Genomic DNA, 57,671 nt, shown 5'->3' with positions numbered 1-57,671 from the left:
TACGCAGCATGTCTTCAATAAAATCTTTCCAGTTCCCCAGTTCATGTTCAATCATAATAGCCTCTCTTATTATTATGGCGATTTTAGATAATTTCCCCGCTCAGGAGAAGTTCGTCCGATCTATCGCTCTAATCGCTTTTCTTGTCGCCGCAAGCCTTGAATACTCTGGCTTGCCGCTACCATAAGCCGGTTCATGTAAATTTAATGTGACACAGAGCAACATTAAGCAACATTTTGTTAATATCAGAATTCCTGTAATTCATTGTCTTAGTCTGCCGTGAAAAAGAACAAATTTTAATCAGACAAGGCTGAAAAGTTATATTTATCCAGCCGATTCACGTATTATTTAACAAAGCTTATATATTCGGAAAAAACTGAGAAACATATTCTTTTAACGTGAAGGTTTAATTATGTTGACCATGTACGGCATCAAAAACTGCGACACCATTAAAAAGGCCCGCCGCTGGCTGGAAGCCCATCAGATTGACTATCGCTTCCATGATTATCGTGTTGACGGACTGGACCGCGAATTGCTGAATACCTTTATTGCCGAATTAGGCTGGGAAGCGCTGCTTAACACCCGCGGCACCACCTGGCGCAAACTCGATGAATCGGTCCGCACTGGGATCGATAATGCCGATGCGGCGGCGGCATTGATGCTGGAAATGCCGGCAATTATCAAACGCCCATTGCTCTGCGCGCCCGGTCAGCCTATGCTGCTGGGCTTTAGCGAAGCAAACTACGAAAAATTTATTAACGAGGTGTAGTCTATGTCTTGCCCGGTCATTGAGCTGGCTCAGCAGCTTATTCGCCGCCCTTCCCTTAGCCCCAATGATGCGGGATGCCAGGCGTTAATGATTGAACGTCTGCGGGCGATCGGTTTTACCGTTGAAGCGATGGACTTCGGCGATACGCAAAATTTCTGGGCCTGGCGTGGACAGGGTGAAACGCTGGCCTTTGCCGGCCATACCGATGTGGTGCCGGCCGGCGACGCCGACCGCTGGATCAACCCGCCGTTTGAACCAACTATTCGCGATGGCATGCTGTTTGGCCGCGGCGCGGCGGATATGAAAGGGTCGTTGGCGGCGATGGTTGTCGCCGCCGAGCGCTTTGTCGCGCAGTATCCGGATCATAAAGGACGCCTGGCGTTTCTCATCACCTCAGATGAAGAAGCCAGCGCCACCCATGGCACGGTAAAAGTGGTCGAAACGCTGATGGCGCGTAACGAGCGCCTTGATTACTGCCTGGTCGGCGAACCTTCAAGTACCGAAGTGGTTGGCGATGTCGTGAAAAATGGCCGTCGCGGTTCACTCACCTGTAACCTGACGATTCATGGAGTCCAGGGCCACGTCGCTTATCCGCACCTCGCCGATAACCCGGTACACCGCGCCGCGCCGATGCTGGCGGAGCTGGTGGCTATCGAATGGGATAAAGGCAATGAGTACTTCCCGCCGACCAGCATGCAAATCGCCAACGTGCAGGCTGGCACCGGCAGTAACAACGTCATCCCTGGCGATATGTTCGTTCAGTTCAACTTCCGTTTCAGCACCGAGTTGACCGACGAGATGATCAAGGCCCGCATCATCGCGCTGCTGGAAAAATATCAGCTGCGCTATACCGTCGAATGGTGGCTTTCCGGCCAGCCATTCCTGACCGGCCGCGGCAATCTTGTCGATGCGGTAGTGAACGCCATTGAGCACTATAATGAAGTAAAACCGCAGTTGCTAACCACCGGCGGTACCTCTGACGGACGCTTTATCGCCCGCATGGGCGCGCAGGTAGTTGAACTGGGTCCGGTGAATGCGACCATTCATAAAATTAATGAATGCGTCAATGCCGCCGACCTGCAGCTGCTGGCGCGGATGTATCAACGCATCATGGAACAACTGGTCGCCTGACGACAATAACGATTACCCTGCAGCGCCGCTGCGGGGTAAAAAGAGGACACAGCATGGAATGGCTTATCAATCACTGGTGGATTCTGGTGTTGGTATTTTTAGTCGGCGTGATGATCAATGTGATTAAAGATCTTAATCGCGTCGACCCGAAAAAATATCTCGATAACAAACCGGATCTGCCGCCGCATCGCGACTTCAATAGCAAGTGGGATGACGACGACGACTGGCCGAACAAAGACCAGCCGAAGAAGTAAACCTGCGCTCCCCGTCATCGCGTAGGCTGGATGCATTCCCGGGTAGCGGCTGACGCCTTACCCGGGCTACGATTTGTACCATTGCGAACTGAAACTGCCGGTGTTGGTGGCCTCAAAATTCCCCGGTGGCGCTGCCGCTTACCGGGGCTACAGCGCTGTGCGATTTGGTAGCCCGGAGAAGGCGCAACGCGCCGCGTCCGGGAAAACCCTTAAAAAAGTTGTAAACCGATAACAGTATCTACCTATACCAGCCGACGTTGTACCGCGGGGCCATTACAGCATTTCGATAATATCGTCATCTTTCGGCGTACCGCCGCTTAGCGCTTCATCAAAATAGTGCTTCGGTACGGTATAACGCAGCCGATCGAGGGCAAACTGCATGCTCCGGTCATCAATGGCATGTCCGAGATCTTCAACGATATCCAGCGTGACATCTCCCCCCAGCTCCTGCAGCCGCTCCTGCGCGGAAACCGCCCACGCCAGATCGATCACCCGATCCTCGCCGCCGTGGATCAGATGCACGGTGGTTTGCGTGGTCGCCGTTTGCGGCAGCGTCGCGTAACGGCCGTTAAAGGCAATCACCCGCGACGCCAGTCCTGGCTCGGCTTTAATACTCTCAAGCGACATAATCGCCCCCTGCGAAAAACCGATCAGCGCCGTCGCCTGTGGGCCCAAACCGCTCTGTTTTTGCCAGTAGCGCACCGTTTCAATAAAGGTCGGCATAATGGCATCGATGCGTTGCTGACGATTCTCTTCCGTCACGCCTTGCACCGAAAACCACTGCCGCGCCGGCGCCGGGCCGCAGGGTTCTGCGCCACCGATACTGACAATGAGCGCATTGGGAAATTGCGGCGCAAACCAGCTACCAATTTGCCCCATCGAAACCGGATTATCGCCAACGCCATGAAACAGCAGCAGCAACTGTTGCGCAGGTGTTGCCGGGCTCTGAACAATAAAGTGATCGTGTTTCATGGTTATCTCCTGATGTCTCAGATAAGCAGGAATCTGGCTCCTGATTGATGCAAGGCAGTTTACGCCGCGCAGAGAATATGACCATGCCATTTAACTGAATGAGTTAGTTAAAAAAATTGCAGCTTCCTGACCCACTCGTCCAGCCGTTGCGCGCGGGCAGGATCGAGGCCTGACAGCGCCGCCGCCGCCTCTTCCCGCAGTCGCCCCAACAGCGCCTTGCGCCCGGATAAACCAAGGTTTGCGCACAGCGCTGCCTCATCGTGCTGCGCTAATCGCGCACGAAGCGCCACTAACGGCAGCGGCGTCACCTGCAGAAGCCGGTTCAGACTCCCAACCGCCGTCAGCAGTGGACGATGCGCAAAGGCAAAACCGGCAATCTCCAGCCAGTCCTCCTCAGTAAGCATAGCTGTTTCATCCGCCGTCACCGGAGCGCGTTCGTCACGCCACTGACTTAGCCAGCGTTCATCCCGCGCCAGCCGTTGATGTTCGCGCCAGGCCAGCTGCTGCCCCGCTTCGCTGAGCGGATAAAGCGCCATCGCCGTATAGCAACCGCTGCTCGCCTCGCGATGCGTGCCCATCCGCACCAGCAGAAAACCGCAGCGCTGCCAGAAGCGCCATAGTTCAGGGGTATAACCAAAGCTGACGGAGAGATAGTCACAGCCGTGCGTCTGCTTGACGGCATGGGCGATTAAACGCTGCCCCAGCCCTTCGCGCTGACGCGCTGGATGTACGGCAATACGGCTGACGCGCCTGCCGGTCAGCGTCGCCGCCAGTGGGCTGCCGCCATGCGCGGCCAATGACTGGGCCACAAGATTGCCGCGCGGGCGGCGATATCCAGCCCAGACGGCACGGCTAAGTTCAGGTTCAAGCCCTCCCTCCTCCACCAGCCACACCGCGCCAGCGACGCCATTCCCGCAGCGAGCCACGGTAAAGTGCTGGCCCGGCGCATCCATCATCCTGCGCAAATCCAGCGGCGACGTGCGGTAATGCGCGCCGGAAAGCAGTTGATAAGCCTCTGATGGGCGCGAGGGTTGTTCGCGCCAGGCACGCTGGCTTAACGTCTCCAGCTGCGGTTCCCCGTGCGGAGCCTGGAGAAACGCCTCATCGTTAAATAATAATAACCGGTCGATAACCGACTCCAGCGGGCAACCCGGCGCCCAGCGAATCGGCGACGACAGATGATACCGCCGTAGCGTTGGGAAACCGGCGCAGAACTTCAATAAGAAGCCGCGACCGGTTCCCTCATAGCCCTGAACCGTCGTCGTTAACAGCGTATGGGGAAAATGCGCCGTCAGCTGGCGCAGCGTCGGCGCGGGGATAGCGGCGGCCTCATCAACCACCAGCCAGTCGGCTTTCGCGTCGCTTGCCAGCAGGGCATCAGGCGCCATAAAGCGCATCTTCTCCCCCGCAAAAGCGGCGATGACCGCTGTCGCGTCGCGCGTCGGCGCGGTGACGATAGCGGAGCCGGCGAGCTGATGGATCAACATTCCCGCCAGCGCGGATTTACCGCGCCCGCGCCCGGCGGTGACGGCGGCAATTTCCGGGGGCGATGACAGTAGTGACGAAAGAATGGCGGCCTGTTCGGCCTGCGGGTAGCCATCGGCAGCGTGCCAGTCTCTGCGCGGCGCGGCCTCCGGCAACCGTAAGCCGTCGCCCTGTCGCCACAGCGCGACCTCAGGATCCGCGCTAAAGAGTTGAAGACAACGATGGACAAAGTTAGGGGTGGCGATCGGTTCAGATGTATCGCTCCAGCGCAGCGAATCGCCATCCGCCTGCTCAGACCAGCGGGCAAAATCCGGCGCCAGGAGCACTAACCAACTGCCGGCGCGGAGCGTACCGCCGAGGGCAGCAAAAGCCGCCACGTCAAAACCGTGACGAGCATCGAAGAAAGCATGCAGGAACTCGCGCCCGAGCAGCGTTTTCAGCGCGCCCGGCGCCACGTAGGGTTCCTGCTGCGGCAACGCGCCGACCCACAGACTATCGCCGCCCAGCCGCTCTCGCAGCTCAACGGCCTGCGCCAGACACCAATGTTCGTCGCCGCTGAGCACCAGCAGGCGACGAATACCCTCGCGCGCCATCTGCGCGGTCAGGTCAAGCAGCGTTTCCATCGGCAAACGTTAGCGAAGCGCGCTGCCGAAGGTATTACACTGCGAAGGATCGCCGCTATCGAAACCGCGTTTGAACCAGGTATAGCGCTGCTGGGAGGTCCCATGGGTGAAGCTGTCCGGCACCACGCGGCCCTGGCTCTGCTCCTGCAGACGATCGTCGCCGATGGCCTCAGCGGCATTGAGCGCCTCTTGCAGATCGCCGGTTTCCATCACATCCTGTTTCTGCATGTTATTGCCCCAGACGCCCGCAAAGCAGTCTGCCTGCAGCTCCATTTTCACCGACAGGCGGTTCACTTCAGTCTGCGAAGCCTGCTGCTGCATCTGACGGACCTTAGGTTCGATGCCGAGCAGCTTCTGCACATGGTGGCCGACTTCGTGCGCAATCACGTAGCCCTGCGCAAAGTCGCCGTCAGCGCCGAGTTTGTTTTTCATCTCGTCATAGAATGACAGGTCGATATAGACCGTGCTGTCCGCCGGGCAGTAGAACGGCCCCATCACCGATTGACCGGTGCCGCAGCCGGTACGGGTCGCGCCGCGATACATCACCAGCTTCGGCTGTACGTATTGCCGCCCCATCTTTTCAAAAATAGGCCCCCAGGTATCTTCGGTAGTGGCCAGAATAACGGAGGTGAACTTCGCCGCTTCATCATCCTTCGGGCTGATCGAACGCTGGGTTGAAGTCTGCTGCTGCGGCATCGGTTCGCCGGTCAGCATGCCGGTTAAATCCACGCCATAGTAACCCGCCACCAGAACGATAATTAGCAGGACGATGCCGCCTTTACCGCTTGGAATACGGAAACCGCCACCGCCGCCGCCCAGCGGCGAACCTGAATCACTACGTCTGTCTTCCACATTGTCGCTTTCACGACGCCCTTGCCAGCGCATAAGCACCTCTATTCCATCATGTTACGAATATGAGAGATCGTAGGCGGTTCAGCGGAGGATTACCACAGGAAACAACGAATAAGAGTGCCGGAAGAGACGATTTCTTCCGGCGCGGAGGGGATTAGTCGAGCTTGACGCCCAGACGGTGGGCCACTTCTTCGTAAGCTTCGATCAGGCCGCCGAGGCTCTGGCGGAAGCGATCTTTGTCCATTTTATCGAGGGTGTTTTTATCCCACAGACGGCTACCGTCCGGAGAGAATTCATCGCCAAGCACCACTTCGCCTTTGAACAGACCGAACTCCAGCTTGAAGTCGACCAGAATCAGACCAGCATCATCAAACAGTTTGCTGAGTACGTCATTCGCTTTGTAGCTGAGCTCCTTCATGCGCGCCAGGTTTTCTTTATTCACCCAGCCGAACGTCTCACAGTAGGATTCGTTGACCATCGGGTCGTGCATGGCGTCGTTTTTCAGGAACAGGTCGAACAACGGCGGAGTCAGTTCGATACCTTCTTCAATACCCAGGCGTTTCACCAGTGAACCTGCCGCGCGGTTACGAATCACGCATTCAACCGGCACCATATCCAGCTTTTTCACCAGGCATTCAGTATCAGAAAGCAGCGCTTCCATTTGGGTCGGGATACCGGCTTCTTCCAGCTTGCTCATAATGAAATGGTTGAATTTGTTATTCACCATACCTTTACGATCGAACTGCTCGATGCGGGCGCCATCCCCTGCTGACGTATCGTTACGGAATTCAAGTACCAGCAGATCCGGGTTTTCTGTGCTGTATACCGTTTTCGCTTTACCACGATACAACTCAGCTTGCTTTTTCATCTTTCACCACTCCAGTGATATTAAGCCAAAAAATTACCTTTCCGCCCGTAGGCAAAATCAGGCAAATTACCTGACTTTGCGGCTACGCACACGTTTGCGTCACTATACATTAAAAAGGGCCGGATTGCTCCAGCCCTTTTTATTACTTGTTAAATGCGGCCTGGAATACGGCTACCAGGGCGTCATTTTGCGACTGCGTCAGGGTGTGGCCTTTCGGGTCGATAAACTGCAGACTACTGCGGTTATCGAGATCGCCGACCTGCAGTTTATAGTCGCCAGAGGCCAGCTGCGGGTCACTGGCGCCCAGATCCTGCCAGCTACTGTCAGACAGCGGCTTGTAAGTTACCGCCATGCTGCCCTGAGAGCGAGTGCTGTCGGTTACCTTCATGCCCACTTTTTCAAGCGCGGCCGGCAATTTCTGCCACACCATGTTGAACGGCGCGCGTACCACTAGCATCGGCAAGCCGGTGTCATCCGCCGCGCTCTGCACGTCGAAGGTCGCGCCAGCGCTTCTCTGCGCCGCGTTCTGCGCATTAGTGGCGTTGGAATCAAGACCGGAAGAGATAACGTTCAGCATTGAGGTGCTGTAGCGCTGCAGAGAAGCCGGGTCAGACACGGGCTTGCCCGCCTGCTCCAGGTTCACCAGCTTCACCACCACCGCCTGCTGATAGCCCTGCGGCTTAACGGAGATTTGATAACGGCCACGGTACTGCTGGTCTTCATCAAGGCGGTTCCACTCTACCCAATCGGTATTCAGCGTCTGGCCTGCATCGTCACGCTTGGTGATGGTGTAGTTTTTCGCCTGTACGATGCTAACCACCTGCGCCCATAAAGAACCGCTGCGGCTGTTTTCCACCATCAGGGTGGAGGTGTCGCCGTTAAACTGGGTACGCGCGCCGCTGACCAGGGCTAAAGGCTGAGCTGGCGGACGAATATCCAGCGCCTTGCCTACCGCACCGGTGCTGGCGGCAACCGGAATGTTGTAGTCGCCAGTCTGCAGCGGCAGGATCATCCCCGCCGGGGCGTGAAGTTCACTGAGCGGCGTGGCATCTAAATAAGCCTCGTCGCCGCTAACCTGACGCTTATAGCGCGAGTCAGAACTACAGGCCGCGAGGAGTAAAACCAGCGAAACACCCGCAACCTTCGCCAGGCGCGACTTCTGTACTGAGTAAGCCATCAAATCTCCCTAAACTCTACAGCAAACCGGCATGCTTCAGCGCTGCGGTAACCGCTTTCGTACCCGCTTCGGTAATCGGCGTCATCGGCAGGCGCAGCGTGTCGGTCGCTACAAGTCCCAACGCCTTACAAGCCCATTTGACTGGGATCGGGTTGGGTTCGACAAATAATTTTGTATGCAGCGGCATCAGACGCTGGTTAATCGCGCGAGCTTCCGCGAATTGACCCGCCATCGCCAGTCGGCACATGTCCGCCATTTCACGCGCAGCAACGTTCGCCGTGACGGAAATGACGCCGACGCCGCCGAGCTGGATAAAGTCCATGCCGGTTGCGTCATCGCCGCTCAGCAGAATAAAGTCATCTGAAACCAGCTCTTTGATCTGGTGAACGCGACTTAAGTTCCCTGTTGCTTCCTTAATACCGACAATATTTTTAATTTCCGCCAGGCGGCCAACGGTTTCCGGCAGCATATCGCAACCGGTACGGGACGGCACATTATACAGAATTTGCGGCAGGTCAGTATGTTCAGCGATAGCTTTAAAGTGTTGGAACAGGCCTTCCTGGGTCGGACGGTTATAATAAGGAGTGACCGTCAGGCAGCCGACAACGCCGCTATCGTTGAAACGTTTGGTCAGGCTAATCGCCTCTGCGGTTGCATTTGCACCGGTACCAGCAATGACCGGGATGCGGCCATCGGCCAGCTCAAGGGTCATCATCACGACGTCGCCATGCTCTTCATGGCTCAACGTTGCGGATTCGCCGGTAGTCCCTACCGAAACAATCGCCGAGGTTCCGTTGGCGACATGGTAATCAATCAGTTTTTTCAGGCTTGACCGGCAGACATTACCGTTATCATCCATCGGCGTGACAAGCGCTACAATACTTCCCGTGAACATGGGCCATCCTCAGAGCAGAAGTGGGACAAGATTCTCAATGTTACGTTTGGTGCTGCAATAAAAGCAAGAGACCCAACGCCATCTGGGATGTTGTACGCCGGTTTTTTTTATGCTTTCCTAATGTTACCTCACCTTTTTAAAGGAAGAACAGGTTTGACAGCCTCATTACAACACTATCTGGTGATTACCGCTCTGGGCGCAGACCGCCCCGGCATCGTAAACACAATCACTCGCCACGTCAGCAGCTGCGGCTGCAATATTGAAGACAGCCGCTTGGCCATGCTCGGCGACGAGTTCACGTTTATAATGCTGCTTTCCGGCTCGTGGAACGCGATTAACCTGATCGAATCAACGCTGCCGTTAAAAGGAGCCGAGCTGGATTTGCTGATCGTAATGAAGCGCACCTCCGCCCGCCCACCGCAGGCGATGCCGAATACGGTTTGGATCCAGGTAGAGGTGCCGGACTCGCCGCATATCATTGAGCGCTTTACCGCGCTGTGCGACACGTGGAATATGAATATCGCCGAACTGGTCTCCCGTACTCAACCGGGAGAAGATAAAGACGCCGCTCAGCTATTTATTCAAATCACCGCACACAGTCCTGCCTCGCAAAACACGACAAATATCGAGCAAGCGTTCAAAGCACTATGTACAGAACTGAGCGCACAAGGCAGTATTAACATCGTTAATTATTCACAGCATGATGAACAGGATGGAGTTTAACCAATGACCCCACTGAAAGCCGGTGATATCGCACCGAAATTTAGCTTACCGGACCAGGACGGCGAGGAAGTAAATTTAACCGACTTCCAGGGACAGCGTGTTCTGGTTTATTTTTACCCGAAAGCCATGACCCCAGGCTGCACCGTACAAGCGTGCGGTTTACGCGATAATATGGACGACCTGAAAAAAGCGGGCGTCGAAGTACTGGGTATCAGCACTGATAAACCAGAAAAACTGTCTCGTTTTGCCGAAAAAGAGCTGCTGAACTTTACGCTGCTGTCTGATGAAGATCATCAGGTCTGCGAACAGTTCGGCGTCTGGGGCGAAAAATCATTTATGGGGAAAACCTACGACGGCATTCACCGTATTAGCTTCCTCATTGATGCTGACGGCAAGATTGAACATGTGTTTGATAACTTCAAAACCAGCAATCACCACGATGTCGTGCTGAACTGGCTGAAAGAAAACGCATAACGTCTAAATGAAAACGCCGGGGATAATAAATCGCCCGGCGTTTTTTTGCGTCAGTCAGCGCGTCACTCGTCTTCAATAACCATTCCATCAGGCCAGGCGTGAACCACCGCCTTGATTAATGTCGCCAGCGGAATCGCGAAGAATACCCCCCAGAACCCCCACAGCCCGCCGAAAATCACTACCGACAGAATAATCACCAGCGGATGTAAATTCACCGCCTCCGAGAAGAGAACCGGCACCAGCAGGTTGCCATCCAGCCCCTGAATTATCAGGTATACGGCAAACAGGCTCCAGAACTCAGTACCCGCGCCGAACTGGAACAACGCCACGCCGACCACCGGAATGGTGACCACAAAAGCGCCGATATACGGAATCAGCACCGAGAATCCCACCAGCACCGCCAGCAGCAGCGAGTAGTTGAGACCGAAGAGAATGAAGCCTATCCAGGTGGCGACGCCGACGACAATCATCTCCAGCACCTTGCCGCGGATATAGTTGGTAATCTGCTGGTTCATCTCTTTCCACACCTGCCCCGCCAGGCCGCGATTACGCGGTAATACGCGGCGTACGGCATTGAGCATCTGCTGTTTATCTTTCAGCAGGAAGAAAACCATCAGCGGAACCAGGACCAGATAAACCGCCAGCGTCAGCAGGCCGACCAGCGAGGCGAGCGAATACTTCACTACCGAATCGCCAACGGTCAGCATGCGGCTGCGCATATTTTCGGCCATTGCATCAATGATGCCGGCATCCATCAATGCCGGATAGCGCCGCGGCAGCGTGGCGGCGAAATCGGAAAGCTTATTGAGCATACCAGGCATATCGCGGATGAGATAAATGCCCTGTTGCCAGGCCACCGGCATCACCACAAAGGCCATTAACAGCAAGATACCGACAAATAGCACCAGCACCAGCGAGGTGGCCCAGGTTCGCGACAAGCCGATACGCTCCAGACGAACGGTGGGCCACTCCAGCAGATAGGCCAGCACGATGGCGACCAGCAGCGGCGCCAGCAGCCCGCTGAAAAAGAACATAATGCCGAAGCCGGCCAGCAGAATAACCAGCAGCGCTATCGCTTCCGGGTCGCTGAAACGACGACGATACCACTGCATTAACATCTCAAGCATAAACCCTTCCCTGAAGCGCAAATCGCCACAATCCTGGGAATTGTATCTAAGTGTCACAAAAAAGACTTCGCTTTTTATTGGCTATGACACAAACCTGCACAACTGTGCGAATATCATATTTTCAACGCCATCAACGACAGCTAAACTCGCTGAATCTGCGGCATGGGAACATTGGGCCGCACAACCGGTCAAACTGGCACACCCACATTACAGGACAGAGGTTATGTTCAGGCAGTTAAAGAAAACGCTGTTGGCCGCCGCCGTCGCGTCGTTGACGCTGGGGACGATATTACCTGCCGCCGCTGACTCGGCGGATACGCTGCCGGATATGGGCACCTCGGCAGGAAGCACCCTTTCCATCGGTCAGGAAATGCAGATGGGGGATTACTACGTACGCCAGCTACGCGGCAGCGCGCCGCTGATAAACGACCCGCTGCTGGTGCAATACATTAACGGGCTGGGCATGCGCCTGGTCGCTCACGCTAACTCCGTCCGTACGCCGTTCCACTTTTATCTGATTAATAACGATCAGATTAACGCCTTTGCCTTCTTTGGCGGCAACGTGGTGCTGCACTCGGCGCTGTTCCGCTATGCGGATAACGAAAGCCAGCTTGCCTCGGTAATGGCGCACGAAATCTCCCACGTCACCCAGCGCCATCTGGCGCGCGCGATGGAAGACCAAAAACGTAGTGCGCCGCTAACCTGGGTTGGCGCGCTAGGCTCTATTCTGCTGGCGATGGCCAGCCCGCAGGCGGGGATGGCGGCATTAACCGGCACCCTGGCTGGCACCCAACAGGGGATGATTAGCTTCACTCGTCAGAATGAAGAAGAAGCCGACCGCATCGGTATTCAGGTACTGCAGCGCTCCGGTTTCGATCCGCAGGCGATGCCGGCGTTTATGGGTAAATTACTCGACGAATCCCGCTATTCCAGCCGCCCGCCGGAAATGCTGCTCACTCACCCACTGCCGGAAAGCCGTCTGGCCGACGCCCGTAACCGCGCCAATCAGATGCGCCCGGTGGTAGTCCAGTCGTCGGCGGATTTCTATCTCGCCAAGGCCCGTACCCTCGGTATGTACAACTCCGGTGAAAATAAGCTCGGCAGCGATCTGCTTGACGCCTGGTCAAAAGGGAACATCCGCGAACAGCACGCCGCGCAGTATGGCCGCGCGCTACTGGCTATGGAGAGCAATAACTACGATCAGGCGCGCAAAGCGCTCCAGCCGCTGCTCAGCGCCGACCCACAAAATCCCTGGTATCTGGATCTCGCCACCGATATCGATCTTGGGCAGAAAAAGACCACTGACGCAATTAACCGCCTGAAAAACGCCAAAGAGATCCGCACCGATCCGGTCCTGCAGCTGAACCTGGCCAACGCCTACGTACAGGGCGGGCAGCCGGCGGAAGCCGCGACCATTCTCAACCGCTACACCTTTAACAATAAAGATGACGGCAACGGTTGGGACCTGTTGGCGCAGGCGGAAGGCGCATTGGGTCATCGCGACCAGGAGCTGGCGGCGCGAGCCGAAGGCATGGCGCTGGCCGGTAGGCTTGACCAGGCCATCTCGCTGCTGAGCAGCGCCAGTTCGCAAGTAAAATTGGGCAGTTTGCAGCAGGCGCGCTACGACGCTCGCATCGACCAGCTGCGCCAGCTGCAGGAAAGATTCCGCCCCTATCAGAAAATGTAAGGAGACCACATGTCTGACGCGGTAAAAATTTACCACAACCCTCGCTGCTCGAAGAGCCGTGACACGCTCAGCCTGCTGAAAGCTAACGGCATCGACCCTGAAGTGGTGCTGTATCTGGAGACGCCGCCGGATGCCGCGACGCTGCGCCAGCTGTTGAAAATGCTGAATATGAGCAGCGCCCGTGAACTGATGCGCCAGAAAGAAGATCTGTATAAGTCGCTCAATCTCGCCGACCCACAGCTCAGCGAAGAGGCGTTGATTCAGGCCATGGTCGAGAACCCGAAGCTCATCGAACGGCCCATCGTGGTCAGCCACGGCCAGGCGCGTATCGGCCGCCCGCCGGAACAGGTACTGGAAATCGTCAGCTAACCCCTACGCGCCGCCGGTCTTGCCCGCGGCGCGATTTTTTTCGTGCCCGCTTCCAGAAAATACAGGCCAACTCCCCCTGCCCGCACAGTGGTGCTACTGTCTGTCCGTCACCTGAATCCACTGGACGGATTGCCAATGAAAAAAGCTATTTCCACGCCGCATGACGCAGTATTTAAAACCTACCTTTCCCATTCGGATACCGCGCGTGATTTTCTCCGGTTGTATCTTCCTGAAGCGCTAAAGGAGATCTGCGATCTGCGCACGCTACATTTAGAATCAGGTAATTTTATCGAAGAAGATCTCAGACCTTACTATTCCGATATTCTCTACTCGCTGCAAACCACTGCGGGCGACGGCTATATTTACGCGCTAATCGAACATCAAAGTAGCCCCGACCGACATATGGCCTTTCGCCTGATGCGCTACGCCGTCGCCGTCATGCAGCGCCACCTTGATGCCGGACACGAAAAACTCCCGCTGGTGATCCCGGTTCTTTTCTATCATGGCCTGGTAACGCCCTATCCGTTTTCAATGCGCTGGCTGGATGAGTTTGCCGCGCCGGAACTGGCGACCACGCTCTACCACGGCGAATTTCCACTGGCGGATATCACCGTCATACCGGATGATGAAATCGCCACTCATCAACGTATGGCAACGCTGGAATTACTGCAAAAACATATTCGACAACGCGATCTGGCGCAGTTACTCGACAAGCTGAGCGAATTATTATTGACTGGATTAGCCACGCAAACACAGGTGCAGGCGCTAACCTGGTGCTCGCGGGAAATAGCCGCGAACCGATAAAGTTTATTCGTGAGTTGGCGCGCCGGACGCCGCAACATAAGGAGACGCTGATGACTATTGCAGAATATCTCGAGCAGCAAGGGCTGGAGCGCGGTTTGCTTCAGGGCCGGCAAGAAGGCCGGAAAGAAGAAGCACAGCGTATCGCCGCCGCGATGTTACGTAGCGGTCTCGCCCCCGCGCTGGTGGCGCAGCTAACCGGGCTGGCAGAGCAGGAACTGGCGTCGCTTTCGGCTTAAAGCTTCAGGATCTCTTTAACAAATGGGATCGTCAGTTTTCGTTGGGCGGTAATCGATGCGTGATCGAGCTGATCGAGCGTCATAAACAGCGAGCGCATTTCTCTATCCAGCCGCTTGAGCAGGAATCGGCAGACGTCTTCCGGCATCTCGAAACCGCGTAGTCTGGCGCGTAGCTGCAGCGCCTGCAGCTTATCTTCATCCGACAGCGGCTGCAGCTTATAGATTTGCCCCCAGTCAAGGCGCGAGGCGAGATCCGGCAAGCCGAGATGCAGCTGCCGCGGCGGGCAATCGCCGGTGATCAGCAGGCGGGTTTTACCTGATTCGAGAATACGGTTATAGAGATTAAAGATAGCCATCTCCCAGGGCTCGTCCCCTGCCACGCACTCGATGTTATCGATGCACACCAGCGCCAGTTGCTCCATGCCGTCCAGCACTTCCGGCACGAACCACGTGCGCTTATCCAACGGCACGTAGCCGACGGCATCGCCACGCTGGGATAGCTCAGCGCAGGCGGCATGCAAAAGGTGGCTACGCCCCGCGCCTTCACGAGACCAGATATAGATGTATCCGCTGTGTTCCTGCCGCAACACGTTCTGCAGAGCGGCAAGTAGGGAAGGATTATCACCCGGCCAGAAACTCGCGAACGTTTCGTCGTCAGGAAGATACAGTGGCAAAGAGAGCTGTGCCGGAGCGTTCAGATGGACCTCAACATAGGCTTACAGAAAAACGCGAAGAGTTTAACACAGTTTTAGGTCCGGAGAGAACCGGGCAGGATCGCTGCCCGGTATCAGGATCGTTATTTCGCTTCTTCGCTATCCGCGGCGTCCAGCACCACTTCTTCCGGACGCAGAACGCTGATCAGTTTAAAGATCAAGCTCAGACAGATACCGACGATCGTCGCCAGCGCCATGCCTTTCAGCTCCGCCGCGCCAATATGCACCTTCGCGCCGCTCACGCCGATAATCAGAATAACTGAGGTCAGAATCAGGTTCTGCGCTTTGCTGTAATCGACTTTTGATTCGATCAGCACGCGGATACCGGATGCGCCGATCACCCCGTACAGCAGCAGAGAAACGCCGCCCATCACCGGTACCGGGATAATCTGAATCGCCGCCGCCAGCTTGCCGACGCAGGAGAGCAGAATCGCAATAATCGCCGCGCCGCCAATAACCCAGGTACTGTATACGCGGGTAATCGCCATCACGCCGATATTTTCACCGTAGGTGGTGTTTGGCGTTGAGCCAAAGAAACCGGAGACAATCGTCGACAGCCCGTTGGCGAACATCGAGCGGTGCAGACCCGGATCGCGGATCAGATCGCGTTTAACGATATTGGCGGTCACCACCAGGTGCCCCACGTGCTCGGCGATCACCACCAGCGCGGCAGGCAAAATAGTGAAAATGGCAAACCACTCAAAGCGCGGGGTGTAGAAGGTCGGCAGTGCAAACCAGTGCGCTTCGGCGATAGGCGTCGTATCGACCACACCCATCACGAAGGAGAGCGCATAGCCTACCAGCACGCCGATAAGAATCGGGATAATCGCCAGGAAGCCGCGGAACAGTACGGAACCAAAAACCGTCACCGCCAGCGTCACCATCGAAATAATAATGGTTTTGCTATCGGGCGATTGACCGTCAGCCGGCAGCAGCCCGGCCATGTTCGCCGCTACACCCGCCAGTTCCAGGCCGATAACCGCCACGATGGCGCCCATCGCCGCCGGCGGGAACATCACATCCAGCCAGCCAGTACCGGCTTTTTTGACAATAAAGGAGACGATGCAGAACAGGACGCCGCACATAATGAAACCGCCGAGCGCTACTTCATAACCCAGCGGCAACAGCAGCAGCACCGGGGAGATAAAGGCGAAGCTCGACCCCAGATAGGCCGGAATTTTGCCTTTACAGATAAAGAGGTACAACAGCGTACCGATGCCGTTAAACAGCAGTACGGTAGCCGGGTTAATGTGGAACAGGATAGGCACCAGAACCGTTGCGCCAAACATGGCGAACAGATGTTGCAAACTAAGCGGGATTGTCTGTAAAAGCGGCGGTCTTTCACTCACCCCGATTGCACGGCGCGTCATAATGTTATCCTCTGAGAGTCGTTTGTTATTTGTTGTGGGCGTGATTTATTCAAAAAAAAGCCGACTCTCAAAGTCGGCTTTTTATCACTTCATCATTTATTTGGTACCGAAAATCTTATCGCCGGCATCGCCGAGGCCCGGAATAATGTATCCGTGCTCGTTGAGGCCCTGGTCGACGGAGGCGGTGTACAGCTCGACGTCAGGATGCGCTTTCTCCAGCGCGGCAATGCCTTCCGGCGCCGCCACCAGCACCAGCACCTTAATGCTCGAACAGCCCGCTTTTTTCAGCAGGTCGATAGTTGCGATCATCGAACCGCCGGTTGCCAGCATCGGGTCAACCACCAGCGCCATACGCTCGTCAATGTTAGAAACCAGCTTCTGGAAGTAAGGAACCGGCTCCAGCGTTTCTTCATCACGGTAAATACCAACCACGCTGATACGCGCGCTCGGCACGTGCTCCAGCACGCCTTCCATCATCCCCAGACCGGCACGCAGGATAGGCACTACGGTAATTTTCTTACCTTTGATCTGCTCAACTTCGACCGGACCGTTCCAGCCTTCGATAGTGACACGCTCGGTAGCGAGATCGGCGGTTGCTTCGTAGGTCAGTAAGCTACCAACCTCTGAGGCGAGTTCACGGAAGCGTTTAGTACTGATGTCATGCTCACGCATCAGGCCCAGCTTGTGTTTGACGAGTGGATGTTTCACTTCCACGATCTTCATTCTCTTTCTCCTCTGAGGGGCAGCCACAAAAAAAATCGCGGGATTATACCGCTTTTTGCGGATTGCGCCATACCCATCTTGCTTGACGTATATCAAACAAAGTGATTTATGGATTGTTACACATTATAAAACAAACAAAAAAAGCCGGAGGTTCCCCTTCGGCTTTTATCTTTGACAAGGCTATGCTTGTTGGCGATTACAGATTTTCGCCGTTACTGGCAATAACCTGCTGATACCAGGCAAAGGATTTTTTACGGCTGCGGGCCAACGTGCCGCGACCGTCGTTATCTTTATCGACAAAGATAAATCCATAGCGTTTTTTCATCTCGCCGGTACCGGCGGAGACCAGATCGATACAGCCCCACGGGGTATACCCCATCAGATCGACGCCATCCTCCACTACCGCTTTTTTCATTTCGGCAATATGGGCACTGAGATACTCGATACGATACTGGTCATCCACGCTGCCGTCAGCTTCACGCACGTCAATGGCGCCAAAGCCATTCTCAACGATAAACAGCGGCAACTGATAGTGATCCCAGAACCAGTTGAGCGAGTAGCGCAGACCAACCGGGTCAATCTGCCAGCCCCAATCCGATTTCTTGACGTACGGGTTGGAGACCAGGCTGGTACTTTCGTCGTAATCCAGGTGCGGATTATCGTCAGTCGCTTTGGTGGCGAAGGACATGTAGTAGCTAAAACCAATATAGTCGACGCAACCCTCTTTTAACGCCAGGCGATCGGCGTCGGTGATATCCAGCGTAAAACCGCGGCGCGCGAAGTAGTTGAGCAAATGCTGCGGATAGCGGCCACGCACGTGCACATCGGTAAACCAGTAACGACGATGCATAGCGTTCATCGCCATCATGATGTCGTCCGGCGCGCAGGTGAGCGGATAGATTGGACACATCGCGATCATACAGCCAATCTGCAGGTCCGAATTAATCTCACGTGCCGCCTTTACCGCCAGCGCGCTGGCCACCAGTTCATAATGGGCGGCCTGAAACATCACCGGCTCACGGTCTTCTCCGGGCTGATACTTCAGGCCGGAGTTGGTAAAGGGGGCGAAATCTTCATGGAAGTTGGCCTGGTTGTTGATCTCGTTAAAGGTCATCCAGTACTTCACTTTGTGCTGATAGCGGGTAAACACCACCTTCGCGAAGCGGACAAAGAAATCAATCAGCTTACGGTTGCGCCAGCCGCCGTATTCAGTCACCAGGTGGTAAGGCATTTCAAAATGGGAGAGCGTGATCACCGGTTCGATGCCATATTTCAGGCACTCGTCGAACAGATCGTCATAGAATTGCAGGCCCGCCTCATTGGGCTCCAGCTCATCGCCCCGCGGAAAAATTCGCGTCCAGGCAATTGAAGTACGGAAACACTTAAATCCCAGTTCGGCAAACAGCGCTACGTCTTCTTTATAACGATGATAAAAATCAATTGCCTCATGGTTGGGATAGTTATGACCAGGCAGTACGCCGTCGGTGATCGTTCGCGGCACCCCATGGGCGCCTGCGGTCATCACGTCCGCGACGCTAATCCCCTTCCCTCCTTCTTGCCAGCCGCCCTCAAGCTGATGCGCCGCTACCGCGCCGCCCCACAAAAAACCTTCTTTGAATCCGGACATATACTCTCCCTATAGACGATCGTTATGCGCTTTTCACCAAACAGAAACCGGTTTCATTGGCATAATGATCATTCATTAAAGGCGAGGCAAGCAGAAGACTGTACCCGGTTTCATTTTCGTGAACAGTATCAAATTTGCTCATCTGTTAGCCGTTTTAAATCGAGTGTAAAGCAGGCTCGCAAACGTTTGCTTTCCCTGTTAGAATTGCGCCGATTTTTCTTGCTACCGCAAACGCGTGGAGACTTCGCAGTGACCGATAAAACCTCTCTCAGCTATAAAGATGCCGGCGTGGATATTGATGCAGGCAACGCTCTCGTCGACCGTATTAAGGGCGTGGTGAAGAAAACCCGTCGCCCGGAAGTGATGGGCGGACTGGGCGGATTCGGCGCGCTGTGCGCTCTGCCGCAGAAATACCGCGAACCGGTACTGGTCTCCGGTACCGACGGCGTCGGCACCAAGCTGCGTCTGGCGATGGACCTTAAACGTCACGACACTATCGGTATCGATCTGGTCGCTATGTGCGTCAATGACCTCGTAGTTCAGGGCGCCGAGCCGCTGTTTTTCCTCGACTACTACGCGACCGGTAAACTGGACGTAGACACCGCGGCAAGCGTCATCAACGGCATCGCCGAAGGCTGCTTACAGTCCGGCTGCGCGCTGGTTGGCGGCGAAACGGCAGAGATGCCGGGTATGTACCATGGTGAAGATTATGACGTGGCCGGTTTCTGCGTCGGCGTGGTAGAAAAATCAGAAATCATCGACGGCAGCAAAGTGGCTGACGGCGACGTCCTGGTCGCGCTTGCCTCCAGCGGCCCGCACTCTAACGGCTACTCGCTGGTGCGTAAGATTATCGAAGTCAGCGGCGTTGACCCGCAGACCACCGACCTCAACGGCAAACCGCTGGCCGACCACCTGCTGGCGCCGACCCGCATCTATGTCAAATCGATTCTGAATCTGATTGCCAACGTCGACGTTCACGCCATCGCCCACCTGACCGGCGGCGGCTTCTGGGAAAATATTCCGCGCGTACTGCCGGACAACACCCAGGCGGTAATCGACGAGTCCTCCTGGCAGTGGCCGGAAGTCTTCAACTGGCTGCAAACCGCCGGTAATGTCAGCAGCCACGAAATGTACCGCACCTTTAACTGCGGCGTCGGCATGCTGGTCGCGCTGCCGGCAGCCGAGGCGGATAAAGCCATCGCCCTGCTGAACGAGCAGGGTGAAAACGCCTGGAAAATCGGGTACATCAAGGCATCCGATGCCGAACAACGCGTGGTCATTGAATGAAAAACATTGTGGTGCTGATTTCCGGTAACGGCAGTAATTTACAGGCGATTATTGATGCCTGCGCCCGGAAGCAAATCAACGGCACCCTGCGTGCGGTATTCAGCAATAAGGCCGAAGCATTCGGCCTTGAGCGCGCCCGCGAGGCCGGTATTCCGGCCTTCGCGCTCTCGCCGAAAGCGTTTGATAGCCGCGAAGCCTTCGACCGCGAGCTGATGCAGCAAATCGACGCCTTCCAACCGGATTTGGTGGTGCTGGCAGGCTATATGCGCATCCTTAGCCCAGCGTTTGTTGACCACTATCAGGGGCGTTTGCTGAATATCCATCCTTCTCTGCTGCCGAAATATCCAGGGCTGCATACTCATCGCCAGGCGCTGGAAAACGGTGATGAGGAACATGGCACCTCGGTGCATTTCGTCACCGACGAGCTCGACGGCGGGCCGGTGATCTTACAGGCTCGGGTGCCGGTATTTCCGGAAGACAGCGAAGATGACGTTACCGCCCGCGTTCAGGCGCAGGAGCACGATATCTATCCGCTGGTGGTGAGCTGGTTTGTTGATGGCCGCCTGCGTATGGAAGCTAACTCTGCGTGGCTGGATAATCGCAAGCTGCCGCCGCAGGGCTATGCCGCCGAAGAATAAGTTCGACCTGCCCCGGAGCAATCGCCGGGGCACCTTCCTCTCTTATTTCCTCGCTAATTATCGCCGTTTTCCAGACATAGCGCGTTAGGGTTCCAGGCTGCCGGTAATGGTATCGGGCGCTGATAATCAAATTCGCGCAGTGTCAGACCCGCTACGCCGTTGGCATACAGTACCGGCAAACCGCCGGGATAAGGTTCGACCCCCCAAACTCGGCCGCTTTGCGGATTCAGACACCAGGCGTTATCAATCCCCATCCCGGTCGGCGACATCGGATTGCACGGCGGGCGGATATCATAAAGCCCCTGCTCCGCTGCCAGGTTCAGCTTCTGGGTGAGCTGCACGCCGTCAAACAGAATGCGCCGGATCTGACCTGGCGTTTCACTATGCAGGTTTATCGCGCCTTCGCACTCGCCAACCAGCCCGCGGAACTGGATCTGTGAGATTTCGCCGGGTTCAATCGCCGGATCGCGGCGGCGCGCGGAAAGGAAAACAGGGTCCGCCTCGCCCCAATGACAGGCCGGCGCGCTCACGCAATCAAAAGCAATGCTGCTAAAAATCATCCGCCGTAGCCGCCCGCCGTCGCGGGATATCAGGCCAATGCCGCGATTGGAGTCAAAGATAGTGCAGTTACTCACCAGCACATCTTCAATATCCTGCCAGGTTTCAGTACCGATTTTAAAGGCGCAGCTTTTCGAGCGCAGCGTGCAGTTAACGATGGTTACCTGACGCAACGGTCGCTGGATACGCTCAGGTTTATCGGTGGTCTTCAGACAGATGGCATCATCCGCCGCGCTGAAATAGCTATTGGCGATATGTACCTGCTGGCAGCTATCGATATCCAGCGCATCGGTATTAGCCATCGTCAAATCGTTGTCGACGGTGACGCCGTCAACCACCACGCCCATGCAGGAGACCAGATGAATTGTCCACATCGGGGCATGCCGTACGGTGATATTCTCCAGCCGGACGCGACGGCAATTTTCCAGCAAAATGATCCGCGGACGCGCCCTGGCTGGCATGCGGTAACCCATGGCATCAACGCCACGGGAAAACCAGCCATCAGCGCTGCCGTAAATCTCGCCGCCTCCGCAGATAGTAATATTCTGCGCATCCACAGCATACAGAAAGGCCCGATCTGAAGATTCCGCCCGGCTCAGCGCCGTCGCCTGAGCAAAGTCATCATAGTTTTCGCTAACGATAAGCTCGGCGCCCGGCGACAGCCACAAACAGGTGTTCGAGCCTATCCGTAAACCGCCGAGCGCGTACCTGCCGCAATCAACCACCAACCGGCCGCCGCCAGCCTGCGCCAGTTCGTCCAGCGCCTGTTGAAAGAGTTCAGTATCAGGCGTCACGCCATCCGCATGGGGATGGCGCTGCGAAAGATAAATGTTCATAGCATGTCCTGGAAATCAACGTGGGGACTATCTCACCATCTCTCTCACCCTCAGCGTAGGGTCGAAATCGCTACCGCGGAAATATCTGCGTACCCTTTCACATTCGCCGTCACGCTCAGGGGCAAAACGTGAGATTACGCGCAAAATTTGCCTGCGGAAAAATGAAAACAGGGCCGTTATCACAGTAAACGCCCTCTTAAACCGCTGCATATGTGAGCAGTATCACGGGATTTATTTCATTTTGTCGCCATTTGGCATGCTGCTCGCAGAACGGTACGAAAAACCGACTGTCGGGATTCTCGCCACCCCTCCCCCTCTTTTACTGTGCAACCTCGCATTCCTTACCAAAGAGATACGCTCATGACGAGGACAGTGACCCCGCAACGAGAAGTCAAAACCCGCAACATCCTCTGCTGGGGGATGGGCGATATTTTCGGCAGCGGCGCGATGACCATCACCGGCCTGTGGCTGCTCTACTTTTATATTGAAGTCGCCGGGCTCTCGCCCGCCGCTGCGGCCTCTATTTTCGCCATCGCCAAGATTTGGGACGGCATCACGGACCCGGTGATGGGCTACATTACCGACAACATTCGCACCCGTTGGGGGCGGCGACGGATCTTCTTTATTCTCGGCGCGCCGTTATCGCTCTGTTTCGCCCTGATGTGGATAAGTGGTTTTGGTTATGCCTGGTACCTCGGTACCTATCTACTATTCAGCACCGTCTTCACCCTGCTGATGGTGCCTTACGATACGCTGCCTGCAGAGATGACCACCCGCTATGATTTGCGCTCGAAAATGTCCGGCGCGCGAATGCTATTCGCTCAGGCGACAGCCTTTCTCGCGGCGCTGATCCCCGGGCAAATCATGGCCCACGTCGCCGATAAATCGCAGGCGTTTCTCTATATCGGCATTATCTTCGCCCTGCTTTTTGCCTTGCCGTGGATCTTCGTCTGGCGCGGTACCTGGGAGCGCGAGCATCTCCCACCACCGCAGACGCAGCAAGGTTTAGGCAAAACGCTACGTTCGCTGTATAGGGAAATGGCCTCGACCTTCCGTCTGCGGACCTTCCGTATTCATATCATGATGTATGTCGGCGGCGCGGTGGCGTTGGATATTTTCGGCTCGCTGTTTATGCACTATATGACCTACGTGCTACGTGTCGGCACCTCGCTGGCTTCGCAGGCCATGAGTCTGATGACGCTGTTTCAGTTCTTCGCGATCCCTTTATTTACCTGGCTTTGCATCCGTGTCGGCAACGGCAACGCCTATAAGGTCGCCATCGCGCTGATCCTCTGCGCACTACTGTGGTTCAGCCAATTGACCGCTTCTTTCAGCCATCTTTCCTGGCTGCTACTCGGCGGCGCAATCGTGATGGGCATCGCCCGCGGCGGCACCTATCTTATCCCATGGAATGTCTACAATTTTCTGCCCGATATCGATGAAGCTTATACCGGCGTGCGGCGTGAAGGGATCTACGCGGGGGTAATGATGCTGACGCGCAAATTCTCCCAGGCGCTGGCGCTGTTTATCGTCGGCCTGGCGCTGGAAGCCTTTGGATTCACCAAAGGCGCCGAAACGCAGAATACCGCCGCGCTGAATGGTATCTGGTGGGTATTCCTCGTTGGCCCCGGCCTGCTGGCCTTATTGGCAATGTATGGCGCGTTTCGTTTTCGCTTGAGCCAGCCGCGACATCAAATCCTGATTAGCGAACTGGAGCGTCTGCGCGCCGGTGGTCATCCACAGGATGCCAGCCCGCAGACCCGCGAAACTATCGAGCTACTGACCGGCCATCCTCATCGCAACGATCGCTGGCAACACGCCGCCGTTTCTTCTCAAGGAAATCACTATGTCGCAGAAAAACAACCGTCCTGAATTACAATCACTCATCGAAGCGCTAATCGGCAACTTAACCGCGATTACCGATGATAGCGGCGAGTATTTGCAGCGGCTGGCAGATGGCCGGGTGGTTGACACCAAAGGTTGGGACGGTTGGGAGTGGACGCATGGCATCGCCCTGTTTGGCCTGTTTCGCTACCAGCAGCTGACAGGATCGCTTCGGGCTCGTGAACTTATCGACGGCTGGTTTAGCGCCCGTTTCGCCGAGGGTACGCCGGAGAAAAACATCAACACCGCTTGTCCGTTTTTAACCCTGGCGCTGTGCTATCAACAGACGCCGCGCAGCGACTGGCGCGCCTATCTGGAAAGCTGGGGAGATGCTATATATCGCCAGATGCCGCGTACCGAAGAGGGCTGCCTGCAACACGTCACCTATGAGAATCCCCATCATCAACAAATCTGGGACGATACGCTCATGATGGCGGTACTGCCGCTGGCGATGTTCGGCAAGATGTTTGGTAAACCGCGCTGGGTAGAAGAGGCGAAATTTCAGTTTTTGCAGCACCTGCACTATTTAAGCGACCACCAAAGCGGCCTGTGGTTTCACGGCTGGCATTTCGACGGCAGACACCATTTCGCCGGCGCGCTGTGGGCCCGCGGCAATAGCTGGATAACGCTGGCGATACCGGAACTGCTGGAGATGCTTGAGCTCGACGAACATGACGCCTTTTACCGCCAGTTGCAAAATACTCTGCAGATTCAGGTCAGCGCCCTTGCCCGCTGCCAGGCCGAAAACGGCCTATGGCCGACGCTGCTTAACGACCCGGATAGTTATCTGGAAGCCTCTGCGACGGCGGGCTTTGCCGCGGGTATTTTCAAGGCGGTGCGCCTCGGCTACCTCGACGATGCGTTTCTGCCGGTCGCCGGGAAAGCCTGCCGGGGCATTATCGAACATATCTCGCCGCAAGGAGAGTTAACGCAGGTGTCGTTTGGCACAGCGATGGGAAACGACCTCGACCACTATCGTAACATCCCCCTGACCGCCATGCCCTACGGCCAGGCAATGGCGATACTGTGCCTGGTTGAAGCGCTACGCCGCACGCTTTAATACGGCTATCTGAGCGCCGTCAGTTCGGTGCTCAGGCTATCCGCCAGATTACGTGCTCGTACAGGATCGAACATCACGTAAAACGCCGGTGAGGCCTCGCCTGTCTGCTGACAAAGCGTTTCCATTTCCGATGCGCAGCGATATAACGCCTGCACGTTAATATGGCAAATCTCCCGCATGCTCCAGCTGTTTTCCACCTCTCGGGCGAAGTGCAGAGTAAAGAAGGCCTTTTGCGCGTGGGTAAACGTCTGACAATAGAGCGCCAATCCCTGCCACTCCTCACGCCACCGAAGCGCCAGCGCGGCGGGGAAATCCGCCGTGAGAGCGAACGCTTGCGCTGCTTTCCCCAGCAGCTGCGCGCTGGCTGCGACCTCATCTTTTTCTTGCGCGATTTGCGTGAGATTAGCCATCGACTTCTGCGGGTCGTCGCGGGTGAAGTGGATATCCTGCGCCGAACCGGGTAACCAGTGACTGCGCGCCAGTTGTCCGTAAAGGCCCCACACCGCCTGGCCGTAGCTTTCAGGCAATTGGCTATGGCGATGGAAAACATGGTCTCGCACATATATTGACTGATAGAGCGTCTGCGTCGCCTGTTCAAGCAGCGACTGGAACTGCTGCGCGACATCGGCTGGCGGACACCAGCCGTAACGCTGCGCCAGCCATTGCACCAGTAACTGCTGCTGATTTTTCGCCGCCCCTTCGCCCAGCAACTGACTACAGGCGAAGAGATTACATTCGCTTAACGTCGCAGGGATCCAGTGATTATCGATACTTTCCCAACTGGTTTTACAGATAGCGCCGGTAATGCGCGGGTTGCGACTCTGACACCACAACAGTCGCCCCTGCAGCTCATCAATACGTAAAAACGGCATGACTCCCCATCCCACTTCTTCGCCGGCAAGATCGATATCGATCCATACATCTCGCGTCTGCACCGCCAACAGCGCCGGATTGTTAGGGAAAGCAGGCCAGAAACGTTCCGGCGTGAGTTTTATCGATACCGAAACCGCAGGCGGCAGCGGTTCAATCGCGTCCAGCACGGCGCTGAGATCGTCATTGCTGGCAGGGAAGACACGCAGTACCAGATGCTTATTTTGCGCGGCTACCGCCTGACTCAGGGCGTTAAAACAGCGGCGGTAGAGCATCAAGCTTTGCGCTGGCTGGCGGGGATCGTCGTGTTGTCTGTCCCACTGCGGGCGAGAGATCGGTAATAATCCATCGGTACTGGAGAGCGCGATAATCAAACCGGTGAGCGCCGGTACGCTTTGACACACGGCGCGGATTTTGTCGGTTAACCAGCGGCTCCAGAAATCGACATCAAAACGCACCCCGCGCGGGGTATCCAGCAGTTCCGGATGCGCTAATAACAGTTCGGTCGGGAAGCTAAGTTCTTTCGCCTGCAGATAACATCGCAACCCCTGCTCACGGCAGCGTAACGCCAGCCGGTTGAGATAGATACAGCGCGCTCGTTGTTGGCTCGACAATCGGTCGTTATAGTCAAAAGGGGTATACCCCTGTGGCGAAACCAGCTTGCCAAATAACTCGGCCTGTCCCACCACCACGGTATTAAAATCATGCTCAATTGCGTATTCAATCAACCGACAGGCCGACGGCCAGTGCCAGATGTCCTGATTATTGAGCTCCAGCGCCCGCGTTTCCCACATTGTTTCGCCCTCCATTTCGCCCCTGACTGAACATAACGTAAACAAACAAACGCGTCCGCTTTTTCCCGGCATCTGATTGCAAGAAAACTGTCATATTGCTTTGACATAGTTGGACATTCAATGGCAAAGCTCGCCATAATGAAAAAGCGACGTCAATGATCCGGAGTGTGAGTTGTAATGGGCCAGGAAAAGCTATACATCGAAAAAGAACTCAGCTGGTTGTCCTTTAACGAGCGCGTACTTCAGGAAGCGGCGGACAAGAGCAACCCGCTTATCGAGCGCATGCGCTTCTTAGGAATTTACTCCAATAACCTTGATGAGTTTTACAAAGTGCGCTTCGCTGAACTTAAGCGACGCATTCTTATCAGTGAAGAACAAGGTAGTACCGCCCATTCGCGTCATCTGTTAGGCAAAATCCAGGCCCGCGTGCTAAAGGCCGATCAGGAATTTGATGGTCTCTATAATGAACTGCTGCTGGAAATGGCGCGTAATCAGATCTTCCTGATTAACGAACGCCAGCTGTCCGTTAACCAGCAATCCTGGTTACGCAACTACTTCAAACAGTATCTGCGCCAGCATATTTCGCCGATTCTGATCAACCGCGAGACGGACCTGGTTCAATTCCTGAAAGATGATTACACCTATCTGGCGGTGGAGATTATCCGCGGCGACACCATTAATTATGCGCTGCTGGAGATTCCATCTGATAAGGTGCCACGCTTTGTGAACCTGCCTCCGGAAACGCCGCGACGCCGCAAACCAATGATTCTGCTGGATAACATTCTGCGTTACTGCCTGGATGATATCTTTAAGGGCTTCTTTGACTACGATGCCCTGAATGCATACTCGATGAAAATGACCCGTGATGCCGAGTACGATTTGGTACACGAAATGGAGTCGAGCCTGATGGAGCTGATGTCCTCCAGCCTGAAGCAGCGCTTAACCGCCGAGCCGGTACGTTTTGTCTACCAGCGCGATATGCCGGATGCGATGGTCGAAATGCTGCGCGATAAGCTCTCCATCTCGAACTACGATTCGATGCTGCCGGGCGGTCGTTATCACAACTTTAAAGACTTTATCGGTTTCCCGAATGTTGGCAAGGCCAATCTGGTCAACAAACCGATGCCGCGCCTGCGCCACCTGTGGTTCGATAAATTTCGCAACGGCTTTGACGCTATCCGCGAACGCGACGTACTGCTCTACTACCCATACCATACCTTCGAGCACGTGCTTGAACTGCTGCGTCAGGCGTCGTTCGACCCGAGCGTGCTGGCAATCAAAATCAATATCTACCGCGTCGCTAAGGATTCACGGATTATCGATTCGATGATCCACGCCGCCCACAACGGTAAAAAAGTGACCGTGGTGGTTGAACTGCAGGCTCGCTTCGACGAAGAGGCCAATATTCACTGGGCCAAACGTCTGACAGAAGCCGGCGTACACGTTATCTTCTCGGCGCCGGGGCTGAAGATCCACGCCAAACTCTTCCTCATTTCGCGTAAAGAAGGCGATGAGGTAGTGCGTTATGCACATATCGGCACCGGCAACTTCAACGAGAAAACCGCTCGTATCTACACCGACTATTCACTCCTCACCGCCGACGCGCGCATCACTAATGAAGTCCGTCGCGTGTTTAATTTTATCGAAAACCCTTACCGGCCTGTCAGCTTCGACTACCTGTTGGTGTCGCCGCAGAACTCGCGTCGTCTGCTGTATGAAATGATCGACCGCGAAATCGCCAATGCGCAGAATGGGCAACCGTCCGGAATTACGCTTAAATTAAATAACCTGGTCGATAAAGGGCTGGTGGACAGACTCTATGCCGCCTCCAGTACCGGCGTGCCGGTTAACCTGCTTATCCGCGGCATGTGCTCGCTAATCCCGGGTCTTGAGGGAATTAGCGAAAATATTCGCGTGATTAGTATCGTTGACCGTTTCCTTGAGCACGATAGGGTCTATTGTTTTGAAAACGGTGGTGATAAACAGGTGTGGTTATCCTCCGCCGACTGGATGACACGCAACATCGACTATCGTATCGAAGTCGCCGTACCGCTGCTGGACCCGCGTCTGAAGCAACGCGTACTGGATATTCTCGATATCCTGTTCAACGATACCGTAAAAGCGCGCTATCTTGATAAAGAACTGAGTAATCGCTACGTGCCGCGCGGCAATCGCCGCAAAGTACGCGCACAGATAGCGATTTACGATTATCTCAAATCACTCGAACAACCCGATTAACCTATGCCAATAAACGAAAAAACCCCTCGGCCGCAGGAGTTCGCTGCGGTCGACCTTGGTTCGAACAGTTTTCATATGGTGATCGCCCGTGTCGTCGACGGGGCAATGCAGATCATCGGTCGCCTGAAGCAGCGCGTACACCTGGCCGATGGCCTGGATGAAAACTCGGTGTTGAGCGAAGAAGCGATTACTCGTGGGCTGAACTGCCTGTCGCTGTTTGCGGAACGTCTGCAGGGATTCTCCCCTTCCAGCGTTTGTATCGTCGGGACGCATACCCTGCGCCAGGCGGCTAACGCGGCGGATTTTCTCAAACGAGCGGAAAAAGTTATCCCTTATCCCATCGAAATAATCTCCGGTAACGAAGAAGCGCGTCTGATTTTTATGGGCGTCGAACATACGCAACCGGAGCGCGGCCGTAAGCTGGTTATCGACATCGGCGGCGGTTCGACTGAGCTCGTCATCGGCGAAGATTTCGAGCCCCGCCTGGTTGAAAGCCGACGTATGGGCTGCGTAAGCTTCTCGCAGGCCTATTTCGCCGGCGGCGTTATCAATAAAGAAAACTTCCAGCGCGCGCGCCTGGCGGCGGTGCAAAAACTGGAAACCCTGGCCTGGCAGTTTCGTATTCAGGGGTGGAACGTGGCGCTGGGCGCCTCTGGCACCATCAAAGCCGCGCACGAAGTGCTGGTCGCCATGGGGGAGAAAGACGGATTCATTACCCCGGAACGTCTTGAAATGCTGGTCAGTGAGCTTCTGAAGAATAAAAACTTCGACTCATTAAGCCTGCCGGGATTGTCGGAGGACCGCAAAGCGGTATTCGCCCCGGGCCTTGCAATTTTGTGCGGGGTATTCGACGCGCTGGCGATCAAAGAACTGCGCCTGTCCGACGGCGCCCTGCGCGAAGGCGTGTTGTACGAGATGGAAGGTCGCTTCCGCCACCAGGACATTCGCAGCCGTACGGCCCAGAGCCTGGCGAACCAGTACAATATCGATCGCGAACAGGCGCGCCGGGTACTGGAGACCACCACTCAGATGCTGGAACAGTGGCAGGAGCAAAACCCGAAACTGGCTAACCCGCATCTGTCTGCCCTGCTGAAGTGGGCGGTAATGCTACATGAAGTGGGGCTGAACATTAACCACAGCGGCATGCATCGCCACTCTGCCTATATCCTGCAAAATAGCGATCTGCCGGGCTTTAATCAGGAACAGCAGACGCTGATGGCCACGCTGGTGCGCTATCACCGCAAAGCTATCAAGCTTGATGATTTGCCGCGTTTTACCTTGTTCAAGAAAAAACAGTTCTTGCCGCTGATCCAACTACTGCGTCTGGGCGTATTACTGAACAATCAGCGTCAGGCGACCACTACGCCGCCAAAACTGACATTGAAGACGGAAGCCAACCACTGGACGTTAATTTTCCCGCATGACTGGTTTAGCCAGAATGCGTTGGTGCTGCTGGATCTGGAAAAAGAGCAACAGTACTGGGAAGGCGTGCCGGAATGGCTGCTGAAAATTACTGAGGAAGAGGTATAAAGCTGGCATCTTTGACTAAAATGGCCGGGTCATACGCCCGGCCGTTTTTTATGCGACGTCAGCCGCGCAGGCTAGCTGTTCAATCGGGACCGGCATACCAATATCATAGCCCTGCATATAATCAATCCCCAGCGAAATCACCGCCTGGCGGATCTCCGGCGATTCCACATACTCCGCTACTACCTGCATATTTTTGATTTGCGCCAACCGGCAAATCGACGCCACAACCTGATAATCCAGACTGCTGGTGACCAGATTACGGATAAAGCTACCGTCAATTTTCAGCATATCAACGTTAAGCGTTTTCAGCCGCGCATAGCTGGCATAGCCGGTACCGAAATCATCAATCGCCACCCGGCATCCCAACTCCTGCAACCGCGCGAGGGTTTGTTGCGCCTGTTCCGGATTACTGAGCGAGTGATTTTCCGTCAGCTCAAAAATAAGCTGCCACGGCTCGATATTATAATGATGCAACATTTCCTCGACTTCGTCCGGGAACCGGCTGCGGCTGACCGAGACTGGCGACAGATTGATGGCCAAACGCATGCCCGGCAACGTATGGCGATTAGCGTTCATAAAAGCCAGCGTATTGTCGATAACCCAGTTGTCGATGCGCGAAGCCAGACCAAATTCGTGCGCCGCAGGCAAAAAATTATCCGGCGCAACCAGCTCGCCCTGCTCGCCCACCATACGCAACAGGACTTCATGGTAGCTATCGCCGCGCATGCCGATAATGGGCTGCGCCATCAGCCGAAAACGATTCTGATCCAGCGCCTGCAGGATCTGGTTCATCATTGACACACGTTCTTTTAACCCCTGCTGAACGTGAACGGCGCCTCGGCGCTGCACGTTTTCCGGGTGGCCGCTGGTCAATGACATGTCGGCAATATTATTCAGTTCGCCGAGCAGTAAATACAGATGCTTGACAGGAGAACGTACGTTGCAATAGCTGATCCCGACAGGCGGCTGTAGCGGAATACCATCCCAGATAAAACGGAACTGCTTAATCCGCTCATCCAGCATCACGATGCGTTTTTGATGGTCGTCGCTATTCAGGCGTATCACCAGGTCATGGCCCGAAAGGTGATAGACCATTTCGTTCGGCTGCAGTATGTGACTCAGGTATTCCGACAGCTGCTGCTTATACTGAATGCGTAGCATCACGCCGTAGTGCCGCCCAAGCAACTCCAGCTCTGGCATGCGTAAAAAGCACAGCACCGACCAGGTCGAGTGGTTTAGCGCTCGGCTCAGGGCCCGTAAATTCGGCATATGAACGACCGGGTCGAGAAAGGCCATCCGGCGAACCCGACGGTGGATCATCCGCTGCTGCGTCGCCAGCATTGCCATATAAGCGATAATAAAAGAGAACACCAGGTAACTGGAGGAGGTAATCGCCAGCTGGTTATTGTAGATCGGGGAAAATGGCAGGTAGCTGTAATGAAAATGGATAACCAGAATTAATATCGGCGGCCACGCCAGGGAAATAAAACGATAGCCAAAACGCATCGCCCCCCACAACATGACCGGCATAAGTAATGACAATGTATAATTTGTGCTAAATATCGTGCTGCTGGCATTTAACGGCATGAATAATAAAGCCAGTATTATTAACAATACTATTGCCCAGACAATAATTTCCAGCGGTTTTATTTTTTGGTCGATTTGTAAACGCACCTGGGATATAAAGCCGCGTAAGTGTAGCGGATTACGAATAACACGCAGCAAAAAATAGCACAGCGGCACACCGGTCAGACACCCTACCATCAGCGCCTGAAAAGTGATTAACGATCGTAAACTAAATGGCGTTGACCCCACCAGTTCCGCCGCCCGCGGATGCAGGCCAAGATACTCAGCAATCTGCGAAATAATGAGAAAAATTACCGAGGGCAGCAGCATTTGCCAGAACAGCCGATACGGCATCAGGGCAACATTACCATGTGAAATCTGCTGACGGCGTGGAACGAAAATGCGATAACCGCCCCAGCACAGCACTGAAGGGATCAAAAAATGAAACAATACGCCGATAGATTGCTCGAAGGTCATTCCGCGCGTAATGGTCAGCAGTAAGCCGACTATAATGCCCGGAATCGCCGCCCAGCCGAAAAACAGCATCAGGCTCAATACTAACGCCAGCGGAAGATAAAACAGAAAGACGGTGTGACCGTTAAGATTTGCAAATGTATTCGCGGCGCGCGCCAGCGGCAACAGCAGCGTAGGGAGGATGAGCGGTAGTGCCCACCATTTATCCTGATATCGTTTGTATAGTTTAATAATACTCATAGATGCTCGACAGATTACCCCAACTCCTGCGGAGTATATTCAGACAGGCATCCAACCCGACCAGGCTAACCGCGAAAGTAATAACGATGCGGAACAGATGGACGATTTTAGTGGCCAATGGAATCAAGCAATTGACGCAAATCAACAAACTATTTAGCTAATATTAATAAAACTTATTTTTTTGCGGACTGGTGCAATATTCAAAATCCGTGTAAATACGATGTTCATCTTATATAACATTAAGTAATGTTTTAGCACTACGATTTTTACACCGCCGACAATTGACCCCGCCGCTATACTATGACTTAATACCCCCATCGCCCGTCTTCGGGTATACTTCAAGGAACCTTTTGTGAGTCAGGCACCCAGTATGCGTAAACGACATCGATTTAACCGTCGCATGACCCGTATCGTACTACTTATCAGTTTTCTCTTCTTCTTTGGACGCTTTGTCTACTCCTCTATCGGTGCCTGGTACCATCATCAGGACAAACAAGAGTCGCAGCAATCGACCATCACCATTGATGCTCCCGCGACACCAACGACCCCAGCCCAGGAATAACGCCTACGGCAAAATTTTTAGTTGGTGCAGCAGACGCAGCATCTCCGCTATCCCTTTGTTGATAACTTTATCCTGACGCATCACTACGCCCAGTTGGCGATAGAGCCGCGGCGATAGCGACTGTACACGTATTCCGGTGCGGTCATCTTCAGCCGCCACCGCCATCTTCGGTACGATACTGTATCCCAGACCAGCACGCACCATACGCTTGATAGCCTCAATGCTACCGAGTTGCATCACCGGCGCCGAGTTTACCCCGGCAGCGCGAAACCAGCCATCGATCAGCTCACGGGTCCCGCTGCCGGCTTCAAATGCTATTAGCGAAAGTGCCTGTAGCAGTGAAGGCGTCAATTGCCCCACTAGCGGTTCATCATCGTTGGCAGTAATAAATACAAACTCTTCCTCCAGCACTGGCGTTACCGCCAGGCTGCGGCCGCTGGCAGGTAAGGTCACCAACCCCAGATCAAGCCGGCTCTCTTCCACCGCACGTACAATGTCAAGCGTATTACCGGTCGTGACGCCAACCGTTAACAGCGGATGCTTCTCGCGTAGATGGCACAATAGCGGCGGCAGCAAATGAATACAGGCCGTCGCCCCGGTACCGAAGCTCATCGTGCCGTGCACTTCATGGTTAAACTCAGCCACCGACTGCACCGCCGTATTCACCGCCTGCTCAATAATCTCACTATGGGCCAGTAGCGCCAATCCGGCGGCAGTAGCCTTGATCCCTCGCCCGGTACGCTCAACCAACCGCGTCTGCAGGAACTGCTCAAGCTGGCGAACCTGCAGGCTTACCGCCGGCTGCGATATTCCCAGTACATCAGCGGCGGCGGAAAAACTGCCGCGCTGCGCCACCAGCCGGAAGGTTGTCAGATTTACCAAATTCAGCATCGTCATCACAAAGTTTCTCTTATGCAGGCTATAAGCCCCAGGTGCTGCCTGCACAATAGCGCGCGCGATATGCTGCCGACAACTGCATAACGCTCTGGAATTCAATGAAAACGTCAATCTTGCCTGGCACCGCGCCTCTTTCCCTTACGCTCGCAGCCGGCGGCAACCAGCTCATCAACTGGGGGATCGTTTTTTATATGCCCGGTACCTTTGCCGGCGCTATTGCTAATGATACTGGCTGGGGCGGAACAGAGATCTATCTCGGTTTGACCTTCGCCATGCTGATGATGGCGGCGATCTCGCCTTTTATCGCCCGCCTGTTGGCCTGGTTTGGCGGTCAGCGGGTGGTGTTCATCGGTTCATTAACAATCGCGGCAAGCTGCCTGGCAATGTCGCAGGCAGACAGCCTGATCTTCTGGTACGTCGCATGGCTACTGGCCGGTGTCGGTATGCGGCTGGCGCTATACGATGCGCTGTTCGCCGCGCTGGTTAACCTGTATGGTCAACGCGCCAGAGTAACTATTTCACGGGTGACCCTGGCTGGAGGACTGGCCTCAGCGATATTCTGGCCGCTGGGCACCGCGCTGCTCGCGCTAATGGGCTGGCGTGGAGCGCTGGTAATCTACAGCCTGTTTGGCCTGCTTAGCGCACTACTGCTGTGGCGGATGCCTAATCAACGCTTGCCCGACCGGAGCGCTCATCAGGAGAAAGTGCCGCTTTCCCGCCGCGACCAGCACATGGGCCTGCTGTACGCCTCGCTTATCGCTTTGGTCACCTTTATTTCTAACGGCACATCCACCCATCTGCCTGAGTTTATCGCCAGCTACGGTCTGCCGGTAATGATAGGGGTACTATGGGGCATCGGACAGACCGGCGCCCGATTTCTGGAGGTGATTTCAGGAGCGCGCCTCTCCCCACTTCGGTTAACGCTGTTGACCACAGCGCTGTTGCCGCTCTGCTTTTTACTGGGCCTCAACGCCGCCTCGCTAAGCTGGACCGTTGGCGGTTTCGTTTTCGCCTACGGGGCCATTAACGGCCTGACGACGGTATTTAAAGCAACATTACCGTTGCAGCTATTCGCGGCGGAAGATTACGCGCGGCGTACCGGACGGCTGTTGATCCCAGCGCAACTACTGGCCGCCGTCTCGCCATTTGCCTATGCCTGGCTAAATCAACATCTGGGGATAGAAAGGAGCCTTGCTATTTCGGGTCTATTATCGCTGGTCGTACTGGGGCTGGCGCTGAGAATCGGCTGGCTGCAGCGGCGGCAGGTTGTGCGGATAAGTCATGGACAAAGTGAAGAGAGGGTATGAAAAACCCTCTGTAAAACACACACTTAGGACTATCAGGCCACGATCAGACGCTTAAACAGCAGCTGCTGAACATCCTGCCGATGTGCCAGGATCGCATGCGCGGTTACTAAAGTTCCGTCTACGGAATACAAAACCCGGTAGCCTTCAGCGTGAGTAAACTCCCGATATTTGGCGCAGCCAATTTTCAGCAATTCGGGGCAAATCTGGCAGCCCAAGGGGAACTGTCCTACGGTGCTCTCAAACTGGGTGAGAATATCTGCGATAACCGGACGCGGCTCAACATCAACACGCTTCAGAAAACCCGCTATTGTGTCGATGCAGTGCTTCACCGTAAGCGTGTACTCAAAGGTCACCTGCTGTTCCATGGAAGTCCCTTAACGTTGAGCGCGCTGCGTTTAATCCGCAAGGCCATCCAGCAACTGGTCTTTCGAGAACACGCGCCCTTCCGCTTTATCTTTCTCTGACAGAGTAAGCAATTTCAGCAAAGCAATGGCGTTTTCCCGTTCCTGCTGCTGATCATAGGACTCTATAACGTAAGCAGGCACACCGTTTTGTGTGACCAGGATAGGTTCTGACAGATCAAGCGTTGCGGCGTTCTTTTTAACGTAGCTGATAGTCTCTACTTTCATGTTGGTCCGCCTAATGGTCATGTCTCGGTTTTAATATAGACTATATTTAGACTACGCTCAATAATCCTTCCTCAGCGCCATTTACCAGGACATAAAAAAACCCTCTGTAAACAGAGGGTTTGGTTCAGCTATCAGCAGGAATTATTCCCACTCAATAGTCGCTGGCGGCTTACCGCTGATGTCGTACACCACGCGGGAAATACCGTTAACTTCGTTGATGATGCGGTTGGAAACACGGCCGAGGAAATCATACGGCAGGTGCGCCCAGTGCGCGGTCATAAAGTCGATGGTTTCTACCGCACGCAGGGAGACGACCCAGTCATATTTACGGCCATCGCCCATCACGCCGACGGAGCGAACCGGCAGGAACACGGTAAATGCCTGGCTTACTTTGTCATACAGGTCGGCTTTGCGCAGTTCTTCAATGAAGATAGCGTCCGCGCGACGCAGCAGGTCGCAGTACTCTTTCTTCACTTCGCCGAGTACGCGAACGCCAAGGCCCGGCCCCGGGAACGGGTGGCGGAACAGCATGTCGTACGGCAGGCCCAGCTCCAGGCCAATCTTACGCACTTCGTCTTTGAACAGCTCTTTCAGCGGTTCAACGAGGCCCATCTTCATCTCTTTCGGCAGACCGCCCACGTTGTGGTGAGATTTGATGACGTGCGCTTTACCGGTCGCGGAAGCGGCGGATTCGATCACATCAGGGTAGATAGTGCCCTGCGCCAGCCATTTCACGTCTTCCAGCTTCAGCGCTTCTTCGTCAAACACTTCAACGAAGACGCGGCCAATGATTTTACGCTTCGCTTCCGGATCGTTTTCGCCCTTCAGCGCGGTCAGGAAGCGATCTTCCGCCGCAACGTGCACGATGTTCAGGCCGAAACGGTCGCCGAACATATCCATAACCTGCTCGGCTTCGTTCAGGCGCAGCAGGCCGTTATCCACGAATACGCAGGTCAGGTTTTTGCCGATAGCGCGGTGCAGCAGCATCGCGGTAACGGAAGAGTCAACGCCGCCGGACAGGCCGAGGATGACTTTATCTTCACCTACCTGCTGACGAATACGCTCAACTGCGTCGTCGATGATCTTCGCCGGCGTCCACAGCGCTTCACACTGGCAGATATCGCGCACAAAGCGCTCCAGCATACGCAGCCCCTGACGGGTGTGGGTGACTTCCGGGTGGAACTGTACGCCGTAGAAGCGTTTTTCTTCATTCGCCATGATGGCGAACGGGCAGCTTTCAGTGCTGGCGACGGTCACAAAGTCGGAAGGGATAGCGGTGACTTTATCACCATGGCTCATCCACACGTCCAGCAGCGGCTTACCGTCAGCGCTCAGCGCATCTTCGATGCCCTTAATCAGCGCGCTGTCGGTCTGCACTTCCACCTGCGCGTAACCGAACTCGCGCTCGTTGGAAGCTTCAACGTGGCCGCCCAGCTGCATGGCCATGGTCTGCATGCCATAGCATACGCCGAATACCGGTACGCCGGCTTCGAAGACGTACTGCGGCGCACGCGGGCTGTTGTCTTCGGTGGTGCTTTCCGGGCCGCCGGAAAGAATAATGCCGTTCGGGTTGAACTCGCGGATTTGAGCTTCGGTCACGTCCCAAGCCCAGAGCTCGCAATAGACCCCTAATTCACGTACGCGACGCGCAACCAGCTGGGTGTACTGAGAACCGAAGTCCAGGATAAGAATGCGATGTTTATGAATGTTATCCGTCATTGACGTTAATTCCAGAGAAGTAGCGATGATTGAATAAAAATCGCCCGGCGCGTAGCCGGGCGATGAAAATCAGGAGCCCATGCGGTAGTTCGGGGATTCCTTGGTGATCGTCACGTCGTGAACGTGGCTCTCCTGGATGCCCGCGCCGCTGATGCGCACGAACTCTGCTTTGGTACGCAGTGCGTCAATAGTACCACAACCGGTCAGACCCATACAGGAGCGCAGGCCGCCCATCTGCTGGTGAATGATCTCTTTCAGGCGGCCTTTATAGGCAACGCGGCCTTCGATACCTTCCGGTACCAGTTTGTCAGCGGCGTTATCGCTCTGGAAGTAACGGTCAGAGGAACCTTTAGACATCGCGCCCAGGGAACCCATACCGCGGTAGGATTTATAAGAACGGCCCTGATAGAGCTCGATTTCACCCGGGGATTCTTCGGTACCGGCCAGCATGGAGCCTACCATCACCGCGGCGGCGCCTGCGGCAATCGCTTTTGCGATATCGCCGGAGAAGCGGATACCGCCATCGGCGATAACCGGAATACCGGTGCCTTCCAGCGCTTCAACCGCGTCGGAAACAGCGGTGATCTGCGGAACGCCTACGCCGGTAACGATACGGGTAGTACAGATGGAGCCTGGGCCGATACCCACTTTCACCGCGCTGACGCCAGCTTCCGCCAGGGCACGAGCACCCGCGCCGGTCGCCACGTTACCGCCGATGATTTGCAGGTCAGGATATTTAGCGCGCGTTTCGCGAATACGCTGCAGAACGCCTTCGGAGTGACCGTGAGAGGAATCGATCAGCAGAACGTCAACGCCTGCGGCAACCAGCGCGTCAACGCGCTCTTCGTTACCGGCGCCAGCGCCAACGGCTGCGCCAACGCGCAGACGACCGTGCTCGTCTTTACACGCATTCGGTTTACGTTCCGCTTTCTGGAAATCTTTTACGGTGATCATGCCGCGCAAGTGGAAGCTATCATCCACTACCAGCGCTTTTTCTACGCGTTTTTCGTGCATTTTCGCGAAGACCACTTCACGGCTTTCACCTTCACGCACGGTGACCAGGCGCTCTTTCGGCGTCATATAAACGCTGACCGGCTGATTCAGGTCGGTAACAAAACGCACGTCGCGGCCGGTGATAATGCCGACCAGTTCGTTGTCTTCGGTCACTACCGGATAACCGGCGAAACCGTTACGTTCGGTCAGTTCTTTCACTTCGCGCAGGGTGGTAGTCGGCAGAACGGTCTGTGGATCGCTTACCACGCCGGATTCATGTTTCTTCACGCGGCGGACTTCTTCAGCCTGGCGCTCGATTGACATGTTTTTATGAATAAAGCCGATGCCGCCTTCCTGGGCCAGGGCAATTGCCAGGCGCGCTTCAGTTACGGTATCCATCGCCGCGGAGAGCATAGGAATATTCAGACGAATCGTTTTCGTCAGCTGCGTGCTGAGATCGGCGGTATTCGGCAGAACGGTAGAATGAGCGGGAACAAGGAGGACGTCGTCAAACGTCAGGGCTTCTTTAGCGATACGTAGCATGGGCAATATCTCGACCAGGGTGGATAAATATTGCCGTGGCATTATACAGAGCGTAACCGATTGCATCCACCCTTTTTTGCAAAAAATACTTGCGATCCCCTCTCAGCGCGTTACTATCGACTGAATAACCTGCTGATTTAGAATTTGATCTTGCTCACATGTTGCCATCTCAATCCCCTGCAATATTTACGGTCAGCCGCCTGAATCAGACGGTTCGCTTACTGCTGGAACGCGAAATGGGCCAGGTATGGATAAGCGGCGAGATCTCTAACTTCAGCCAGCCCTCTTCCGGCCACTGGTACTTCACCTTAAAAGACGATAACGCTCAGGTGCGCTGCGCGATGTTTCGCAACAGCAACCGTCGCGTCACGTTTCGCCCGCAGCATGGCCAGCAGGTGCTGGTTCGCGCCAACATTACCCTTTACGAGCCTCGCGGCGACTACCAGATCATCGTCGAAAGCATGCAGCCCGCCGGTGAGGGCCTGTTGCAGCAAAAATATGAGCAGCTCAAGGCGCTCCTGGCGGCGGAAGGGTTATTCGATCAAAGCCACAAGCAGGCGCTCCCCTCTCCCGCGCACTGCGTCGGCGTCATCACCTCCAAAACCGGCGCCGCGCTGCATGATATCTTACATGTGTTGAAACGCCGCGATCCCTCGCTGCCGGTGATTATCTACCCGACGGCGGTGCAAGGCGATGATGCGCCGGGGCAAATCGTGCGCGCAATAGCATTAGCCAACCAGCGCCAGGAATGCGATGTGCTGATCGTCGGGCGCGGCGGCGGTTCGCTGGAAGATTTATGGAGCTTTAACGACGAACGGGTCGCGCGGGCAATTTTCGCCAGCCGCATTCCGGTAGTGAGCGCCGTCGGCCATGAAACTGACGTCACTATCGCCGATTTCGTCGCCGACCTGCGTGCGCCGACGCCTTCTGCGGCGGCAGAGATCGTCAGCCGCAATCAGCAGGAACTGTTGCGTCAGCTACAGTCCGGCCAGCAACGCCTGGAGATGGCGATGGATTACTTCCTCGCCAACCGCCATCGCCGCTTTACTCAGCTGTTTCACCGTTTACAGCAGCAACATCCTCAGCTGCGCTTAGCGCGTCAGCAGACCGAACTGGAGCGCCTGCGTCAGCGGATGCGCTTTGCGCTGGAAAGCCAGCTCAAACGTGCCGACCAGCGTCAGCAGCGCGCCGTGCAGCGGTTGAATCAGCAAAACCCGCAGCCGCGCATCCATCGCGCGCAGTCGCGTATTCAGCAACTGGAATACCGTCTGGCGGAAAATATTCGCGCCCGTCTGAGCGAGCAGCGTGAGCGCTTTGGCAATACCGTGACGCATCTGGAAGCCGTCAACCCGCTGGCGACGCTGGCTCGCGGCTACAGCGTCACCTCAGCCGGCGATGGCAAAGTATTGAAAAAAATCAAACAGGTGCAGGCTGGCGATGTCGTGACTACCCGGCTGGAAGATGGTTGGGTCGAGAGCGAAGTGACAGCCATCACTCCGGTGAAGAAAACGCGCGCCCGCAAAAAAGTCTGATTATCCGCCCGTTTCATGCGGGGATAACTATACTGCTGTCATGCCCTTTTAAAACCGTTCATCCGGCCAGGGAGCGTGATATGCCAGATACTCGTCCTCGTTTCGTGATTCCACCCTACATTTTACGCCGCATTGTCGATCATGGCTCCGCTCAGCAACAGCGCTGCGCGCAGCAAACGCTGAGCCATGTACAAACCCTCATGGCGCATGTGCCGGGCCGCCCCGCTGCCGCCCATGTCGCCATGCCAGGCCAGCTTGAGCGCGACATTTACGATGCCAGGCAGACTCAGGAACTTCCAGGGAGCCAGGTGCGTTTTGAAGGACAGCCTTCCAACGGCGATGTTGCCGTCGATGAGGCCTATGATTATCTCGGCATCACCCATGATTTTTTCTGGAAGAGCTATCATCGTGATTCGCTGGACAACCGCGGATTGAAGCTGACCGGCAGCGTCCACTATGGTCACGAATATCAAAATGCCTTCTGGAACGGGCAACAAATGGTGTTTGGCGACGGTGATGGCGAGATCTTTAATCGTTTTACTATTGCTATTGATGTGGTGGCGCACGAGTTAAGCCATGGCGTTACGGAGAGCGAAGCCGGGCTTATCTATTTCGAACAATCCGGGGCGCTCAATGAATCGCTTTCCGATGTTTTTGGCTCGCTGGTCAAACAATATCAGCGCCAGCAAACGGCAGACAAAGCGGACTGGATAATTGGCGAGGGGCTACTTGCGAAAGGTATTCACGGCCAAGGTCTGCGTTCGATGTCGCACCCGGGAACCGCCTATGATGACCCTATTCTTGGCAAAGACCCACAACCCGCCCACATGAAAGATTTTGTGCATACCCAGCAGGATAACGGCGGCGTGCATATTAACTCCGGCATTCCTAATCATGCTTTCTATCTCGCCGTCATCGCGCTGGGTGGTTTTGCATGGGAAAAAGCGGGATATGCCTGGTACGACGCGATTTGTGATAAATCGCTGGCAAAAGACGCCGATTTCCCAGCCTTTGCCAAACTGACGATTCATCATGGCGAAAAACGTTTTGGTAAAGAGACCGCCGAGGCGATTCGAAAGGCCTGGGAGGATGTTGGAGTCACATCATGAACGAGGCAGACCTCAGCGATGACGCGATTATTGAGCTGGCCCGCGAAGGTGGCGTTGCCTGGATCCCGACGCTGAGCGGCATGCGTAAGATTGTCGTGGCGCAGCTTAACGAGCAACAAAAACAGCGCATCGCCGCAATACTGCAACAGTCGTTGCCGTTGGGCAAGCCGCCGGGCCAGCCGGATTCTCCGGGTAGCGGCGACCAGCGTTTTTTTCGCATCCAGATAATCAGCGCCCAACACTATCACAGCCTGATCATTCTCATCCCGGAAGAGCGTGCGCCGCAGGCGCTGGTTGAACTCTGGCGAAATGGTGAAGGCTGCGTTAGCGATTAACCGAGCACAAATTCGACGCGTTTTTTCGAAATCAATCCGTGGCCGTGCTGGCAGAAATAATCCACCGCGCCGCAGGCCTTCAGTACTTCCAGCGGCTGATGGCAGTCCGGGCAGCGGGCCTCTACAGCAAACTCTTTCTCACAGTGCGCGCAATGCGCGCCGTTGCCTTGCGTTTCCAACCGGGCATGGCAAATCGGGCAATTGAGTTCCATGGTGCCTCCTTCTCATAATGAATAGCATGAGTTTATCACGTCATACGTCAGCGTTGCTGACCCGCGAAGCGTTGAATAGGGTAGATAAAAAAAACCCGCCAGCGGCGGGTTTCTGCATTATTTACTTTTCTTGATATGCTTAATCAAGCGCTTACGCTTACGCATCTGGTTCGGCGTCAGGGTATTGCGTTTATTGGCAAACGGGTTTTCCCCTTCCTTGAACTGAATACGGATCGGCGTACCCATGACATCCAGGGATTTACGGAAGTAGTTCATCAGGTAACGCTTATAGGAATCAGGCAGGTCTTTCACCTGGTTGCCGTGAATCACCACGATCGGCGGGTTATAACCGCCGGCGTGCGCATACTTCAGCTTCACGCGGCGACCGCGTACCAGCGGCGGCTGATGGTCTTCTGCTGCCATGGTCATAATGCGGGTCAGCATGGCGGTACCCACGCGACGGGTGGCGCTGTCGTAAGCTTCGCGCACCGATTCGAACAGGTTGCCGACGCCGCTGCCGTGCAGAGCGGAGATAAAGTGCACGCGGGCGAAGTCGATGAAGCCCAGACGGAAGTCGAGGGTTTCTTTCACCTGCTCTCTCACTTCCTGGCTCAGGCCATCCCATTTGTTGACCACGATAACCAGGGAACGACCGCTGTTAAGGATAAAGCCCAGCAGCGACAGATCCTGATCGGAGATACCTTCACGGGCATCAATGACCAGCATCACCACGTTGGCGTCTTCAATCGCCTGCAGCGTCTTGATGACTGAGAATTTCTCCACGACATCGGTAATTTTGCCGCGCTTACGCACGCCGGCGGTATCGATCAGCACATATTCGCGTTCATCGCGCTGCATCGGGATGTAGATACTGTCGCGGGTAGTGCCTGGCATATCGTAGACCACCACACGGTCTTCGCCGAGAATGCGGTTAGTCAGCGTTGACTTACCGACGTTCGGGCGGCCGACGATCGCCAGCTTAATCGGGAGATCTTGCGGGTTGAAGTCGTCTTCCGGTTCTTCAACTTCTTCGCCGTTTTGCTCGGCTTCAAACTGCGCCCAGTAGGCGGCGTCTTCATCCACTTCTTCCTGCGGATTAACCTCATCTACCCACGGTAGCAGCACGTGTTCCAGCAGGCTGGTAACACCGCGACCATGCGAAGCGGCGATCGGATAAATATCGCCCAGCCCCAGCGACCAGAAGTCGGCCATCGCCTGATCGACGTCGATGCCGTCGGTTTTGTTCGCCACCAGGAAGGTCGGTTTTTCTCGAGAACGCAGATGTTTGGCGATCGCGGAATCCGCCGGCATCAGGCCCGCGCGCGCATCAACCATAAACAGCACCACGTCGGCCTCTTCAATCGCCAGCAGAGACTGTTCCGCCATCCGGGTTTCCACGCCTTCTTCCGTACCGTCGATACCGCCGGTATCGATACAGATAAATTCGCGGCCTTCCACTTCAGCACGACCGTACTTACGGTCGCGAGTCAGCCCCGGGAAATCCGCGACCAACGCGTCACGAGTGCGCGTTAAGCGGTTGAAGAGCGTGGATTTTCCAACGTTAGGGCGCCCGACAAGCGCGACCACAGGTATCATGTTAAATGCCTCATACAAATTGCAATACAACCTCATTTTACGAGGTTTTTTAAAAAGTCAAAACGGCCCCTGTCTGTCAGGAGCCGTTTATTAAAGCGATACTACCGCGCGAGTTAACGCGTGATCGAATACAGCGTACCGTCTTTGGCCTGGATAAGCAGGCGACCGTCGGCGATAACCGGGTCGGTCAGGAAACCGGAGCTATCGACTTTCTGCTGCGCCACAAAGTGGCCATCTTCCGGATTAATCCAGTGCATGTAACCTTCGCTGTCGCCTACCACCAGGCTGCCGTTATACAGCGCCGGAGAAGTCAGCAGACGGTGCAGCAGATCGCTCTGGGTCCACAGCGTTACGCCGCCATCGGTGGTTAGCGCCAGCAGACGGTCATTCTGATCGACCAGATAGATACGGTCACCGTCAACGATGAAATCGTTCACAGAACCCAGTTCGCGTTTCCAGATAATCTGGCCGCTGCGCAGATCCAGCGCGGTCAGGTTGCCATTATAGGCCAACGTATAAACAACGCCATTAACGATAACCGGCGTGGTGTCAACGTCGTTCAGACGGTCGATTTCAGTCGGGCCGGTGGCCGTAGAAATACGCTGCTGCCAAATCATCTGCCCCTGCTGCATCAGCACGGCGCTGACGCGACCGTTGTCGCCACCAACAATCGCCGCGCCATAAGCGGTGGCCGGAGCGGACTCACCGCGCAGGGAGAGCGCAGGCATGTCCAGGTTCACGGTCCATTTTACCGCGCCGTCGGTTTCGTTCAGCGCCTGCAGCTGACCGTTGCTGGTATGCACCAGTACCATGCCATCGCTAACGACCGGACGAGAAATCGCTTCACCCGCCACACGGCTCTGCCACGCGACGGTACCGTCGCTGGTATTCAGCGCGAACAGCTGCGCCTTTTCAGTACCAACATAAACGTGGCCGCCGGAAACGGTCAGCCCGCCGGAGAGCAGCGCCGGAGCGCGCGAGAACCAGCCGTCTTTTTCCGCCAGGTTCACCGACCAGACTTCTTTACCGTCTTCAGCGTGCAGCGCTTTCACGGTGCCTTTACGGTCAGCCGCATACACAACGCCGTCGGCAAAGGCCGGGTGCAGGTTGGAATAGAAATCACCGATACCATCGCCAACTGAAGTGCTCCAGGACGTGGACGGCGTAAACTGGTTTTCCACCGTCGGCAGCGGTGACATTTTCACCACATCTTCTTCGCTGTTAAACAGCGAGCAACCGCTCAGTAAGGTGACGGAAAGCAGCCCTGGCAAAAGTAATTTACGCAATTGCATCGAGTCCCTCTCAGATGGACAAATTATTTATTTTCATACGCATCATTTCGCTGAGCGCTGGCGATGCATCGCTTTTCACGCCTGCTTCCCAGGCCGCGCGGGCACCCTGCTTGTCGCCTTTGCTCAGCAGAATTTCACCGCGCAAATCGGCAACGATAGCGGTCCAGCCTTCGCCTTTAATGCCTTCCAGGGTTTTCAGCGCCGCATCCGGCTGCTTAAGCTGCAGCTGTACGCGGGCCAGACGCATATTGATAACCGATTTCAGGTTATCGTCAGAGGCGGCCGCCAGCCCTTGTTGCAGCTGCTTCTCCGCGCCCTGCAGATCGTTTTTATCGACCAGACGCTGCGCGAGCTCCAGCGATGCGAACGCGCCATAGGTGTTTTTGCTGTCGGCGGCGAATTTCTCCGCTGCGGTCAGGGTTTCAGGCGAATCTGACTTCAGTGCGGAAATGGCATTCTCATAGGCCAGAGAGGAATCCCGGGCCGAATCCAGCTGATGGGAAGTCCAGTAGCGCCAGCCAACCAGCGCGCCGATCCCTAAAATCACCCCGACGGCCAGCGCTTTACCGTTCTCGGCAAAGAAACGCTTGAGGGCGTCGACCTGCTCGTTTTCGTTGTTGAAAGTTTCCACGCAGTCCTTCTCCTGACTAATAGTTTCCGGGAAATTAACCCAGAAGTGTGCGCAAATGCGCGGCAACGCAATCCTGCGTTACGGTAGTTTGCTCACCTGAGCGTAAATCCTTCACTACCACGTTTCCGTCAGCAATTTCTGACTCACCGACCACCAGCGCGACGCGCGCGCCCCACTTGTCAGCGCGGGCGAACTGCTTCTTAAAGTTACCGCCGCCGTGGTTAGTCATCAGCTTAACGCCGGGCAGCGCATCGCGAACCTGCTCAGCCAGACGCATTGCTGCGGACTGAGTATCGGTACCGGAGGCTACCAGGTATATATCGACAACAGGATCGGCTTTAAATTCCGGATTGACTGCCTGAACCAGTAAAACAAGACGTTCCAGGCCCATCGCAAAGCCAACGCCCGGCGTTGCGCGTCCGCCAAGCTGCTCTACCAGACCGTCATAACGGCCGCCGGCGCAGACGGTACCCTGCGAACCGAGGCTGGTCGTGACCCACTCAAATACGGTGCGATTGTAATAGTCGAGCCCGCGCACCAGGCGCTGGTTGACGGTATAGCGAATTCCAGCGGCGTCGAGCAGCGCGCACAGACCGGCGAAGTGTTCTTTGGACTCGTCGTCCAGATAATCGCCCAGCGCCGGCGCATCGTTCAGCAGCGACTGCACTTCCGGATTTTTAGAGTCCAGCACGCGCAGCGGATTGGTATACATGCGGCGTTTGCAGTCTTCATCAAGCTTATCTTTAAATTGTTCCAGATAGGCAACCAGCGCGTCGCGATAGGCGGCACGCGCCTCCAGCGAACCGATGGAGTTCAGCTCAAGGCTGACATGATCGGAAATGCCCAGCTCGCGCCACCAGCGCGCGGTCAACATGATAAGCTCAGCGTCGATATCCGGGCCCTGCAGGCCAAAGACTTCCGCGCCAATCTGATGGAACTGACGGTAGCGCCCTTTCTGCGGACGCTCGTGGCGGAACATCGGCCCCACGTACCACAGACGCTGTTCTTGATTGTACAGCAGACCATGTTCGATGCCGGCACGTACGCAGCCCGCCGTTCCTTCCGGACGCAGCGTCAGGCTATCGCCATTGCGGTCTTCGAAGGTATACATCTCTTTTTCAACCACGTCGGTCACTTCGCCGATCGCGCGTTTGAATAACGGGGTCTGCTCTACAATCGGCAAACGAATTTCGCTGTAACCGTAGCTACCGAGCACCTGCTTCAGTGAGCCTTCAATGCGCTGCCAGAGAGCGGTTTCGCCCGGCAGATAATCGTTCATGCCACGGATGGCTTGAATGTTCTTTGCCACGTTTATTCTCTTTATATATAAAAATGAACCCCGGCGCCTTGCGCCCGCAGGTTCAATCATACACGGGAAGCGTATTGCTTCCCAACACGTTATTTTGCTTCAACCTGCTGAACTTCAATACGACGCGCTTCATCCAGCATGGTGGCTTTCGCACGGATACGCGCTTCCAGCTGGTCAATCATGTCGTTGTTGTCCAGTCGGTCTTTGCGAACGCCGTCTTCGTACAGGCCGCTTTTCTTGTTGCCGCCGGTGACGCCGAGAGTGGAAACCAGCGCTTCGCCAGGGCCGTTAACCACACAGCCGATGATCGAAACATCCATCGGAGTGATGATATCTTCCAGACGCTGCTCCAGCGCGTTCACCGTACCGATGACGTCAAACTCCTGACGCGAGCAGGTCGGGCAAGCGATAAAGTTAATACCGCGAGAACGGATGCGCAGCGACTTCAGGATATCGAAGCCAACTTTGATCTCTTCCACCGGGTCGGCGGCCAGCGACACGCGCAGGGTATCGCCGATCCCTTCAGACAGCAGCAGACCTAAACCGATCGCGGATTTTACCGCGCCGCTACGCGCGCCGCCGGCTTCGGTGATCCCGAGATGCAGCGGTTGATCGATCTGCTTCGCCAACAGACGATAGGATTCAACAGCGAGGAAGACATCTGAGGCTTTTACGCTAACTTTGAACTGATCGAAGTTCAAACGATCGAGATGATCGACGTGACGCATGGCGGACTCTAACAGCGCCTGCGGCGTCGGCTCGCCGTATTTTTCCTGCAGATCTTTTTCCAGCGAACCGGCGTTGACGCCGATGCGGATAGGAATGTTTTTGTCGCGCGCGCAGTCCACAACCATGCGGATACGCTCTTCGTTACCAATGTTGCCTGGGTTGATGCGCAGGCAATCAACGCCATATTCAGCGACTTTCAGCGCGATACGGTAGTCAAAGTGGATATCGGCGACCAGCGGGACATTGACCTGCTGTTTGATGAGCTTGAAAGCTTCCGCTGCGTCCATCGTCGGGACGGAAACGCGGACGATGTCCGCGCCTACGCGCTCCAGCGCTTTGATTTGATTTACCGTCGCGGCCACATCAGTGGTGCGAGTATTGGTCATCGACTGTACGGCGATGGGAGCCCCATCGCCAATCGGCACATTACCAACGTAAATGCGTTTGGACTTTCTACGTTGAATTGGAGCCTGGTTATGCATGAAAAATCTCCCGCGTTACCCGTCTGTTACTGCGCCGGTGATTGTTCGGCATTAAGGGTCAGACGCGCAACCTGGTTAGTTCTGATAAAACGACTCAAATCGACTGGTTTGCCCAGATACTGAATTTGTACCGCAGCCGGGGCGCCGATTTTCAGCTTATACGGCGCCTGACCGCTCAGGTTCAGGTTCCCGCCTTTACGCTGCAGGCCGCTGAACAGTTTCTTACCGGTCGCATCGCTCACTTCCAGCCAGCAATCGGCGCTAAAGTTCATCACCAGATCCTGAGCGGAAGCCGTCGTCGCGGCATTCGCCTGATCGGTCGGCAATGCGGAGGTCGGGGCTGGCGCAGCCGGCGCGGCGGCGGCGGTATCAACGTTAGCCTGCGAAGGAGCGACCACGGCGTTGTTATCCACCGGCGCGGAGGTCGCCGCTGGCGCGCTTGGCGCAGGTGCGGTGGAGGTATCGACCGGCGCGCTATTGGCATTGGCTGCCGTCGTATCCGGCGCGTTATTCGCCGAGCTGGTATCCAGCGGAATTGACTGGCTGCCGCTATCGCTACTGTTCAGATCGCTGGTGGATTGATCGGCCATGCTGGTGATCTCTTCCTGCTGCGCTTTGTGGTCTTGCCACCACCATGCGCCGCTCAGGCCGATAACCACAAACAAAATCAGCCAGGTAAAGCTCATCAGCCAACCGTCGCGTTTTTTGCGACGTTTACCCAGCGAGAAGCTCTGCATCGGCGCCACTTTGGCGGCGCGAATCGGCGCTTGCTTCGCCATCATCGGCAGCAGTTCTTCTTCCGGAATATGTACGAGGCGAGCGTAGGAACGGATATAGCCACGCAGGAAGGTCGAAGCGAGATCGGCTGGCGCCTTATCTTCTTCAATATCACGAACCGTGGAAACCTTCAGGCATAAGCGTTCAGCCACCGCTTGCTGGCTGAGTCCGAGTTGTTCGCGGGCGTTACGCAGGCGCGCGCCCGTAGAGTTTGCTTCTTGATGGTCTTGAGTGGCTTCAGTATTCATTCGCTACAACTACTGGTACGTGAAATTTAAAGTTCAGCGCGGGAAAGAGCCTGCGCCGCGAGACACTGCTCAACGTCAACCGACAGTATAAGGCTGTCCGGGCGACTATCACAGAGACTTATCAATATTGAATGCTAAGCGGTTGTTGTACCGCTACATACTGCCTCAAAGTCGACAAAAACGCACCGTAATTATTAACCGAATCAGCGTATTTCGCCTGGCAATTCGACATATTTATGCAGCGCGCAGCGAAAGCTGTGCGCTGCATAACTTATCAGACGGCTTTCACGTCGATCGCTTCGCCCTGCATACGCTTACGCAGCGTACGTTTGGTACGGTCGATTACGTCGCCCGCCAGCTGGCCGCAGGCAGCATCGATATCGTCGCCGCGGGTTTTACGCACGATGGTGGTGAAACCATATTCCATCAGCACTTTGGAGAAACGATCGATACGGCTGTTAGAACTACGGCCGTACGGCGCGCCCGGGAACGGATTCCATGGGATCAGGTTGATCTTGCACGGCGTATCTTTCAGCAGCGCCGCCAGTTCATGGGCGTGCTCGGTACCGTCGTTGACGTGATCCAGCATGACGTACTCGATAGTCACACGACCCTGGTTGGCGTTGGACTTCGAAATATAGCCGCGCACCGAGTTCAGGAAGGTCTCAATATTGTACTTTTTGTTAATCGGTACAATTTCGTCGCGGATGGTGTCGTTCGGCGCGTGCAGAGAAATCGCCAGCGCAACGTCGATCATGTCGCCGAGTTTATCCAGCGCCGGCACCACGCCGGAGGTAGACAAGGTCACGCGGCGTTTGGAGAGACCAAAACCGAAGTCATCCAGCATGATTTCCATCGCCGGAACGACGTTGTTGAGGTTCAGCAGCGGCTCGCCCATGCCCATCATTACCACGTTGGTAATTGGACGCACGCCGGTAGTCTTCACCGCGCCGACGATTTTCGCCGCGCGCCAGACCTGGCCAATAATTTCGGAAACGCGCAGGTTACGGTTGAAGCCTTGCTGAGCGGTGGAGCAGAATTTACATTCCAGCGCACAGCCAACCTGTGAAGAGACGCACAGCGTGGCGCGGTCTTCTTCCGGGATGTATACCGTTTCAACGCGCTGATCGCCAACGGCAATCGCCCACTTAATGGTGCCGTCGCTGGAGCGCTGCTCTTCAACGACTTCCGGCGCACGGATCTCGGCGACTTCCTTCAGTTTGCCGCGCAGGACTTTGTTGATGTCGGTCATTTCATCAAAGTCATCGCAGCAGTAGTGATACATCCATTTCATCACCTGATCGGCGCGGAAAGGCTTCTCGCCCATGTTTTTGAAAAACTCGCGCATCTGCTGACGGTTTAAATCCAGCAGGTTGATTTTGGCATCTTTATTCGGCACCGTCAGAGCGGCGGTATCAGGTGTGACAATTTGTTCAGACATAATTTTTCCGGCCTCGTTATTACACGTTATGGCCCCAGGTGGGTTGAAAAAGAAACGCCCCGGAGAGCGACTGCTCGTCCGGGGGCGCTATATTCTACAAATTCTGACGCATAGAAGCCATGCCTACACGCAGTCAATGATGAAAAAATCTGTTGCTGCGTACTTAATCCTCTAAGGCTTTTCGATTGTCGCAAGGCGGCAAGCTAGTGAATCCCCGGGAGCATAGATAACTATGTGACCGGGGTGAACGCGCGCAGCCAACGCCGCGACGGTCAAAAGACGACGAGGATTAGCGAGTGCGCGGGCAAACCTCGCCTTCAGCAAAGAAGAACGCGATTTCGCGAGCAGCGGATTCTACAGAGTCGGAACCGTGGGTGCCGTTCTCGGTGAAGCTGTCAGCGTAGTCAGCGCGCAGGGTACCGGCCAGGGCGTTGTCCGGGTTGGTGGCGCCCAGCAGGTCACGGTGACGCTGAACCGCGTTTTCGCCTTCCAGTACGGAAACCACGATCGGGCCGGAGGTCATGAACTCAACCAGACCGTCAAAGAACGGACGACCTTCGTGCTCAGCATAGAAACCGCGAGCCTGCTCAACGGTCAGATGCAGCATTTTGGTGCCGACGATTTTGAACCCTGCAGCTTCAAAGCGAGAAAAGATGCTGCCAATAACGTTTTTTGCCACCGCGTTTGGTTTGATGATGGAAAAAGTACGTTCAATAGCCATGATTACCTCTAATTAAATGTTCTGTTGTTGCACATACGATCGTATGGCCTGGCGCGCATTATAATGAGCAACGTCGGCGATGCCTACGGACGAAGGTAACATTTTGTTAAAATAAGATGAGTATTAGCAACACAAACCGCCAACAACAGATTTACCCTGTTTATTGTAGGGTGAAATTAGCGGCCGCCGTTTGCCCTGCCTCATCCATTACCACCAGTTGCCACTCGCCGGGTTTATCTAGCGTAATTGTCGTTCTTACGCCTGTTGCCTCTAATGGTTCGCCGTTAATAAACCACCAGCGTCGCCCTTCCCCACCGCTCGTTTGTACGGGTAACATCACCCGCGCCTCGCCCGGCAGTCGTTTTATCACTGCGCCTTCGCGGATGCCGGAAAGCACCAGCGGCGCGGCATCCTGAGTCTGCAGCGGCGGACACGCCTTCGATGCCGTACCCAGCCGCGCCCGGCGGCGCTCGCTAACCGGCAGCCAGGGTTCCAGCGGCAGCGGCCAGACATCAACAGAAGTTTCTGTCGCGCCCGGACAATCCGCGGCGACCCTTTCTCCTGCTGCGTTACGCCAGACCGGGAAGCGGATACCGCGCACGCCCTCCTGACCCGGTAGCAGCAGCGTCGGCGGCTGGCTGGCGTCCAGAAGCCAGCTGGCTAAACGCCTGCGGCAGTTACTATCGCCAACCGGCAGATCCTGCCCGCCGGGCCAGCAGACAGTGCCGCGGCTCACCGACTGCGGACGCGGGTCGACCGGCAGCCCGCCGCGGCTCATTAACGGACGCGCCAGCAGCATATTATTGACCTGGTTTAACAGCGGCACGGCGCTGGCAAAACCAAACTGCCCCACCACCGGCGTACCGTCTGGCCGTCCGGTCCAGATGCCAATCAAATAACGCGCGTTGAGGCCTACCGCCCACGCATCGCGATAACCGTAGCTGGTACCGGTTTTCCACGCCAGCGGCACCGCCTGCGGCAGCGACGCATCGGGTAATGGCTGGGCTTCGCCTGCCAATATCCGCCGGGTGATCCACGCCGCGCCTGGCGACATTAGCGCCCTTTCCACCAGCGGGTCGTCGGGCTTCATGCGCAGCCGCGCCGCCTTGCCATGGCGGGCGAAGGCGCCATATGCCGCGACAATATCTTCCAGCCTCGCTCCGGCGCCGCCGAGGATCAGCGACAGATTCGGTTCGGCGCCGGCGGGTAGCATCAGAGGGAGCCCGGCATTGCGTAAATTAGCCGCAAAGCGTTTTGGTCCATAGGCTTCGAGCACCTGCACCGCCGGGAGATTCAACGAACGCACCAGAGCCTCGCTGGCGCTCACCGGGCCATGAAACCCGCTGTCGAAATTACCTGGACGATAATCGCTAAAGCGCCGTGGCACATCCTGTAATAGCGATGCCGGGTGAATCAGCCCGTCATCCATCGCCATCGCGTAGATAAAGGGTTTCAGCACCGACCCCGGCGAGCGCACCGCCGAGACCATATCAATGTGGCCGAAGCGGCTATCATCGCGGATATCCGCCGATCCCACCCAGCCGCGGACTTTCATATCGGTGTGATCGACGACGACAATCGCCAGTGAGCTGCGCGGCGGCAGACGTGATTTCCAGTTCATCGCCAGATCTTCAAGCTGCCGCTGGAGCCCGGCATCGAGCGTTGTCGTCACCTTTTCATCACCGCTTGTCGCCAGCACCCGGCGCGCAAACAGCGGCGCCAGCTGCGGCATCTGCCGCGGAAAAAGCCACACCGGCTCTTCCATCGCTTCCTGTACCGCTCGTTGCGGCCAGACGCCCTGGCTGAGCATCCTCTCCAGCACCTTATCGCGAGCCGCCTGCGCCCGCTGCGGCCAGCGGTCCGGGCGTAAACGGCTCGGCGCCTGCGGCAGCACGGCCAGTAGCGCCGCCTCGCCGTAGCTAAGCTGAGCGGGCGGTTTACCAAGATAAGCCCAGCTGGCCGCGCCGATCCCCTGCAGGGTGCCGCCAAACGGCGCGCGGTTCAGATACAGGGTAAGAATTTCGCTTTTTGACAGATGCCACTCCAGCTGCAGCGCCCGCCATAGCTGGCGTAGCTTGCCACCGAAGGTGCGCGGATGAGGGTCGAGCAGACGCGCGACCTGCATGGTGAGCGTGCTGCCGCCAGAAATCACCCGCCCGGAAGTGAGATCCTGCCAGGCGGCACGCAGCACCGCGAAGGGATTGACCCCCGGATGTTTCCAGAACCAGCGGTCTTCATACTGAATGAGCGCCTGCAGATAGCGCGGCGAAACGTCGGCGATGGTGACCGGATAACGCCAGACGCCCTGCGCATCGGCAAAGCGCCAGAGCGGCGTGCCGTCTTCCGCTACCACCACGCGGGCGGGGGTGACTTCATGCAGCGGCAGCGGCCACAGACGATCGGCCAGCAGCACCGCTAACCACAGCAGAAAAATAAACGCCGCCAGCCAGCGCCAGCGGCGTTTTATGCGAGGTAATGCGCGCATTTACGGCGTAACGGTAAGCGGGCCGCTGGCCGTTACGGTCGCCCGCCACTGCGGTACATACATCGACTCCACCTGCGGTTGCGGAACCTGATAGGTGCCCGGCGTCACCGCCCGCGCCAGATAGACCAGCGTCACCGGCTGACCTTCATTGATGGCGACGGCGGCGACAAAGCGGTCATCGCGGAACTCGATATGCTGAATATCCGCCTGCTGCATCTGGTTAAGCAGGTTTTGTACCGCTTCGCCATTCTCCTGCAGGCTGGCGCTGCTATTAGCCAGGTTCTGGTTTTCCAGCTCAAGTCCCGCCGGCAGCAGATCGACCACCAGCGCGTCAGGAACGTTACGTTTGGCGGTCACCTCCAGCTTGACCAGCACCAGTTCGCCGCTGCGCAGCGAAGTCAGCGATTTCTGCTGACCGTGGGTATCGAAAATAGCACGTTCAATCCCCAACACGTTGCCGCCCGGCTGTGGCGCGCTTTGCGGATAACCGCTGCTATCGAGGCGCAGCCACAGCGGCTGATTGCCGGTATTCGTCACCTGCAGCGCCGCCAGCCGATCGCCGTCGAGATTGCGGGTTTGCGCTTTGTCGCTGGCAAGCGGCTCCGCCTGCAGCGAGGTTTGCGCCTGCCAGTTGCCCGGCAGGTCGGCAAGCGTACGCCCGGCAAGGAACAGCGCGTTGGTTTCCTGCGTCGACAGCCAGCGCTGACCGAAGTCCTCTTCCGACAAGCTGCTCAACAGCTGGTTTTGCACCTCTGGCAGCAGCTTATTCTCTTCCAGCAGCGCCAGCTTCAGCGCATCATCGCGAAGTTGGCTGCCGTAATCGCCCAGCCAGCGATTCTCATCCTGGCGCGGCGTGGTAACCGCCAGCTTCATGGCCTCTGCGCCGCGCGGCGCATCCCCCATGGTTTTCAGCGCAATACCGAGTTGCAGCAGCGGCAATCCAGAACGCGCCTGTTCGTGACGGCTCCAGATTTCACGCAAGGCGCCGAGCGGCGCTTTTTGCTGGCGCGCCAGCACCAGCGCGGCATATGCCTGAGCGGCAAAACGGCTGGCCTGGGCATCGTCGCTGTAGCGCACGGTCATCAAACCCGGTTCCTGTAGATAGCGCAGCAGGCGCTCGTTGCCCTTATTAATCGCGTTGACCGGCACGCTATAGCCCTGCTCACCCGCGCGGACGAGGAAGTCCATGGCGTAGGCGGTCAACCAGTACTCTTCCGGGCCGGCTTTATCCCATAGCGCAAAGCCGCCATTTTCCAGCTGCATCTGCAGCAGGCGCGAGATACCAACATCGACCGCCGCGCGGCGTTTCTCATCGCTATCGCCGCTGATGCCCAGCGCTTTTAGCTGCGCCGCGCTGGTGTACAGAGAAGGGAACAGGCCGCTGGCGGTCTGCTCAAGGCAGCCATAAGGATAGGCTTTCAGCTCGCGAATATAGCGGGCGAGATTCAACGGCGGTTTACCGCTGAGCAGCAGTTGGCCCTGCAGCGTTTGCGGGGCAAACCCCTGACTCTGCGCCGCCGGCGCCTGCCAGCTTTCGCCAGGTTGTAGCACCGCGCCGCTATTGACGGTCTGTGCCGGGAATGCCGGACGTACGCCGATTTTCCACTGTTTTTGCAGCGGCGCGAAGGTTTCGCCCGGCAGGCTCAGACCGCTGATAGTGGCGTTGACCTGACCATCGCCGAACCCCGCTAACGCGGTCACCGGCACAAACAGCGTGCTGCGCGCGCCCGGCGCCAACTGTACCGGCGGCAGTTGGCCCTCGGTCAACGTGACCAACCCGCTGGCGGTAAGATGTACCTGCAGGGTTTGCGGTTTGTCGGTCAGATTGCTGAGATCCAGCGCCAGACGCGTGGCGTCGCCGCTGGCGAGGAAACGTGGGGTATTTAGTTCCGCGATAACCGGGGCGGCTACCACCACTTTATCTTCGCTGCTGCCGAAGTCGTCTGCCGTCCACGCCTGCGCCATCACCCGCAGCTCGCCGTTAAAATCGCCGATGGGTAATGTCACCGAGCCTTCACCCCGATCGTCCAACACTACCGGCTGCGCCTGCTGGGCGACGATCGTCACGTGATTAACCGGCGGTTTGCCGCCGCGTTTTAACTCGTCGCCATCGCCGCCGAAGCGCAGGTTGGCTAAACGCCCCTGCCCTTCGATTACCTGGCCGTAGATGTCATAAATATCCGCGCCGTAACGTTTCTGGCCGAAGAAAGCGTTCCATGGATCCGGCGTGGCGTAATCGGTAATATTCAGCACCCCGCTATCCACCGCCGAGAGCAGAACGTTAACCTGTTTCGGCACCTCGCCCTCTTTAACGCTGGCCTTCACTTTCACCGTCAACGGCTGATTCGGGCGCATTTTCTCCGGCGCCTCCAGCGCCAGAGACAGACGGCGGTTTTCATCACCCAGCGGCAGATGCAGCAGGCCGACCGCGCGTTTCGGCGTCGCCGATCGCGATTTATCGCCGGGGCGAACCACCAACGTGCTGAGGTAGAGATCGTGGCGATTCCAGGCTTTATCGACCGGAATAGACAGATCCATACCCTCCGCCGGGACGTCAATTTCCTGCCACCACAGCGGCCCTTCGCTGGATTCGACCATCGCGTAGCCTTTACCCGCGGCCGGGGCGGCAATATGCAGCTTGATGGTGTCGCCCGGTTTATAGCCTGGTTTGTCGAGCTTCATCGTTACGCGGTCAGGACGCGCCGCGCCGGCGCCTTCGCTGTTATCCTGCCAGCTATAGCCCGCCCAGAAGCGCACGCTGCTGACAACGTCATCCGGCCCTTTCACCTCCAGACGATACGAGCCCCACTCTACCGGGAAACTCACTTTACCTATCTGCCCGGCCTGCAAATCCAGGGACTCCTCGCCCTCCTGCAGATCTTTTTGATCGAACTGCGACTGCCAGCCTTCGCTATCGGACCAGTTCCAGTAGTAGTCGCGACGCTCGCGGATCAGCCGCACCTGCAGACCGGAGACCGCTTTTTTCTCGCCTTTGGCATCGGCATAGACGATGTCAAACGCGGCGTTACTGTTTTCATCGACTACCGGCTGTTTCACCGTGGTATCGGTGCGGTAGTCGTAAACGTCCTTCAGCGTAAATTGCGGACGGATCCCCGGCAGCGCCTCGGCAGGCCAGATCGGCTGCTGTACGGTACGGCTCACCGGACGGCCGCCGGATTCCAGCAGGCTAGCCTGCAACACGACCTGCAGCGGCGAATGGCTATCCTGCCACTGGCTCGCGGTGGTCACTTCGCCATGGCCTTTTTCATC

49 protein-coding genes and 1 pseudogene (2 of these 50 only partly in view) are annotated in these 57,671 nt (G+C 56.1%); 19 read left to right on the top strand and 31 right to left on the bottom strand.

Annotated elements, in window-relative coordinates:
- Positions 1 to 55: the 5' portion of a protein YpfM gene (ypfM, locus tag AC2CGP_RS21150; RefSeq protein WP_087867655.1), read on the bottom strand. Its footprint begins 5 nt before the window's first position; only the first 55 of its 60 coding nucleotides appear in the window; it begins with the start codon at positions 53 to 55; the stop codon falls past the left edge of the window.
- Between the two features lie 355 nt (positions 56 to 410).
- Between ypfM and AC2CGP_RS21145 the strand changes: the two genes are divergently transcribed.
- The 3 genes from AC2CGP_RS21145 to AC2CGP_RS21135 are packed head-to-tail and all read left to right on the top strand — an operon-like array spanning position 411 to position 2,152.
- Entirely contained in the window at positions 411 to 767 is a 357-nt protein-coding gene (locus AC2CGP_RS21145) for an ArsC family reductase (protein ID WP_015703145.1), read from the top strand.
- Between the two features lie 3 nt (positions 768 to 770).
- On the top strand, positions 771 to 1,898 hold the full coding sequence (dapE, locus tag AC2CGP_RS21140; RefSeq protein WP_020078199.1) for a succinyl-diaminopimelate desuccinylase: 1,128 nt from the start codon (positions 771 to 773) through the stop codon (positions 1,896 to 1,898).
- 53 nt (positions 1,899 to 1,951) lie between these two features.
- Positions 1,952 to 2,152 (top strand): YpfN family protein, encoded by a 201-nt coding sequence (locus AC2CGP_RS21135; RefSeq protein ID WP_015365470.1) that lies wholly within the window; start codon positions 1,952 to 1,954, stop codon positions 2,150 to 2,152.
- Positions 2,153 to 2,425: 273 nt separating this feature from the next.
- Here the strand turns inward: AC2CGP_RS21135 and ypfH are convergent, their stop codons facing one another.
- The 6 genes from ypfH to dapA all read right to left on the bottom strand — a co-directional run bounded on the left by ypfH (position 2,426) and on the right by dapA (position 9,024).
- Entirely contained in the window at positions 2,426 to 3,124 is a 699-nt protein-coding gene (gene ypfH / locus AC2CGP_RS21130; protein WP_020078198.1) for an esterase, read from the bottom strand.
- A gap of 107 nt (positions 3,125 to 3,231) precedes the next feature.
- Complete coding sequence (locus tag AC2CGP_RS21125; RefSeq protein ID WP_213759850.1) at positions 3,232 to 5,232, bottom strand: tRNA(Met) cytidine acetyltransferase TmcA; 2,001 nt, start codon at positions 5,230 to 5,232, stop codon at positions 3,232 to 3,234.
- 9 nt (positions 5,233 to 5,241) lie between these two features.
- Positions 5,242 to 6,117: a KPN_02809 family neutral zinc metallopeptidase gene (gene ypfJ, locus AC2CGP_RS21120; protein WP_015365467.1), complete on the bottom strand. Its 876-nt coding sequence runs from the start codon at positions 6,115 to 6,117 to the stop codon at positions 5,242 to 5,244.
- Between the two features lie 121 nt (positions 6,118 to 6,238).
- A complete protein-coding gene (gene purC, locus AC2CGP_RS21115) occupies positions 6,239 to 6,952 on the bottom strand; it encodes a phosphoribosylaminoimidazolesuccinocarboxamide synthase (protein WP_015703148.1) in 714 nt (237 codons plus the stop codon).
- 142 nt (positions 6,953 to 7,094) lie between these two features.
- Positions 7,095 to 8,129 (bottom strand): outer membrane protein assembly factor BamC, encoded by a 1,035-nt coding sequence (gene bamC / locus AC2CGP_RS21110; protein WP_015365465.1) that lies wholly within the window; start codon positions 8,127 to 8,129, stop codon positions 7,095 to 7,097.
- A 16-nt stretch (positions 8,130 to 8,145) separates the two neighbouring features.
- On the bottom strand, positions 8,146 to 9,024 hold the full coding sequence (gene dapA / locus AC2CGP_RS21105; RefSeq protein WP_015365464.1) for a 4-hydroxy-tetrahydrodipicolinate synthase: 879 nt from the start codon (positions 9,022 to 9,024) through the stop codon (positions 8,146 to 8,148).
- Between the two features lie 153 nt (positions 9,025 to 9,177).
- On the opposite strand from dapA, the gene AC2CGP_RS21100 reads away from it, so the two are divergent.
- Together AC2CGP_RS21100 and bcp are read left to right on the top strand one after the other, a co-directional pair.
- Positions 9,178 to 9,747, top strand: coding sequence for a glycine cleavage system transcriptional repressor (locus AC2CGP_RS21100; RefSeq protein ID WP_015365463.1), 570 nt, complete (start codon positions 9,178 to 9,180; stop codon positions 9,745 to 9,747).
- Positions 9,748 to 9,750: 3 nt separating this feature from the next.
- The gene (gene bcp, locus AC2CGP_RS21095; RefSeq protein ID WP_015365462.1) at positions 9,751 to 10,221 is read left to right on the top strand and encodes a thioredoxin-dependent thiol peroxidase; all 471 of its coding nucleotides are present in this window, start codon (positions 9,751 to 9,753) and stop codon (positions 10,219 to 10,221) included.
- A gap of 62 nt (positions 10,222 to 10,283) precedes the next feature.
- On the opposite strand, the gene AC2CGP_RS21090 is transcribed toward bcp, so the two are convergent.
- On the bottom strand, positions 10,284 to 11,348 hold the full coding sequence (locus tag AC2CGP_RS21090) for an AI-2E family transporter (protein ID WP_015365461.1): 1,065 nt from the start codon (positions 11,346 to 11,348) through the stop codon (positions 10,284 to 10,286).
- 223 nt (positions 11,349 to 11,571) lie between these two features.
- On the opposite strand from AC2CGP_RS21090, the gene bepA reads away from it, so the two are divergent.
- The 3 genes and pseudogenes from bepA to AC2CGP_RS21075 all read left to right on the top strand — a co-directional run bounded on the left by bepA (position 11,572) and on the right by AC2CGP_RS21075 (position 14,444).
- Complete coding sequence (bepA, locus tag AC2CGP_RS21085; RefSeq protein WP_213759848.1) at positions 11,572 to 13,035, top strand: beta-barrel assembly-enhancing protease; 1,464 nt, start codon at positions 11,572 to 11,574, stop codon at positions 13,033 to 13,035.
- A 9-nt stretch (positions 13,036 to 13,044) separates the two neighbouring features.
- Entirely contained in the window at positions 13,045 to 13,404 is a 360-nt protein-coding gene (arsC, locus tag AC2CGP_RS21080; protein WP_015365459.1) for an arsenate reductase (glutaredoxin), read from the top strand.
- 135 nt (positions 13,405 to 13,539) lie between these two features.
- Positions 13,540 to 14,444: pseudogene (locus tag AC2CGP_RS21075) on the top strand (Rpn family recombination-promoting nuclease/putative transposase).
- Here AC2CGP_RS21075 and AC2CGP_RS21070 read toward each other — a convergent pair.
- From AC2CGP_RS21070 to AC2CGP_RS21055, 4 genes are all read right to left on the bottom strand, one after another.
- Complete coding sequence (locus AC2CGP_RS21070) at positions 14,441 to 15,142, bottom strand: DnaA inactivator Hda (RefSeq protein ID WP_026612247.1); 702 nt, start codon at positions 15,140 to 15,142, stop codon at positions 14,441 to 14,443. The pseudogene AC2CGP_RS21075 and the gene AC2CGP_RS21070 overlap by 4 nt on opposite strands.
- Before the next feature lie 98 nt (positions 15,143 to 15,240).
- Complete coding sequence (gene uraA, locus AC2CGP_RS21065; protein ID WP_015370403.1) at positions 15,241 to 16,527, bottom strand: uracil permease; 1,287 nt, start codon at positions 16,525 to 16,527, stop codon at positions 15,241 to 15,243.
- 96 nt (positions 16,528 to 16,623) lie between these two features.
- The gene (gene upp / locus AC2CGP_RS21060; RefSeq protein ID WP_015370402.1) at positions 16,624 to 17,250 is read right to left on the bottom strand and encodes a uracil phosphoribosyltransferase; all 627 of its coding nucleotides are present in this window, start codon (positions 17,248 to 17,250) and stop codon (positions 16,624 to 16,626) included.
- A gap of 196 nt (positions 17,251 to 17,446) precedes the next feature.
- Positions 17,447 to 18,877 (bottom strand): 6-phospho-beta-glucosidase, encoded by a 1,431-nt coding sequence (locus AC2CGP_RS21055; RefSeq protein ID WP_015703152.1) that lies wholly within the window; start codon positions 18,875 to 18,877, stop codon positions 17,447 to 17,449.
- 249 nt (positions 18,878 to 19,126) lie between these two features.
- Between AC2CGP_RS21055 and purM the strand changes: the two genes are divergently transcribed.
- Both purM and purN read left to right on the top strand, forming a co-directional pair.
- On the top strand, positions 19,127 to 20,164 hold the full coding sequence (purM, locus tag AC2CGP_RS21050; RefSeq protein ID WP_045392672.1) for a phosphoribosylformylglycinamidine cyclo-ligase: 1,038 nt from the start codon (positions 19,127 to 19,129) through the stop codon (positions 20,162 to 20,164).
- Positions 20,161 to 20,802, top strand: a complete 642-nt coding sequence (purN, locus tag AC2CGP_RS21045; protein ID WP_045392675.1) for a phosphoribosylglycinamide formyltransferase — start codon at positions 20,161 to 20,163, stop codon at positions 20,800 to 20,802. The genes purM and purN overlap by 4 nt, the downstream gene beginning before the upstream one ends.
- 53 nt (positions 20,803 to 20,855) lie before the next feature.
- Here purN and AC2CGP_RS21040 read toward each other — a convergent pair whose 3' ends face one another.
- A complete protein-coding gene (locus AC2CGP_RS21040; RefSeq protein ID WP_213759847.1) occupies positions 20,856 to 22,196 on the bottom strand; it encodes a glycoside hydrolase family 28 protein in 1,341 nt (446 codons plus the stop codon).
- 360 nt (positions 22,197 to 22,556) lie between these two features.
- Between AC2CGP_RS21040 and AC2CGP_RS21035 the strand changes: the two genes are divergently transcribed.
- On the top strand, positions 22,557 to 24,068 hold the full coding sequence (locus AC2CGP_RS21035; RefSeq protein ID WP_483464980.1) for an MFS transporter: 1,512 nt from the start codon (positions 22,557 to 22,559) through the stop codon (positions 24,066 to 24,068).
- The gene (gene bglB, locus AC2CGP_RS21030; protein WP_045362292.1) at positions 24,043 to 25,140 is read left to right on the top strand and encodes a beta-galactosidase BglB; all 1,098 of its coding nucleotides are present in this window, start codon (positions 24,043 to 24,045) and stop codon (positions 25,138 to 25,140) included. Before AC2CGP_RS21035 ends, bglB begins: the two co-directional genes overlap by 26 nt.
- A gap of 5 nt (positions 25,141 to 25,145) precedes the next feature.
- Here bglB and AC2CGP_RS21025 read toward each other — a convergent pair whose 3' ends face one another.
- Positions 25,146 to 26,804 (bottom strand): hypothetical protein, encoded by a 1,659-nt coding sequence (locus AC2CGP_RS21025; RefSeq protein ID WP_015370394.1) that lies wholly within the window; start codon positions 26,802 to 26,804, stop codon positions 25,146 to 25,148.
- Between the two features lie 177 nt (positions 26,805 to 26,981).
- On the opposite strand from AC2CGP_RS21025, the gene ppk1 reads away from it, so the two are divergent.
- Together ppk1 and ppx are read left to right on the top strand one after the other, a co-directional pair.
- Entirely contained in the window at positions 26,982 to 29,042 is a 2,061-nt protein-coding gene (gene ppk1 / locus AC2CGP_RS21020; protein ID WP_015370393.1) for a polyphosphate kinase 1, read from the top strand.
- A gap of 3 nt (positions 29,043 to 29,045) precedes the next feature.
- Positions 29,046 to 30,572, top strand: coding sequence for an exopolyphosphatase (ppx, locus tag AC2CGP_RS21015; protein WP_015703157.1), 1,527 nt, complete (start codon positions 29,046 to 29,048; stop codon positions 30,570 to 30,572).
- Between the two features lie 48 nt (positions 30,573 to 30,620).
- Here the strand turns inward: ppx and AC2CGP_RS21010 are convergent, their stop codons facing one another.
- Positions 30,621 to 32,852 (bottom strand): EAL domain-containing protein, encoded by a 2,232-nt coding sequence (locus AC2CGP_RS21010; protein ID WP_213759846.1) that lies wholly within the window; start codon positions 32,850 to 32,852, stop codon positions 30,621 to 30,623.
- A 370-nt stretch (positions 32,853 to 33,222) separates the two neighbouring features.
- Here AC2CGP_RS21010 and AC2CGP_RS21005 point away from each other — a divergent pair, with 370 nt between their 5' ends.
- Entirely contained in the window at positions 33,223 to 33,414 is a 192-nt protein-coding gene (locus AC2CGP_RS21005; RefSeq protein WP_015370389.1) for a YfgG family protein, read from the top strand.
- A gap of 3 nt (positions 33,415 to 33,417) precedes the next feature.
- Here the strand turns inward: AC2CGP_RS21005 and AC2CGP_RS21000 are convergent, their stop codons facing one another.
- Positions 33,418 to 34,311 carry a LysR family transcriptional regulator gene (locus tag AC2CGP_RS21000; protein ID WP_020078186.1) on the bottom strand — a complete coding sequence of 298 codons (894 nt, stop codon included), beginning with the start codon at positions 34,309 to 34,311 and terminating at the stop codon, positions 33,418 to 33,420.
- A 98-nt stretch (positions 34,312 to 34,409) separates the two neighbouring features.
- Here AC2CGP_RS21000 and AC2CGP_RS20995 point away from each other — a divergent pair, with 98 nt between their 5' ends.
- Positions 34,410 to 35,618, top strand: coding sequence for an MFS transporter (locus AC2CGP_RS20995; RefSeq protein ID WP_045387013.1), 1,209 nt, complete (start codon positions 34,410 to 34,412; stop codon positions 35,616 to 35,618).
- Positions 35,619 to 35,650: 32 nt separating this feature from the next.
- Here AC2CGP_RS20995 and AC2CGP_RS20990 read toward each other — a convergent pair whose 3' ends face one another.
- The 4 genes from AC2CGP_RS20990 to guaB form a co-directional block, all read right to left on the bottom strand.
- Entirely contained in the window at positions 35,651 to 35,983 is a 333-nt protein-coding gene (locus tag AC2CGP_RS20990) for a type II toxin-antitoxin system RelE/ParE family toxin (RefSeq protein WP_234262529.1), read from the bottom strand.
- A 30-nt stretch (positions 35,984 to 36,013) separates the two neighbouring features.
- Positions 36,014 to 36,247: a type II toxin-antitoxin system Phd/YefM family antitoxin gene (locus AC2CGP_RS20985; protein WP_004853132.1), complete on the bottom strand. Its 234-nt coding sequence runs from the start codon at positions 36,245 to 36,247 to the stop codon at positions 36,014 to 36,016.
- Between the two features lie 141 nt (positions 36,248 to 36,388).
- Complete coding sequence (gene guaA, locus AC2CGP_RS20980) at positions 36,389 to 37,966, bottom strand: glutamine-hydrolyzing GMP synthase (RefSeq protein ID WP_015703162.1); 1,578 nt, start codon at positions 37,964 to 37,966, stop codon at positions 36,389 to 36,391.
- Between the two features lie 69 nt (positions 37,967 to 38,035).
- Positions 38,036 to 39,502 carry an IMP dehydrogenase gene (gene guaB / locus AC2CGP_RS20975; RefSeq protein WP_015370334.1) on the bottom strand — a complete coding sequence of 489 codons (1,467 nt, stop codon included), beginning with the start codon at positions 39,500 to 39,502 and terminating at the stop codon, positions 38,036 to 38,038.
- A gap of 158 nt (positions 39,503 to 39,660) precedes the next feature.
- Here guaB and xseA point away from each other — a divergent pair, with 158 nt between their 5' ends.
- From xseA to AC2CGP_RS20960, 3 genes are all read left to right on the top strand, one after another.
- Positions 39,661 to 41,034: an exodeoxyribonuclease VII large subunit gene (xseA, locus tag AC2CGP_RS20970; protein ID WP_213759844.1), complete on the top strand. Its 1,374-nt coding sequence runs from the start codon at positions 39,661 to 39,663 to the stop codon at positions 41,032 to 41,034.
- A gap of 80 nt (positions 41,035 to 41,114) precedes the next feature.
- Positions 41,115 to 42,143 carry a M4 family metallopeptidase gene (locus tag AC2CGP_RS20965; RefSeq protein ID WP_475702467.1) on the top strand — a complete coding sequence of 343 codons (1,029 nt, stop codon included), beginning with the start codon at positions 41,115 to 41,117 and terminating at the stop codon, positions 42,141 to 42,143.
- Positions 42,140 to 42,478 carry a protealysin inhibitor emfourin gene (locus tag AC2CGP_RS20960; RefSeq protein WP_045386960.1) on the top strand — a complete coding sequence of 113 codons (339 nt, stop codon included), beginning with the start codon at positions 42,140 to 42,142 and terminating at the stop codon, positions 42,476 to 42,478. The genes AC2CGP_RS20965 and AC2CGP_RS20960 overlap by 4 nt, the downstream gene beginning before the upstream one ends.
- Here the strand turns inward: AC2CGP_RS20960 and AC2CGP_RS20955 are convergent.
- The 11 genes from AC2CGP_RS20955 to AC2CGP_RS20905 all read right to left on the bottom strand — a co-directional run.
- Complete coding sequence (locus AC2CGP_RS20955; protein WP_015703165.1) at positions 42,475 to 42,690, bottom strand: zinc ribbon domain-containing protein; 216 nt, start codon at positions 42,688 to 42,690, stop codon at positions 42,475 to 42,477. The genes AC2CGP_RS20960 and AC2CGP_RS20955 overlap by 4 nt on opposite strands.
- Before the next feature lie 117 nt (positions 42,691 to 42,807).
- A complete protein-coding gene (gene der, locus AC2CGP_RS20950) occupies positions 42,808 to 44,286 on the bottom strand; it encodes a ribosome biogenesis GTPase Der (protein ID WP_015370328.1) in 1,479 nt (492 codons plus the stop codon).
- 113 nt (positions 44,287 to 44,399) lie between these two features.
- Positions 44,400 to 45,578, bottom strand: coding sequence for an outer membrane protein assembly factor BamB (bamB, locus tag AC2CGP_RS20945; RefSeq protein ID WP_015370327.1), 1,179 nt, complete (start codon positions 45,576 to 45,578; stop codon positions 44,400 to 44,402).
- Positions 45,579 to 45,588: 10 nt separating this feature from the next.
- A complete protein-coding gene (locus AC2CGP_RS20940) occupies positions 45,589 to 46,209 on the bottom strand; it encodes a YfgM family protein (RefSeq protein ID WP_020078181.1) in 621 nt (206 codons plus the stop codon).
- Between the two features lie 34 nt (positions 46,210 to 46,243).
- On the bottom strand, positions 46,244 to 47,518 hold the full coding sequence (gene hisS, locus AC2CGP_RS20935) for a histidine--tRNA ligase (protein ID WP_045386955.1): 1,275 nt from the start codon (positions 47,516 to 47,518) through the stop codon (positions 46,244 to 46,246).
- An 89-nt stretch (positions 47,519 to 47,607) separates the two neighbouring features.
- Complete coding sequence (ispG, locus tag AC2CGP_RS20930; RefSeq protein WP_015370324.1) at positions 47,608 to 48,729, bottom strand: flavodoxin-dependent (E)-4-hydroxy-3-methylbut-2-enyl-diphosphate synthase; 1,122 nt, start codon at positions 48,727 to 48,729, stop codon at positions 47,608 to 47,610.
- Between the two features lie 26 nt (positions 48,730 to 48,755).
- Positions 48,756 to 49,754: a cytoskeleton protein RodZ gene (gene rodZ, locus AC2CGP_RS20925; RefSeq protein ID WP_015370323.1), complete on the bottom strand. Its 999-nt coding sequence runs from the start codon at positions 49,752 to 49,754 to the stop codon at positions 48,756 to 48,758.
- A gap of 274 nt (positions 49,755 to 50,028) precedes the next feature.
- Positions 50,029 to 51,195, bottom strand: coding sequence for a dual-specificity RNA methyltransferase RlmN (gene rlmN / locus AC2CGP_RS20920; RefSeq protein ID WP_015370322.1), 1,167 nt, complete (start codon positions 51,193 to 51,195; stop codon positions 50,029 to 50,031).
- 289 nt (positions 51,196 to 51,484) lie between these two features.
- Positions 51,485 to 51,916, bottom strand: a complete 432-nt coding sequence (ndk, locus tag AC2CGP_RS20915) for a nucleoside-diphosphate kinase (RefSeq protein ID WP_004866348.1) — start codon at positions 51,914 to 51,916, stop codon at positions 51,485 to 51,487.
- Positions 51,917 to 52,076: 160 nt separating this feature from the next.
- Complete coding sequence (gene pbpC / locus AC2CGP_RS20910; RefSeq protein WP_015370321.1) at positions 52,077 to 54,401, bottom strand: peptidoglycan glycosyltransferase PbpC; 2,325 nt, start codon at positions 54,399 to 54,401, stop codon at positions 52,077 to 52,079.
- Positions 54,402 to 57,671, bottom strand: the 3' portion of a protein-coding gene (locus tag AC2CGP_RS20905) for an alpha-2-macroglobulin family protein (RefSeq protein ID WP_484502450.1). Its footprint extends 1,674 nt past the window's final position; 3,270 of the gene's 4,944 nt are visible here — the last part of the coding sequence; the start codon falls outside the window, past its right edge; the stop codon is at positions 54,402 to 54,404. It lies immediately after the preceding gene.

Source organism: Klebsiella sp. SYXHC3 (genome assembly GCF_057196925.1).
The sequence above is the reverse complement of the archived record's forward strand: the minus strand, read 5'-3'. Positions and strand labels throughout refer to the sequence as shown.

What these genes read in the sequence shown, in the direction of transcription:
- AC2CGP_RS21145 (WP_015703145.1), top strand. Translation starts at nt 411, where the DNA reads ATGTTGACCATGTACGGCATCAAAAACTGCGACACCATTAAAAAGGCC.
- dapE (WP_020078199.1), top strand. Translation starts at nt 771, where the DNA reads ATGTCTTGCCCGGTCATTGAGCTGGCTCAGCAGCTTATTCGCCGCCCT.
- AC2CGP_RS21135 (WP_015365470.1), top strand. Translation starts at nt 1,952, where the DNA reads ATGGAATGGCTTATCAATCACTGGTGGATTCTGGTGTTGGTATTTTTA.
- ypfH (WP_020078198.1), bottom strand. Translation starts at nt 3,124, where the DNA reads ATGAAACACGATCACTTTATTGTTCAGAGCCCGGCAACACCTGCGCAA.
- AC2CGP_RS21125 (WP_213759850.1), bottom strand. Translation starts at nt 5,232, where the DNA reads ATGGAAACGCTGCTTGACCTGACCGCGCAGATGGCGCGCGAGGGTATT.
- ypfJ (WP_015365467.1), bottom strand. Translation starts at nt 6,117, where the DNA reads ATGCGCTGGCAAGGGCGTCGTGAAAGCGACAATGTGGAAGACAGACGT.
- purC (WP_015703148.1), bottom strand. Translation starts at nt 6,952, where the DNA reads ATGAAAAAGCAAGCTGAGTTGTATCGTGGTAAAGCGAAAACGGTATAC.
- bamC (WP_015365465.1), bottom strand. Translation starts at nt 8,129, where the DNA reads ATGGCTTACTCAGTACAGAAGTCGCGCCTGGCGAAGGTTGCGGGTGTT.
- dapA (WP_015365464.1), bottom strand. Translation starts at nt 9,024, where the DNA reads ATGTTCACGGGAAGTATTGTAGCGCTTGTCACGCCGATGGATGATAAC.
- bcp (WP_015365462.1), top strand. Translation starts at nt 9,751, where the DNA reads ATGACCCCACTGAAAGCCGGTGATATCGCACCGAAATTTAGCTTACCG.
- AC2CGP_RS21090 (WP_015365461.1), bottom strand. Translation starts at nt 11,348, where the DNA reads ATGCTTGAGATGTTAATGCAGTGGTATCGTCGTCGTTTCAGCGACCCG.
- bepA (WP_213759848.1), top strand. Translation starts at nt 11,572, where the DNA reads ATGTTCAGGCAGTTAAAGAAAACGCTGTTGGCCGCCGCCGTCGCGTCG.
- arsC (WP_015365459.1), top strand. Translation starts at nt 13,045, where the DNA reads ATGTCTGACGCGGTAAAAATTTACCACAACCCTCGCTGCTCGAAGAGC.
- uraA (WP_015370403.1), bottom strand. Translation starts at nt 16,527, where the DNA reads ATGACGCGCCGTGCAATCGGGGTGAGTGAAAGACCGCCGCTTTTACAG.
- upp (WP_015370402.1), bottom strand. Translation starts at nt 17,250, where the DNA reads ATGAAGATCGTGGAAGTGAAACATCCACTCGTCAAACACAAGCTGGGC.
- AC2CGP_RS21055 (WP_015703152.1), bottom strand. Translation starts at nt 18,877, where the DNA reads ATGTCCGGATTCAAAGAAGGTTTTTTGTGGGGCGGCGCGGTAGCGGCG.
- purN (WP_045392675.1), top strand. Translation starts at nt 20,161, where the DNA reads ATGAAAAACATTGTGGTGCTGATTTCCGGTAACGGCAGTAATTTACAG.
- AC2CGP_RS21040 (WP_213759847.1), bottom strand. Translation starts at nt 22,196, where the DNA reads ATGAACATTTATCTTTCGCAGCGCCATCCCCATGCGGATGGCGTGACG.
- AC2CGP_RS21035 (WP_483464980.1), top strand. Translation starts at nt 22,557, where the DNA reads ATGACGAGGACAGTGACCCCGCAACGAGAAGTCAAAACCCGCAACATC.
- bglB (WP_045362292.1), top strand. Translation starts at nt 24,043, where the DNA reads ATGTCGCAGAAAAACAACCGTCCTGAATTACAATCACTCATCGAAGCG.
- AC2CGP_RS21025 (WP_015370394.1), bottom strand. Translation starts at nt 26,804, where the DNA reads ATGTGGGAAACGCGGGCGCTGGAGCTCAATAATCAGGACATCTGGCAC.
- ppk1 (WP_015370393.1), top strand. Translation starts at nt 26,982, where the DNA reads ATGGGCCAGGAAAAGCTATACATCGAAAAAGAACTCAGCTGGTTGTCC.
- ppx (WP_015703157.1), top strand. Translation starts at nt 29,046, where the DNA reads ATGCCAATAAACGAAAAAACCCCTCGGCCGCAGGAGTTCGCTGCGGTC.
- AC2CGP_RS21010 (WP_213759846.1), bottom strand. Translation starts at nt 32,852, where the DNA reads ATGAGTATTATTAAACTATACAAACGATATCAGGATAAATGGTGGGCA.
- AC2CGP_RS21005 (WP_015370389.1), top strand. Translation starts at nt 33,223, where the DNA reads ATGCGTAAACGACATCGATTTAACCGTCGCATGACCCGTATCGTACTA.
- AC2CGP_RS21000 (WP_020078186.1), bottom strand. Translation starts at nt 34,311, where the DNA reads ATGACGATGCTGAATTTGGTAAATCTGACAACCTTCCGGCTGGTGGCG.
- AC2CGP_RS20995 (WP_045387013.1), top strand. Translation starts at nt 34,410, where the DNA reads ATGAAAACGTCAATCTTGCCTGGCACCGCGCCTCTTTCCCTTACGCTC.
- AC2CGP_RS20990 (WP_234262529.1), bottom strand. Translation starts at nt 35,983, where the DNA reads ATGGAACAGCAGGTGACCTTTGAGTACACGCTTACGGTGAAGCACTGC.
- AC2CGP_RS20985 (WP_004853132.1), bottom strand. Translation starts at nt 36,247, where the DNA reads ATGAAAGTAGAGACTATCAGCTACGTTAAAAAGAACGCCGCAACGCTT.
- guaA (WP_015703162.1), bottom strand. Translation starts at nt 37,966, where the DNA reads ATGACGGATAACATTCATAAACATCGCATTCTTATCCTGGACTTCGGT.
- guaB (WP_015370334.1), bottom strand. Translation starts at nt 39,502, where the DNA reads ATGCTACGTATCGCTAAAGAAGCCCTGACGTTTGACGACGTCCTCCTT.
- xseA (WP_213759844.1), top strand. Translation starts at nt 39,661, where the DNA reads ATGTTGCCATCTCAATCCCCTGCAATATTTACGGTCAGCCGCCTGAAT.
- AC2CGP_RS20965 (WP_475702467.1), top strand. Translation starts at nt 41,115, where the DNA reads ATGCCAGATACTCGTCCTCGTTTCGTGATTCCACCCTACATTTTACGC.
- AC2CGP_RS20960 (WP_045386960.1), top strand. Translation starts at nt 42,140, where the DNA reads ATGAACGAGGCAGACCTCAGCGATGACGCGATTATTGAGCTGGCCCGC.
- AC2CGP_RS20955 (WP_015703165.1), bottom strand. Translation starts at nt 42,690, where the DNA reads ATGGAACTCAATTGCCCGATTTGCCATGCCCGGTTGGAAACGCAAGGC.
- der (WP_015370328.1), bottom strand. Translation starts at nt 44,286, where the DNA reads ATGATACCTGTGGTCGCGCTTGTCGGGCGCCCTAACGTTGGAAAATCC.
- bamB (WP_015370327.1), bottom strand. Translation starts at nt 45,578, where the DNA reads ATGCAATTGCGTAAATTACTTTTGCCAGGGCTGCTTTCCGTCACCTTA.
- ispG (WP_015370324.1), bottom strand. Translation starts at nt 48,729, where the DNA reads ATGCATAACCAGGCTCCAATTCAACGTAGAAAGTCCAAACGCATTTAC.
- rodZ (WP_015370323.1), bottom strand. Translation starts at nt 49,754, where the DNA reads ATGAATACTGAAGCCACTCAAGACCATCAAGAAGCAAACTCTACGGGC.
- rlmN (WP_015370322.1), bottom strand. Translation starts at nt 51,195, where the DNA reads ATGTCTGAACAAATTGTCACACCTGATACCGCCGCTCTGACGGTGCCG.
- ndk (WP_004866348.1), bottom strand. Translation starts at nt 51,916, where the DNA reads ATGGCTATTGAACGTACTTTTTCCATCATCAAACCAAACGCGGTGGCA.
- pbpC (WP_015370321.1), bottom strand. Translation starts at nt 54,401, where the DNA reads ATGCGCGCATTACCTCGCATAAAACGCCGCTGGCGCTGGCTGGCGGCG.